The sequence below is a fragment of the Bradyrhizobium sp. JYMT SZCCT0180 genome (assembly GCF_018130165.1).
GTDB lineage: Bacteria > Pseudomonadota > Alphaproteobacteria > Rhizobiales > Xanthobacteraceae > Bradyrhizobium.
The window spans coordinates 57672-113948 of sequence record NZ_JAFCLZ010000023.1; the positions used below are offsets into that span (position 1 = coordinate 57672).

The window sequence follows — 56277 nt, forward strand, 5'->3', positions numbered from 1 at the left end:
GTTGATGATGGCGCCGCCACGTTGCTGGACCATGATCGGTGCCACGATGCGCGTCGGCCGGATCACATTCAGCAGGTACGTGTCCATGCCCTTCAGCCATTGCTCGTCGGTGATCTTGAGGATCTTGTCGCGAGGGCCGTGTCCCGCGCTGTTCACAAGCACGTCGACGCGACCCCACTTCGCGACGACGCTATCCACGAGCCGTTTCAGATCGTCGTTCGATTGATTGGAGCCGGTGACCCCGATCCCGCCAAGCTCGTTCGCGATCGCTTCGCCCTTCCCGGAGGACGAAAGGATCGCGATCTTGTAACCGTCTTGCGCCAGACGCCGCGCGGCCGCGGCGCCCATGCCGCTACCTCCTGCCGTAACGATAGCAACTTTCATCGCGCACACCTTCAGTCGATTTCGAGGGATAAATCATGGCCGATCATGCAAGCTGCTGCAATGCCTGCATCGCGATGGACTTTGCGCGTCCTGCTAGAGCGGGATAATGTTGGGTTGAAGTGTGGCGGCAGCCTCGCTGCACCTCCCCCGCAAGCGGGAGAGGGAGCACCTCCTTCGCGGCTCGCAACCAGACCTAAACTCATCACACTCTACGCTGCAGCAGGCGGTCCGAACCACGTAGCCAACACGTCAGCGAGTCCCATCTGCGTCGAATCGCCCACCCAAGCCACATATCCGTCGGGCCGGATCAAGATGGCGTCGGGAGCCGTGACGGCGCCGAGTGCCGGAAGCTCCCACGCGCCGTCATATTTGGCGTCGATCAATTGCACCCGGTCCGCCCATGGCGTGATGTCGAGGCTGCCGGGCTCTGCGAGATTGAGCAGCACCGGCCGGGCACCGTGCAGCAGAGTGAACACCCGCAGCGGGCCGCCTGCGGTGGTCAGGTCGAGATCGGGCATGCGGCGCCCGAGCAGCTTGTGTCCCTCGCCGAGATCGTAATGAATACCGAGACCCGACATGTCAGCGGCGAACCGCTTGCGCGGCTCGTCCATGCGCATCAGCTCGGACACGGCCTCGCCCAAGGCCTTGGTGCGGTCGTCGGTGCGGAGCAGCGCGACTTGCGCCATCGTGTTGCGCAACGCGCGCGCGGCGACCGGGTGCCGCTCGGCATGGTAGGTGTCGAGCAGGCTTTCCGGCGCCGTCTGCTTGACCACCTGCGCCAGCTTCCAGCCAAGGTTCACCGCATCCTGTACACCGAGGTTGAGGCCCTGTCCGCCCGCCGGGTAATGCACGTGGGCCGCGTCGCCGGCCAGCAGCACCCGTCTGTCGCGGTAGGACGCGGCCTGCCTTGTCATGTCGGTGAATCTCGAAATCCAGGTCGGGCTGTGGATTCCGTAATCGGTCCCGAAGATTTCGATCAGCGCCTCGCTGAGATCGCTCAAGGTCGGTTCGCCGGACCCGACGTTCCGTTCGGTCACCATGACCCGCAGCGGCCCCCCATCCAGGTAGACGATTTCGCCGTCGCGGATCTCGTAGTTCAACTTGCTGAAGCCATGGGCGCCAAACTCGTTGCGATGGATGCCCAGTTTCGGCTGCTCGGTCACCTCGACCTCGGCGATCAAATTGCTGACCGTCGGATCCGATCCGGGGAACTCGATGCCGGCGGCCTTGCGAATCAGGCTGCGTCCGCCGTCGCATCCGACGAGATATTTTGCCTGCAGCGACGAACCATCGGACAGCGCGACGTCCACGCCGCTGTCGTCCTGCGCGAAACCTGTCACCTCCGTTCCGCGATAGATCGGCACCTTCAGCTCAAGGGCCCACTCGGCCAGGATGCGCTCGATATGGTTCTGCCACAGCCCGAGCCCGTAATTGTGCCGGGTGGGAAAGTCGCTGATATCGAGCGGAACGTGGAAGTGCACGACCCCGAACGTCTGCCCCTCCGAGAGGAACCGGTCGGCGATGCCGCGCTGATCGAGGATCTCGATGGTTCGCGAATGCAGGCCGCCTGCGCGCGATCCCGCGAGTTCCTGGTTGGCCCGCCGCTCGACAATGGCGACGTCGATACCCGCCAATGCCAGTTCGCCCGCCAGCATCAGCCCCGTCGGCCCGCCTCCGGCGATCACCACCGCATGCTCAGTCTTTGCCGCACCCATGTCGTCCCTCCATAGCTGTTGGCTTCGGCAGGCGTTCTACGGGATGACCGGGGTCTTGAAGCAAGCCCCTTGCGCGCTACATATCAGTGTGGGGAGGCTGGGTGTTCCGCTCTTGCGGACCGAAGCTCGCCAATCAAGCCATCACCGCGTTCAAGGCCGCCACAGGTTCGGGCAAGGCGGCAACGGTTTTGCCGCGGCGGCTAACGCGTATGCGCTGTTTGACAATTGAAGAAGGCGCTTCTCTTCCCTTCTCCCCTTGTGGGAGCGAGCTTCGCTCGTCTCGCTCCCACAAGGGGATAGGGAAAGGTCAAACATGCCCCATCATCCGCCGCTCGCGCGCATAACGCACTAGAGCCACGAAGCGATAGATGCCGTGCACGAACTTGCCGTAGGGCATGGTGATGAACAGCGAGAACACCACGCCGAGATGCAGCGCCAGTAGCGGACCCATCGCCGGCGTCGCGCGCAGGAACAAGAGCGCCATGCCGGTCAGGCTGGTCAGGAACAGCATCACGATGAACGCGACGTCCATGCCGAGGCGTTTTTCATCGACCAATGCAGGATCGCGCTTCCATTTTTCGAGGAGCAGTCCCACCGGCCCAATCAGCAAGCCGATGCCGCCGAGCGTGCCCAGCACCACCGGCAGGTCCCACCACGGGTAGGGCGCCTGACGCGCCAGGAAATAATGATAGAGCGTCGCGACGGAGGTCGAGGCAAAGCACAGCCCAAAACCGTAGAACGTGAGGTGGTGATAGAGCTTGCGGCGGTCGGTCGGGCGATCGTCCTCGTTGAAGCAGCCGACGCCGCCGCCATCGAGATAACGCAACTCGCCGGCGTCGCGGATCGCCTGCCAGATCGAGCCCGCATCGGCGCGCATGCCGACGGGCTCGCCGATATCGCGCCAGAACGCGCGCACGCCCATGACCAGCGCCACGATCGCATAGAGGAAGGCGGCGCCGAACAGCGCCGCCATCGCGTTGTGCGGCATCAATTTGTAGAACGCGCCGGGGCCGGTGTGGACGCCGAACAGCACCTGCCGGTCGTGGAAGGCGGCAAAGCCGAAGATGAAGGCGGCGACGCTGAGCGCCGCAACGATGCTGATCACGAGGCCGTTGCGCGCGAAGGCGCCGGAGAAGGCGCGCGGCCACACATAGGCGGCGTAGGATTCGTTGCGCGCGACGGCAAGCGTCTGCGGCACATTGACGTTGAATTCATGCGGCGGCGAGAACTGGCAATCGGTGTAGCACGCGCCGCAGCTATGGCAGAGATTGGCGAGATAATTGAGGTCGCCGTCGGAAAACGCGCGGCGCATCTCCATCGCCGGAAATACCGCGCAGAGCCCTTCGCAATAGCGGCAGGAATTGCAGACCGTCATTAGGCGGTCCGCCTCCTCCAGAATTCTCGTTCCGTGCATTGCGCGGTGCTCTTTTCTCTAAAGCGTTGCTTACTTCGTCAGGCCTTTGCCCTCGAGCCATTTCTGGATCAGGGCCGCGACCTCGGCGTTGTTCTTGTCCATCATCACCATGTGCGAATTTCCCTTGATGCCGGCCTTCGGCAGGTCGACGACATCGACGCTGCCGCCGGCGGCCTTGATGCCTTCGGCAAAGGCGACGCCGGTGGCGCGGATCTTCGGCCAGCGCGAGTCCTGCTCGATGTAATCGCCATAGACGATCAGTGTCGGGATGTTCTTCAAGCTTTCGACCTTGGCGGGATCGCCGACACCGGCGGGTTCGATCGCGATCAGCGCCTTGACCTTGTCGGGCCGCGCCTGCGCCACCTTGAAGCCGAAGCTGCCGGCCTGGCTGTGGAACAGGATGATGGAGGGGCCGACGCGGTCGATCTCGGCGATGTAGGCGGCGATGATCGCATCATCCGTGGTGGTCCAGCGCGGCACGTTCTGCTTGACGAAATTCTCATAGCCGTCGTTCGGAAACTGATTGCCCGGCAACAGCTTGCGCTTGGTCGGATCGGAATTGTAGGAGTTAGGCCCGTCGCCGATGCGAAAGCGCTCGAACGGATTGGCTGTGGTGAGGAAGACCGGTTCGCTCTTGAAGATATCAGGGTATTGCGCCCAGCCGGCGCGGCCGCGTTCGACCGCATCCGAATTGTAGACGGCCCAGCCCTTGCGCAGAAAATAGTTCAGCCAGCCCTCGCGTCCGTCCGGCGTGGTCTCATAGGTGACGCCGGTCAGCCCGCCGCCATGCCACATCAGCAGCGGATAGGCGCCCTTCTCAACGGCGGGCAGAAAATACTGCACATACATCTGCTCGACCTGGTAGGTGCCGTTCGGATCGACCTTCGCGGGCACGCCGCCCGGCGTGAACGTCACTTCCTTCACCGGCTTGCCGGAGATTTCGACCAGCCGCCCGCCGACATGGAACGAGCCCATGTCGCGCAGCGCGATCGGCTCGGCGGCATTGGCCAGCGTTGCGCTCATCAGAACGGCCGCAGCCGAAGCCATTACAAATCGAGACATGACACCTCCCAAACTTGTTTCCTCCCTCTCCCCGCACTTCGCGGGGAGAGGGTCGGGGTGAGGGGCTCTCTCCACGCATCGTGCTCGTGGAGAGTTCCCCTCAGCAACCCGACTCTAATTCCTGGCATTCTTCGCCGCTTCCCGTCCCGCCACCCGTCCGAACACGCTGCCGATGGTCATGCCGATGCCGGCGGCATAACCCTTGCCGAGCACGTTGCCGGCCATGATCTCGCCGGCCGCGAACATGTTGGCGGAAGGCTTGCCGTCCTTCATCAGCATGCGCGACTGCTTGTTCACGCGGGTGCCGAGATAGGTGAAGGTGATGCCGGGCCGCACCGGATAGGCGAGGTACGGCGCGGCCTCGATCTTGCGCGCCCAATGCGTTTTTTGCGGCGTGATGCCTTCGGTGCGGCAATCATCCAGGATGGTGTGGTCGAACGTGCCGGGCTGCACCGCGGCGTTGAAATCGGTGATGGTCTTTTCCAGCGCCACCGGGTCGAGCTCAAGCTTGCCTGCGAGCTCGGCGATGGTGCCGCCCGCGATCGGCGGGAACAGCGTCGGCATGAAGCTCGTCACCACGGCCGAATCGAAAATGATGTAGGCGATCTGATCGGGCTGGGCCGCCACCAGCCGGCCCCAGATCGCGTAGCGCTTCGGCCAGATGTCCTCGCCTTCGTCGTAGAAGCGCTGGGCGTGCTTGTTGACGACGATGCCGAACACGACCGAGTCGTGCCGCGTGATGATGCCGCCGTCGAATTTCGGCGCGCGGGCGTCGATTGCGACCGCATGGCATTGCGTGGGATCGCCGATGTCCTGCACGCCCTTGGCCAGCAGCATTTTTAAAATGGAGCCGCGATTATAGGGCGTGCCGCGAATGAGAAAGTTGTCGGCGGCCTCGCCCCAATATTCCTTCAGCCATTCGATGTTGGCTTCAAAGCCGCCGGCCGCGGCGACCAGCGCCGAGGCGCGGATTTCGGTGGCCCCATCGATCGGCTGCTTGAGGTGAGCTGCCAGGAACATACCGTCCTCGATGTGGAGGTCGGCTACCTCGGCGTCATAGATGATCTGGACGCCGAGCTGTTCGGCGGTCAGATACAGCGCGTTCAGCATCGCGCGGCCGCCGCCGAGAAAGAACGAGTTGGTGCGGCCGAGGCTGAGCGTGCCGCCGAGCGACGGCTGCCAGCGCACGCCCTGTTCGACGATCCAGTCCAGGATGTCCTTGGACTCCCGGATCATGAATTTTGCCAGCTCTTCGTCGGTCTCGCCGCCGGTCACCAGCAACAGGTCCTGCCAGAATTCCTCTTCGGTGTAGGGCCCGGTGAGAATGGCGGTCGCCGCGTCATGGGCGCAGCGCATGTTGCGGGTATGGCGGGTATTGCCGCCGCGATAGAATTTCGGCGCGCCCTCCAGTACCAGCACCGACGCGCCGGCCCTGCGGGCGCTGATCGCGGCGCACAGCGCGGCGTTGCCGCCGCCGATCACCAGAACATCGAACCTGCGTTTCAAATCCACCATGCGCTCTTGTTATCGTTGTTTGCATGGAAATCAAATTGGCGGACGCGCGACATGCGACAATGTCGGATACGGCGCGCATCGCGGAATGAACTGTTGGAGCCGACGCGCCGCCGGGCAGTCCATTGCCCGGCGCATCCCTGCAATGCTCTAGGCAGGAACGGCTTCGCGGGTCGCGATCGTTTCTCCGCCGCGATAGATGGTGAGAGCTGCGATGATGCCCAGCGCCGCGGCGCACATCAGCCAGTAGGCGGGGGATGCCTTGTCGCCGGTGTGATCGATTAGCCAGGTCGAAGCAAACGGCGTAAACGTCCCGAACAGGCCCGCGGCGAGCGCAAAGGCCAGCGAGAAACAGGTGGTTCGGACATGCGCCGGCACCACCTCGACCAGCGCGCCCAGCATCGTGCCGCTGTAAACGCCGAAGTAGAACGCGAACATCATCTCGACGGCGAGCATCTTGCCGAAGGAGGGCGCCGCGATCAGCCAGTGCAGCGCTGGATAGGCGGTCACCAGCGACAGGCATGCAATCGCCAGCAATACCGGCTTGCGCCCGATCCGGTCGGACAGCGCGCCGCCGACCGGATTCCAGATGAAATTGGCCACGGCCACCAGCAGGGTGACGAGGAGGGCGTCCGGTGTGGACAGCTTCAGCACGGTCTTGCCGAAGGTCGGCGTGTAGACGGTGACGAAGTAGAAGGTCGTGGTGGTCAGCACCGCCATCATCATGCCGAGAATGACGATGCGCCAGTTTGCCATCGCGGACGCGAACACCTCCGATGCGCTCGGATGCTTCTTCATGGCCAGGAACTCGGGTGTTTCTTCCAGCGTCCGCCGCAGCACGAAAATGAAGGGAATGATGAGGCAGCCGATGAAGAATGGAATGCGCCAGCCCCACGCCGCAACCGTTTCGGCCGGCATCACCTCGCTCAGCACGTAGCCGAGGATCGCGGCGACAAAAATCGCGACCTGCTGGCTGGAAGATTGAAACGACGTGTAGAAGCCCCGGTTGCCGGGGGTGGCGATCTCGGCCAGATAGACCGAGACGCCGCCGAGTTCGACGCCGGCGGAAAATCCCTGCAGCAGCCGGCCAAGCAGCACGATGATTGGAGCGGCGATGCCGATCGTCTCATACCCCGGACAGAAGGCGATCACGACCGTCCCGATCGCCATGATGCCGAGCGTTACGATCAAGCCTTGGCGCCGGCCGATGCGGTCGATATAGGCGCCGAGCACGATGGCGCCGACCGGGCGCATCAGCGCGCCGAGCCAGAACACCCCGAAGGCGTTCAGCAGCGCCGCCGTTTCGTTCTGGGCAGGAAAGAACGCCTTCGCAATGGCGCTGGCGTAAAATCCGAACAGGAAGAAATCGAACTGCTCGAGGAAGTTGCCGCTTGTCGCGCGCAGGATGGCGCCGACACGCGATTTGATTTGCGGTATTTCCGAACCACTTGCCTGCACCATGACGCCGTCCTCCCGCTATGTTGCCGCCGGCGCAAAAAGCCTCGTTGGCCGAGACAGTTAGCCTGCTTGATGCGACAATTTGGCACATGTGGACGCGGCGGCAACCCGCAAAACGTGGAGGGTGCCCTGAGAACGCGGAATGTCGGGCTTTCAGGGCTTGTTCTGTACCGAGGCAACCAGCCATTGCCGGAACGCCGACAGTTTCGGCGGGTCCGTTCGTCCCGCCGGCGAGACCAGATAGAATCCGGCGTCGGTCGGCAGCGTAATCTTGAAGGGCACGACCAAGCGACCCTTGGCGATGTCGTCCTCGACATAGGCCGAGCGGCCCATCGCGACGCCGAGACCGTCGATCGCGGCCTGCACCGTCATGAAGATGAGATCGAAGGTCACGCCCGGCTGTTTGGAAAAGTCCGCCGGCAGGCCGGCCGCTGTCAGCCACAGCCGCCAGTCGTCGCTGTTGAAGTTGCTGGTATGCAGCAGCACGTGGTCGCGCAGGTCTTCGGGGCATTTCAGCGGCTTGCTGCCCTTCAAGAGATTTGGGCTGCATACCGGAAACAGCTCGTCCGCCATCAGCCAGTCGGCGCGCAATCCCGCCCACTGGCCGCGGCCGTAGCGGATCGCGGCATCGACATTGTCGCGCTGGAAGTCGACCAGATTGGTCGACGTGGTGATGCGCACGTCGATCCCTAGATGCGCTTCCTGGAACGCGGAAAGGCGCGGCAGCAGCCATTTGGCGGCAAGCGAGGCCAGCGTCGAAACCGTCAGCACATGGTCGTCGTCCTTGCGCAGCAGCCGATCGGTGGCGAGCCGCAAATCGTTGAAGGCAGCGCGGATGCCGGGCAGGTAATCGACCGCCTGCGGCGTCAGCGTCAGCGCCCGGTTCTGGCGCACGAACAGGCGGACGCCGAGCTCTTCTTCCAGCCGCTTGATCTGATGGCTGATCGCGGTCTGCGTGACGTTCAGCTCGGCCGCCGCCTGCGTGAAACTCAGATGCCGGGCGGCAGCCTCGAAGGCGCGCAACCCGTTCAGCGACGGCAGCCTGGCGGTCATCTCCAGCATTTCCCCAATATATGAGTTTTTATCATCCGAAGCGGTACAAAGTGTCGTTTGTGAAAGGTCTTGGGAGCGCAGATATTAGCGTCAACAGATTAGAGATAGGAGCTTCAAATGTCTACTTTCACGCATGAATCGATGATAAATCTTCATGGACAGAGCCTTTTCAGCCAAGTCGCCGAGCTGTTCCATGTCTGGCGGCAGCGCTCCGCGGCTCGCCGGGAACTGGCCAACTGGTCCGACCGGGAACTCCACGACATCGGCGTCTCCCACGGTGATGCCATCTACGAAGCCTCAAAACCATTCTGGCGGGCTTGAACAGCAGCCAGGCCGGCGTCGCCTCATCAGGGGGACGCCGGCCATTCTTTTCGAGCGACGGGAGCGTGCGATGACGACGATGCGTTTCGACGATCTCAGGCAATATTCGGACCTGCTGCGCGCGCGCAGCGGCGAGGCCCTGACCGTGCGTTTCGTCGAGCCGCGCGATGCCGAGGCGCTTCAAAATTATTTCCGCGCGCTGACGATCTCTTCCCGCTACAACCGCTTCCTCGGCGCCACCCGCGAACTGCCGCCGTCCGTGCTCGAGGATTTCATCCATATCGGTGAAGCCGACCGATTCAGCGTGGTCGCGACCATGCTGGTCGATGGCCATGAGATCATCGTCGGCGAAGCCCGCTACGCGTTCGAGAACGGCAGCATCGAATTCGGCATGTCGGTTGACGACCGCTGGCAGGGCCACGGCATCGGCAAGGCGCTGTTGAAAAATCTCGAATGCCGCGCCGCTTCGTTCGGAGCTGACCGTGTGTTCGGCGACACCCTGCGTTCCAATGAGGCCATGATCGGCCTCGCCCGCAAGTCCGGCTACGCCTTCACGCCGACCCCCGGCGACTGGAAGCTGGTGCGCTTTGAAAGGCATATCGACGTCGAACCGCAAGACATCCCCTGTGCAAGCTGGCGGCTCGCCGCCCTCTCCCGCCAGGCCACTATGTCCTCGGTTGCGGTTTGACGAAACTAGGCCCGGTTCTGGCTGACCAGAACCGGGCTATTTTTATGCCTCGGCGTTCACCAACACTCACGCAGCCTGTTCAGTCCAGTCGGTCGAGGTCGAAACCTCGCGCCAGGCCGCGAGCTCCTTCGATTGAAAACCGCGCCAGCCCCGTTTAGCCTTGCCCCACCGAGCGGAGGGCGGCGCATGTCAGTCGATGCTGAATTCGTGCGGAAGATCTTTGCCGGCCTCGAGCATGGCGACGGCGCAGCATTCTTTGGCCATGTCACCGACGATGTCGACTGGATCGTGATGGGCACGCATCCGCTCGCGGGCCACTACACATCAAAGGCCGATTTCATTGCCGGAACCTTTGCGAAACTCGGCAAGGTGTTGCCCAATGGCGCGCAATTGCACGTCGACAATCTGATCGTGGCTGACGATGTCGCGATTGTAGAGTTGCATTCGGAAGCGACCGCCAGGAACGGTTTTCGCTTCGACAACCACTATTGCTGGGTCTGCTATTTCAAGAACGACAAGATCATGCGCGTGCGCGCCTATCTGGATTCGGTGATGGTGGCGCGGCTGTTTGACGAAAACCCGATAAGCTAAGTTCTCAACCGCCTTTGAACACCGGCTTGCGCTTCTCGATGAAGGCCTGCACCGCTTCCTTGTGGTCTGCCGTCAGCTGGGTGCGGATCATGCGTTCGGCCTCATGGTCGCGCGCGGTGGCGAAATCGAACATCAGGGCTTCGTCGAGATTGTCCTTCATGTAGCGGATCGCGATCGTCGGACCTTCAGCGATCGATTTGGCGAGCGCAAAGGCTTCGGCCTGAAGCTTGTCGTCCGGGACCACGCGGTTGACGAGGCCGATCGTCTCGCACCTGGCGGCATCGACCCGCTCGCAGGTGAACATCAATTCGCGCGCCCGCGAAGTGCCGACCAGCCGGGTCAGCAGCCAAGCGATGCCATAGTCGCCGCTCAGGCCCACCTTGAGATAGCCGGTGGAAAGGAAGGCCGATTGTGCGGCGATACGGATGTCGCAGGCCATCGCCAGCGCAAGCCCGGCGCCGACCGCGGGGCCGGGCAGGGCCGCAATGGTCGGTTTGCGCACCGAGACCAGAGCGCCGGTCAGCAGGCGCTGCCGTTCCTGCAGATCGGCGACCCTCTCGTCATGCGACATTTCGAGCTTCTTCTTGTCGCGATTGGCGCCCATGCCCTTGACGTTGCCGCCGGCGCAAAATGCCGTTCCGGCGCCGGTGAGCAGCAGCGCGCCGACTTCCGGATTCTCGCCGCAGGTCTTGATCATGTTGCGCAGGGCGGGCGTCAGATTATCCGACATCGCGTTGCGCGCCTCGGGGCGGTTCAGCGTGATGATGGCGACGCGGTCGCGGATCACGCACAGCAATTCATTGGTGCCGGTGTCGACGGTGATTTCGGTCATGCTTCCCCCAGTCGTTGTTTTTCGTAGGGTGGGCAAAGCGAAGCGTGCCCACCATTGACCCTCAGTCCGGCGATAGATGGTGGGCACGGCGCTAGCGCGCCTTTGCCCAGCCTACGCATTCCCTAAAACTTCTCCACCCACGGCCGCAATTCCAGCTCCCAGGTCCAGGCGCTGCGCGGCTGTTGCAGCACGTTCCAGTAACTCAACGCAATTGCGTCAGGATCGAGCATCGAATCCGGCCGGTCGGCGGGCTCGGCGCGGGCGGCGCTGCGGATGCCGCCGTCGATGACGAAATGCGCGACGTGAATGCCTTGCGGCGATAGTTCACGCGCCATGCTCTGGGCAAGGCCGCGCAGCGCGAACTTGCCCATCGCGAACGGAGCCGACTGCGGATAGCCCTTGACGCTGGCGGAGGCGCCGGTGAACAGGATCGCGCCGTGCTTGTTGGGCAACATGCGCGCGGCCGCCTGCTGCGCCACCAGGAAACCGCCGAAGGCGCTGACCGCGATCGCGTTGGCGACGTCGGCGGGCACGAGGTCGGTGAAGGGGCCGCGCGCCCGTCCGCTGGCGTTGTAGACGACGAGATCGGGTGTCGCGATCTCGCGCTCGACTTGCCCGAACAGCCGTTCGACGTCGTCGGCGTTGGTGGCGTCGCAGGCATAGGCGCGGGCGCCGGTTTCGGTGCACAGCGCGCCGAGTTTTTCGATTTTGCGGGCGGCGAGCGCGACGCGGATTTTCTCCCTGGCGAACAATCGCGCCAGCGATGCGCTCAATCCCTCGCCGGCGCCGACGATCAGGGCGGTCTTGTAGGTTGGCGGGGTCGGCATGGCGGCTCTCCAGAAATGACCGGGAACAGGTATTTAGGGGCGTAATTCCGCCAGACAACCTGCCGGGTCGTGGCGAGGGTGATATCCGTCCGCCATGGGGTGACCCTCCAATTATGCTTGTTGACGGCTTGATCGCCTGCGTTATCGGTAGATGATCAATATCGGGCGGAACGAACAAGAGATAAAAATGCAGCAGCCTCTCACGCATGATCGCAGCACGGCCGCGGCCGACAAGCCAGGATTGCTTGCGCCTGATACCTCGGGGATGAATTTCTACCGGGCCGATCCGGCGCTGACGGATCTGCTGCGGCTGCATTTGCCGGAGGCATTGTTCCGCCACATCGAACCGCATCTCGACCGGCTTGGCGAACTGGCCGGCGGGCACCTCGACGAATGCGCGCGGCTGGCCGATCGCCACACGCCGGTGCTGCACCAGCGCGACCGTTTTGGCCGCGATTCCCAGTATATCGAATATCACCCGGCCTATCGCGAACTGGAGAAGGCAGCGTTCGGCGAGTTCGGCATTCACGCGCTGTCGATCCGCAAGGGCATCATGGGATGGCCGGACAAATATCCTGTCGTCGCCAAGCACGCCTTTACGTTCCTGTTCAATCAGGCCGAGTTCGGCCTGGGCTGCCCGATCAACGTCACCGACGGCTGCGCCAAGCTGTTGAATAATTTCGGCAGCGAGGCGCTGAAGGCGCGATATCTCGATGGCCTGACGCAAACCGACATGAGCAAGCTGACCCAGGGTGGCCAGTTCATGACCGAGAAGGAAGGCGGTTCCGACGTCGGCACGCTCACCACGACGGCCGTGCAGGAAGGCGATCAATGGCGGCTGCATGGCGAGAAATGGTTCTGCTCCAATGCTGACGCTGAAGTGGTGATGCTGCTGGCGCGCCCGGAAGGCGCAGGGCCCGGCACGCGTGGCGTCGGTCTGTTCCTGATGCCGCGGCGGCTCGAGGATGGGTCGCAAAACCACTACCGGATCGTTCGCCTGAAGGACAAGCTCGGCACCCGCTCGATGGCTTCGGGCGAGATCAAGCTCGAAGGCGCGATCGCCTATGCCGTCGGCAAGCTCGATCGCGGCTTTGTGCAGATGGCCGAGATGGTGAATTCGTCGCGGCTTTCCAACGGCGTCAAATCCACCGCACTGATGCGGCGCGCCTGTCATGACGCGATGACGGTGGCGAAAAATCGCGTTGTGTTTGGCCAGCGCATCATCGACCTGCCGCTGGCAAGGCGGCAATTGATGAAGATCATGCTGCCAACCGAACAGGCGCTGTCGATGAGTTTTCTCACCGCTGACGCGCTTGATCGCGCCGAGGCCGGCAGCCAGGACGCGGCAGCATTGCTGCGCATCCTGACGCCGACGCTGAAATTCCGTGCCACCCGCGATGCCCGCAAGGTGTGCGGCGATGCCTTGGAGATGCGCGGCGGCATCGGCTACATCGAGGAATTCGCGACCGCGCGCCTGTTGCGCGACGCGCATCTCGGCTCGATCTGGGAAGGCACCGGCAATATCGTCGCGATCGATGCGCTGAAGCGCGCGGTCGGACGTCACGGCGCCGATGCCGCGCTCGCCGCCGATCTGCATGCCCGCCTCGACGACAGCGCCAATGTGCCGCAGGCCTGGCGCAGTCGCCTGCGGGACCTCACCGACCGCGCTATCGGTTTTGCGCGCGAGGTCGCCAGCAAGTCGGATAACGAAGGCGATGCGCGGCGTGCGACCAGCCTGCTTTATCATGTCGCCAGCGCCGTGGCGCTGACATGGGAGGGCGGTCGCATCCACGAAATGCGCGGCGACGCCAGACGGCTGCTGCTTTCGCGCATGGTGATCGATCACCGGGTTTCGTCGTCAGATCCGTTCCGCTTGGCGGAAAATGCCACGCAGCGCGCGATCACGGAGCACCTGCTCGGCGAACGCGCGGTCGGGATGGCCGAGGTTGGCGAATTGCTCACCGCAGCGTAGGCTTCGTTAGAGTTCAAGAACAACAATCAAGGGAGTACCCGATGAAGGCCGCCGTCCTGCATGAAGTCAATCAGCCGCTCGTGATCGAGGATGTCAGCGTGCCGAATCCCGGCCCGCGCGAAGTCTTGATCCGCACGCGCGTCGCCGGCCTCTGTCACTCTGATCTGCATTTCATGGAAGGGCTTTATCCGCATCCGCTGCCCGCGGTGCTCGGCCATGAATCGGCCGGCGTGGTGGAGAAAGTCGGCTCCGACGTCACCTATGTTAAACCCGGCGATCACGTCGTGACCTGCCTGTCGGTGTTCTGCGGCACCTGTGATAACTGCACCACCGGCCGCACCGTGCTCTGCACCGACACGACGGTAAAAATGCTGCCGGGCGTGTCCAACCGGCTGTCCTGGGCGCGCTCGGAGAAACTCAACCAGTTCCTCAATCTGTCTTCGTTCGCCGAGCAGATGCTGGTGCACGAAAATGCCATCGTCAAAATCCGCAACGATATGCCGCTCGAACTGGCCGCGCTGATCGGCTGCGGCGTCATCACCGGTTACGGCGCGGTCGTGAACACCGCCAAAGTCACCGCCGGCGAAACCGTCGCGGTGATCGGCTGCGGCGGCGTCGGCATGGCCGCGATCAATGGTGCCGCGATCGCCGGCGCCGGCCGCATCATCGCGATCGACACCAATCCCGCCAAGCTGCAGCTGGCGACCAAGCTCGGCGCCACCGACATCGTCGATCCCCGCAACGGCGACGTCGTGCAGCAGGTGCGCGAACTCACCAAGGGCGGCGTCAACCACTCGTTCGAAGTCTTGGGCCGCAAGGAAACCGCGGAGCAGTCGTTCGCGATGCTGGCCGCCGGCGGCACCGCGACCATTGTCGGCATGATCCCGTTCGGCCAGAAGATCGAGCTGCACGGCTTCGACTTCCTGCGCGAGCGCAGAATCCAGGGCTCCTCGATGGGCTCCAACCATTTCCGCGTCGACATGCCCCGCCTGGTCGAATTCTACATGCGCGGCAAGCTGCATCTGGAAGACTGGATCTCGGCCAAGCTGAAACTGAGCGAGATCAACGAGGGCTTTGCCAACATGAAGGCCGGCAAGACCGTGCGCAGCGTGATCATGTTCGATGCGTAGCATCCGTCGTCCCGGCCTTGAGCCGGGACCCATACGCCGCGGCGGACGTGGCTAAGCAAGGAAGATAACGACCAGCGTGCAAAAGCAATTGCCGCTGGTGGTTATGGGTCCCGGCTCAAGGCCGGGACGACAGCTGAGGTTTTGACGTCTACCGCGACACATGCGCCGAAACCGCGAGCCACTTCCCGTTCTGCTTCGCCCAGCAGTCGGTATATCGCCCACGACCTTCCTGCCCATCCGCCGTCGTGTAGCGCGTTGCGGCGTGGATGATGGCGAAATCGCCGAGGATGCGAATCTTCACGTCCTCCGCTCTGAGATTCCGGATCGTCACCGGCACCGCGGTCTGCTTGAGGAACGCCGCGCGGTCGATCAGCGTCTTGTCGGGATTGGAGCAGTAGAAGTCCTGCGCCAGGATCTGATCGAAGCGTTTAACGTCGCTGTTCTGCACTGAGTCGATATAGTCGCGGTTGAGGGCGGTGAGTTGTTCGATGTCCTGGCTCATGGCTTTTCCTTCGGCTTGTTCGGGCGATTATGGATCGCCACGCGCCATAGGCAATGACGTCGCAGGTAAGTTGCGCCCCTCAATCATCCAACATCGGCGGCGGCTTGAATCCGCCGAATTCGCGCTCGATCAGTTCGGCGAGTTTTAGCGGCGTGCGGTCTTCCAGCCAGGGGCCCACGATTTGCACGCCGATCGGCAATCCGTCCGGCGCGAAGCCGGTCGGGATGGCCGTCGAAGGCAGGCCGGGCAGGGTGGCGATGCCGGGCCAGGCGAGTTGATCCGGATAGACGTAATCCTTGCCGTCGATCCTGATGCGGCGCTGTTCCTGGTCGGCCGAGTGATCGTGCGGATAGGCCGGTGTCGGCATGATCGGGCAGATCACGGCATCGAACGTCTTGAATAGCTCGCGCCACTGCGCGCGCAGACGCACGCGCCCGCCGTCCGCCATTAGCCAGTCGCGATGGCCGAGCGCGATGCCGCGCAGCCGCTCGGCGCCGAGGCTGATGTCGTCGGCCGGAAGTGACGCTGCGGCGGCCTGCGCGCCGGCATAAATCTCGGGCGCATAGGATGCGGAGAGGAACGACAGCAGCATCCGCATATAGAGCCGGGATGATGCGGCAAAGTCGGGCAACAGCCGGCTTTGGCGCTCGACCTTGACGCCGGCCTTGGCAAGATTGGCGGCAAGTGTTTCCAGCGTTCCGCGCACGGCCTTGTCGGTCGGCATCAGCGGATCGGTGTCGATCAGCAGCACGCGGAAATCCTTCAACGCGGTGTGGCGCGCCGCTGGTAGCTCCAGCCTGTAACCCTTGCCGGCGTCGAGCGGATCGGGGCCGGCCATCACGTCGAGCAACAGCGAGAGATCGGCCGCGCCGCGCGCCATCGGCCCGATCACGGAAAGATCGCGGTTGGACGGCAGCGGCGGCAAGGGCGGCGGCGTGTGGCCGCGCATGGCCACGAGGTCGAAGGTCGGCTTGTGCGCATAGATGCCGCAGTGAAACGCCGGCACGCGCAAGGAGCCGCCGATGTCGGAGCCGAGCGACAGCGCGCCATAGCCGGCCGCAAGTGCCGCCGACGATCCGCCGGACGAGCCACCCGGCGTTCGGCCGAGATCGAACGGATTGTTTGTCGTGCCGTAGATGTCGTTGTAGCTCTGCCAGTCGGCGAGCCCGAGCGGCACGTTGGTCTTGCCGAGGATCACGCCGCCGGCTTCCTTGACGCGCGATATGGGGAGCGCGTCTTCGGTTGGCCTGAAGTCCTTCTGCGCCGGGATGCCCCAGGTCGTGGGCAGGCCCGCGATATTGAAGGATTCCTTCACCGTCATGGGGATGCCGAGCAGCGGTTTGCTGACGCCGCGCGCCAGTTCCGCATCGGCGGCACGCGCGGCGGCGAGGCCGCTGTCGAAATCGCGCACGCAGATCGCGTTGATCCTGGAATCGTGTCGTTCGATGCGGCCGATCGCATCCTGCGCCAGTTCGACGGCGGAAACCTTTTTTGCAGCGAGCGCTGCCGATAGTTCAACGGCGGTCTTGAAGCTCCATTGCGACTTGGCCAAGGCTTGCTCCCGGTCTGTTCTTGATGCGGCGGCGATGATGCTCAGTTTGGCGAGGCGCCGCAAGAGCAATAGCTGTACAGCGGCAGGGCGGTTCTGTTGGCAGCTAGTGGCGAGCGCCCCGCTCACGCTTTAGTCTCGATCAACAAGTCTTGAACGTCCGCAAGAAAAATCAAACGGCGAGGAAAGCCATGCCACCGACCGCGAACCGAAAGTTTCCCGCACTGTCCACCAAGCGGCTGACGCTGAGGGCTGCGACGCCGAAGGATGTTCCAGCGTTTCGGGCGCTGATGTCGGTTCCCGATGTAACGCGTTTTTCCAACTGGCCCGATGCACTATCGACGGCGCAAGTCGAACGTTCCGTGCGCTGGATGGCCAAGCTCCACGGCTCCGGCAAGGGTTGTGGCTGGATCATCGAGATCAACGGCACAAAGGCACTGGCCGGTGCGATCCGCTTCAACAGCTTCGAGAAGAAATGGTGGTGCGGCCAGATCGGCTACGAAATGCATCCGGATTATTGGGGCAAGGGCCTGATGACCGAGGCGGTTCAGGCCGTAGTGGCGTGCGGACACCAGACTTTCAGGCTCAATCGCATCGATGCCTGGACGTTGCCCGGCAACGCCGCGTCCGACCGGGTGCTTGAGAAATCAGGGTTTAGCTACGAAGGCACGATGCGGCAAAAAGCCTGGTTCAAGGATGCGTTCCATGACTTTCGAGTGTTCGGCCGGATCGCGGCGGATGCCCTGAATCCGACATGAAAACGCATTCGGATGGCGACCGGATAGAGCCTCGGAGTCCGGATCATGAATCCGCAGAGATTGAGTCGCCGGCAAGTCCTGGCTGGCGCGGGAGGAGTTCTGGTTGGCCAGCTCACCGGCACGGATTCGGCCGCGGCCGCCGACTGGCAGTCGATTTCGCTCCGCGAAGCCGGCTTCGATGATGATCTGCCGGCGCGCCTCGACAAGGCAATCGTGGACAAGCGGATATGGAATCTCCATGGCGTCGTCGTGGTGAGGCGCGGTCGGCTGGCGTTCGAGCGCTATTTCGAGGGTGAGGACACCGCGAGGGGAAACCGCCCGGTGGGGGTGGTTTCGTTCAAGCCTGACACGCTGCACGACCTGCGCTCGGTGTCCAAGAGCATCGTCGGCCTGTTGTACGGGATCGCGCTGGCCACCGGCAAAGTGCCGGCGCCGGAAGATCGCCTGATGGCGTCGTTTCCCGAATACGCCGATCTTGCAGCCGACCCTGCGCGAAGCCGCTGGACGTTGCATCATGTGCTGTCGATGACGATGGGCACCGACTGGAACGAATCGATGTCCTATACCAATCCGGCCAACAGCGAGACCGCCATGGACATGGCGCCGGATCGGTACCGCTACATTCTCGACCGGCCGATCGTGACGGAGCCCGGCCAGCGCTGGGTCTATAATGGCGGCGCCACCGCACTGCTCGGACGCCTGATCGCCAAGGGAACGGGCAAATCGCTGCACGCCTATGCGCGCGAAGCCTTGTTCGATCCGCTCGGGATCGGCCCGACCGACTGGCACGCGGACAACCGCGGCGAACTGATTGCGGCGTCCGGCATCCGCATGACGCCGCGCGATCTCGCCAGGATCGGCGAGCTGACGCTGCGTAACGGCGTTTGGGAAGGCCGTTCCATCGTGCCGGCGGAATGGATCGCGCGCAGCACCGCAGCCGTGGTGCCGATAGAGGACGAGCGGAAATACGGCTACCAGTGGTACAATCTGGAGTTCACCATGGAGACGCCGACCATGCCGCGCTCCAACCAGCACTTGTGGAGCGCCGCCGGCAATGGTGGCCAGCGGCTGACTGTATTTCCGGGGCTCGATCTGGTGGTCGCAAGCACGGCCGGCAACTACAACACCAAGGATGCCAATTTGCCGCCGCGGCGAATCATCACCGACGTCGTGATGCCGAGCTTGCTGTGAGGGCCTGCTGTGAGCCGGCCTACGACGCGCTGGATCAGGATGCCGACGCCGAGCACGGGCGATCCGGTCAAATCATCAGCGAACAGATTTGGCCTTTTCCAAAAACTGCAGCAGCAGCCGGCTCACTTCGGCGGGTTGCTCCTGCTGCACCCAATGGCCGGCGCCATCGACGAGGTGGCAGCCGATCATGTTGGTGCAGGCGTTTGTCTGCATGGTCTCGAATACGCCGGGGCGCTGATAGGTGCCCCAATCCTGCTTGCCCGAGATGAAGGCCGAGGGCACGTCGATGGTGCGGCCCGACCAGGTCTGCAATTCCGGCAGGAACGCGCCTGACGTGCCGCAGCGATACCATTGCAGGCCGCCCTGGAAACCGGTGCGCGCATACTCGGCGCTGTAGAACGAGAGTTCGCTATCCGGCAGCCACTTGTTCGCGGCGATCGCCGCCGCCGACGGCATTTCCTCGGCCACGGTCGCGGCCATGTCCTTTACAAGGTCCATCACATAATAGGTCGGCAGTTTTGCGATTTCTGATGCCGTCCACGATTTCAGCGGATACGGCGCGTTGTCTTTCCAGTCCGCGCTCTTGTGATGGTAGTAGGCGCGCAGGAAATCATGCACGCCCTGCGGCGCGTGGTGCATGTTGGCGTTGGCCTCGCGCGTCGAATAGTACCATTGGTAATGTTTGCGCGGCCGCGGCAGCGCCGCCAGCTCGCGGTGGATGGGGTCTTCCGCGGCAGGCTTGGCCGGTGCATCCGCGGTGTTGAACGGCAGCGCCGGCGGGCCTGCGAACGGCGCGCTCATCAGCGCGACCGATTGGAACACGTCCGGCCGCAGCAGCGCGCACCAGGCGGCGACCGACGAGCCGAAATCATGCCCGAACACGGCATCGACGCTTTTGTAGCCGAACGCCGACACCAGCCCGAGCGCGTCGCGCACCAGGTTGGTGAGCCGGAACGAGGCGAGATCGCCGTCGTAATTGGCATCCCACCCCGTGGTGCGGCCATAGCCGCGCTGGTCCGGCGCGATCACGTGATAGCCCGCGGCCGCCAGCTGCGGCATCACCTTGCGCCAGGAAAAGGCCAGCTCGGGAAAGCCGTGCAGCAACAGCACGCAGGGCCGGCCGGGGGTCTCATAGCCGGCTTCGAGCACATGCATGCGGAGGCCGTTGATGTTTTCGACGTAACGCGAGCGGATGCCGGAGGGGAGCGGGATGTCGGGGAGAGTCATGATGTTTCCTCGTCATGGCCGGACTTGTTCCGGCCATCCACGTTTTTCTTGGTGAGACTGTAAAGACGTGGATGCCCGGGACAAGCCCGGGCATGACGAAAAACACTTGCGGCATTCCGTAGGGTGGGCAAAGCGAAGCGTGCCCACCATCGCGTGCAGGTGAGTAGATGGTGGGCACGGCGCTATGCGCCTTTGCCCACCCTACGATTCCAGCATCCCCCTTCGCGGCGGCCTTGGTCCAATAGCGTTCCCGCAGATGCCGCAACTTGCCGGTCGGCGGGCATGAACCTTCGCCCGCTCCGGGACCACTAACGGGCGCAATACGAAACGATAGCAACATGAATTCGCAGGATGCATACCACATGCGTTGGCTGGGGCTGACAAACTTTCAGGGGTGGATTTCGCGCCTCGTTCTGATGATCGCGGCGGCGAGCCTGCTGCTGGCTTCTTCCGCGCGCGCGGCCGACATGAAGGATCTGACCCAAAATTTGCCGCGCGGCTTTTTTGGCGAGTTCAGTTGGGATGGTGACAGGACGGTCCAAAACGTCGTCATTACCCTGGATTCGGTGCGTGCCCTGAACGACAAGCATGCCGAAGCGCTGGGATGCGGCTCATACGAGGTCGGACGCCAGGTGACGAAGATAAAGGTCCAGATGTTCGTCAGATTGTCGGATCTGCAGGTGGAAATCTTCGAGCTGTCGCCCGAAGGGAATGCCCCCTTCGAGACGGGCGGCAGCCATCGCGGAAAGCTGTCGAAAGACTTTCAGCGGATCGAGGCGCAATGGACCACTACTGCCAGCAAGCAGCGCGGCCAGCTGCGTCTGCGCGCGGCGCCATCCCTGACGTGCTCGCCGGCAGCATCGATGTAATCGGTTCTGGGCAGGAAACAGCTACCCCTTCGCCGCCTTCGGCCAATAGCGGTCCCGCAGATGCCGTTTCACCAGCTTGCCGGTCGGCGTGCGCGGCAGTTCGGCCTCGAAGTCGATGCTCTTCGGGCATTTGATCGGCGACAGATGTTTTCGGCAGAACAGGATCAGTTCGGCCTCGAGCTCCTTGCCGGCTTTGGCCATGTCGTGCGGCTGCACCACGGCCTTGACCTCTTCGCCCATTTCCTCGTTCGGCACGCCGAACACCGCGACGTCGGCGACACCCGGATGCGTGATCAGCACGTCCTCGGTCTCCTGCGGGTAGATGTTCACGCCGCCTGAAATGATCATGTAGCTCTTGCGGTCGGTGAGGTAGAGAAAGCCCTCGTCGTCGAGATAGCCGACGTCGCCGAGCGTCGACCAGCCGCGGTCGTTGTAGGCGCGTTTCGTCTTCTCGGGATCGTTGTGATAGGCGAACACAGGCGCATCCGCAAAATACACCGTGCCGATTTGCCCGGTGGGAGCTTCCTGGTCGTTCTCATCGAGAATCTTGACCTTGCCGACCACGGCGCGGCCGACGGTGCCGCGATGGCTCAGCCATTGCTGCGAGTTCGACACGGTGACGCCGTTGCCCTCGGAGCCGGCGTAATATTCGATCAGGATCGGTCCCCACCACTCGATCATCTTGGCTTTCACATCGACCGGGCAGGGCGCGGCGGCGTGGATCGCGCCCTTCAGCGTCGAGACGTCGTAGCGGGTGCGCACCTCGTCGGGCAGCTTCAGCATCCGCACGAACATGGTCGGCACCAGCTGCGATTGGGTGGCCTTGTATTTCTCGACCAGTTTAAGGAATTCCTCGGCGTCGAAGGATTCCATGATGATTGACGTGCCGCCGAGGATGGTCGCCATCATGTTGAAGCGCAGCGGCGCCGCGTGATAGAGCGGCGCCGGCGACAGGTAGATGCTGTCAGCATTCATGCCGCACATGTCGCCGCAGAGGACTTTCAGGAACTGGTTGGGCACGTCGATCCTGTTGCCCTCGAACGCCTTCTTGATGCCTTTCGGCCGCCCGGTGGTGCCCGACGAATACAGCATGTCGTAGCCGGCGACCTCGTCCGCGATCGGCGTCGTCGGTTGCGCAATCGCTTCCTTGTCCCAGGAACGAAAACCGGCCTGCGGCTCGTCGACCATGAAGAACAGCGGTTCGCCCGGCTCGCCCTTGATCAGCCCTTGCACCTTCTCGGCGCATTTCGGCGTGGTGATGAAGACCTTCGCGCCGCAATCCCTAATGATGTAGGCGATCTCGTCTTCCGTCAGATAGCGGCTGATCGCGGTGTAGTAGAGCCCGGCGCGCTGCGCCGCCCAGCAGATCTCCATGAACGCCAGGCGGTTCTCCATCAGGAACGCGATGTGGTCGCCGGCCTTAAGGCCCAGCGCGCGGAACAGATGCGCGCCCTGGTTCGAGAGCTCATCCAGCTCGCGATAGGTGATCGCCTTGCCGGTCCCCGCCATCTGGTAGGCGATCTTGTTCGGATGCGAGCGGGCGTGGACGGTCGGATGGGTCATGGGGTTCCTGACACAATCAACGTGGTCGTCCCGGCGAACGCCGGGACCCATAACCACCGATTTGAATTGTTGAAACGAGCTGGAGCTCCAGCCCGGCATAACCACAAACTCCTGTGGTTATGGGTCCCGGCTCAAGGCCGGGACGACACCATTGTTGTTGCGGCCAATTGCGATTCTTACAGCCGCTCCACAATCGTCACATTCGCCATGCCGCCGCCTTCGCACATGGTCTGCAGGCCGTAGCGCTTGCCCCGCTGCTGCAGTGCGTTGACCAGCGTGGTCATCAGCTTGGTGCCGGAGCCGCCGAGGGGATGGCCGAGCGCGATCGCGCCGCCATTGACGTTGAGCCTTTCAGGATCGGCGCCGGTGGTCTTCAGCCACGCAACGGGAACTGCGGCAAAGGCCTCGTTGACCTCGAACAGGTCGATGTCGCCAACCGACATGCCGGCCTTCTCCAGTGCGCGCTTGGTGGCGTGCAGGGGCGCGTCGAGCATGATCACGGGATCGCCGCCCATCATGGTGAGATGATGGATCCGCGCCAGCGGCTTGACGCCGAGCGATTTGAGGCCCTTTTCGTTGACGACCATCACGCCGGAAGCGCCGTCGCAGATCTGGCTGGCGCTGGCGGCGGTGTGCTTGCCGTTCTCGGCGATCAGCTTGACGCCCTTGATGCCGTCGAGGCTGGCGTCGAAGCGGATGCCCTCGTCGATGTGGTGGGTGTCGGTCGAGCCGTCGGCGCGGGTGATCTGCAGCGAGACGATCTCGTCCTTGAACTTGCCGGCCTGCGTCGCCGCAATCGCGCGCTGGTGGCTGTTGTAGGAATAGGTGTCGAGCTCTTCCTTGGACAGACCGTATTTCTCCGCCATCATTTCAGCGCCTGTGAACTGGCTGAACATGATGTTCGGATACAGCTTCTCGATGCCCGGGCTCTTGTAATGGCCAAAGCCGTTCTTGGCCGGCAATGACGAGGCGAGCCCCATCGGCACCCGCGTCATCGATTCAACGCCGGCCGCGATCACGCAATCCATGGTGCCGGACATCACCGCCTGCGCCGCGAAATGCAGCGCCTGCTGCGACGAGCCGCACTGGCGGTCGATCGAGGTGGCGGGCACGCTTTCCGGCAGCTTCGAAGCCATCACGGCGTTGCGGCCGATATTGTTGGACTGTTCGCCGGCCTGCATCACGCAGCCCATGATGACGTCTTCGACCTGCGCGGGATCGGCGCCGCTGCGGTCGATCAGGGAATCCAGCACGGAGGCGGCGAGATCGGCCGGATGCCAGCCTGCGAGACGTCCCCCCTTGCGGCCACCGGCGGTGCGAGCGGTGGCGACGATATAGGCCTCGGCCATGTCTGTTCTCCCTGAATTGTTGTTGGATGGCTTTTGAATGATGGGCCGGATTTAAGGGGTGGCCCGGGATTTAGTCAATCAATCAATTAACTCTTGAGTGCAGCCGCGGCATGCGCTTATGTGCGGCCGGATTTTCCGGCAGGCAGTGATGGCATCTGAGTTGAATACCAGCATACCGACCAGACTTGCGGGCGGCAAAAACACCACCGCCGAGAAGCTGCTTGTGGCGGCAAGCGAGTTGATGATCGAGCGCGCCTCGATCGAGGTGTCGCTCTCCGACATCGCTCAGAAATCCGGCGTCAACGCCGCTTTGGTGAAATACCATTTCGGCAACAAGGACGGGCTGTTGCTGGCGCTGTTGGCGCGCGACGCCGCGACAGAAATGTCGCAGCTCGAATACCTGATCAGCCAGCCGATCTCGCCGACCGCAAAACTCAAGCTGCATATCGGCGGCATCATCCGTGCCTATTACCAGTTCCCGTACATGAACCGGCTGATCCACTATCTGCTGCATGAGAGCAGCACGGAAGCCGCCGACGAGGTGTCGAAATTCTTCGTCGCGCCCCTGCTGGAGTTCCAGAAGCGGCTGCTGGTGGAGGGCATCAAGGCCGGCGAGTTTCGCAACATCGATCCCGTGATGTTCTACACCAGCCTGGTCGGCGCCTGCGATCACCTGTTCTTCGGCCGCCACGCGATGTCGCGCGCGACCGGCGTCGGTCCGGTCACCGATGAAGTCTGCCGCCAGTACATCAAGCACATGGAAGCGCTGATCTGCGGCGGCGTGCTGAGTGAAAAGAAAGCCGCGAATGGCGAGTAGCGGATAGCGAATGGATCTCTTCCGTTCGCCGCTCCCTGTTTGCCATTCGTAAAGTCCAGAGAAGAAACGCCCAAGGAAAGGTTTGTAAAATGCAGTTGAATGATGTTGCCGTTCTCATCACCGGCGGTGGCTCCGGTCTCGGTGCCGCTACCGCCCGCGCCATGGCCGCCAAGGGCGCGAAAATCGGCGTGATCGACCAGAACAAGGAAAACGCCGAAGCCGTCGCCGCCGAAGTCAAGGGCGTCGCCCTGCATGCCGACGTCACCGACGAGGAAGCGATCAAGGCCGCGATCGCCAAAGCCGAAGCCGCGCACGGCATCGCGCGCGTGCTGATGAACTGCGCCGGCATCGGCGGCTCGCAGCGCACCGTCGGCAAGGACGGCGTCTATCCGCTGGCAAAATTCGTCCGCATCATCAACGTCAATCTGATCGGCACCTTCAACGTGCTGCGCCTGTTCGCCGAACGGCTCGCCACCGCGCCCCCGATCGGTGAAGAGCGCGGCGTCGCCATCAACACCGCCAGCGTCGCGGCCTATGAAGGCCAGATCGGCCAGATCGCCTATTCGGCGTCGAAGGGCGGCGTCGTCGGCCTCACCCTGCCGGCCGCGCGCGACCTCGCCAGCCTCAAGATCCGCGTCAACACGATCGCGCCGGGCCTGTTCCTGACGCCGCTGCTGATGGGATTGAACGAGGAAGCGCGAAAGAGCCTCGGCGCGCAGGTGCCGCATCCGGCACGCCTCGGCGATGCTTCCGAGTACGGCAACCTCGCGGTCCACATCGTCGAGAACCCGATGCTCAACGGCGAGACCATCCGCCTCGACGGCGCCATCCGCATGGCGCCGCGGTAGGCCTTGTACTTTCCGCGAGTCGTCCCGGCGAAGGCCGGGACCCATACTCCGCGGCGGTTCTTGTTTTGAAGGTCTCTACGCCGTGCCGCCACGCAGCGGCACGGCGTATGGGTCCCGGCCTTCGCCGGGACGACGACGGAGGAGCGCTTCGTGACTCAACCGCTGCTGATCGAACATGACGACGGGGTCGACCGGGTGACGCTCAATCGCCCCGAAAACCTCAACGCGCTCAACCCCGACATGATCGATGCGTTGAACGCCTATTTCGAAGGCCTGCAGCGCAACCGCACCACGCGCGTGGTGGTGCTGAAGGGCGCGGGCGCATCGTTCTGCGCCGGGCTCGATCTCAAACACGCGATGAAACGCCGCGCCGGGCAGCAGGAGCCGCCCGGCGTTACCGAGTCGCTGGATTCGCAGCGCCGGATTGCCGACATCGTGATGCTGATGCGGCGTTGCCCGCAGCCGATCATTGCGCTGGTGCAGGGCGCCGCGGCCGGCGGTGGATTTGCGCTGGCGCTGGCGGCGGATATTCGCATCGCCACCAGATCGGCGCGGATGAACTGCGCCTTCATCAAGCTCGGGCTCGGCGGCTGCGATATCGGCACCAGCTATTTCCTGCCGCGGCTGGTCGGCGTCTCCGTGGCGTCGGAACTGATCCTCACCGGACGCTTCATCGGCGCCGACCGCGCGCTCGCGGTTGGGCTCGTGTCTGAAGTGGTTGAGGAAGGCGCGCTCGATGCGGCGGCGGAACCTTATGTCGAGGCAATGATGACGGCCTCGCCGGTGGGCCTCCGGCTCTCCAAGGAATGCCTCAATATGAGCGTCGATGCCGGCTCGATCGAAGCCGTGATCGCGATGGAAGACCGCAATCAGGTGCTGTGCAGTCGCTCGGAAGAATTCAGCGAAGGCATCAGGGCCTTCCTTGAAAAGCGAAAGCCTGTCTATATCAAACGGTAGAAAAGGATCCGCAAAGGACCGAATTCCGGGAGACGCAATAATGAGTGGGAATGCCGCCGCGGTGCTCACAAAACCCGGCTTTCGCAAGATCGAATGGCTGAAGCGCGACATCGATGTCGCGCGGCGGCCGGACGGCGTCATCGTGCTGAAGTCGCGCATTCCGCTGCAGTCTTACGAGAAGCACATTCCGGCCTCGCTGGCGAAATGGGCGAAGCAAGCGCCCGAACGCATCTGGCTCGCGCAACGCGGCGGCGCGGACCGGCAATGGCGGAAAGTTTCCTACGGCGAAGCCAAGCGCACCGTCGACGGGCTGACGCAAGGCCTGCTCAACCTCGGCGTTGCAGATGGCCGCCCCGTTACCATCCTCTCCGGTAATTCGATCGAGCATGCGCTGATGACGCAGGCCGCGATGCAGGCGCGCCTGCCGGCGGCGCCGGTGTCGCCGGCCTATTCGCTGATGAGCCAGGATCATCTCAAGCTCAAATACCTCTTCGACCTGATCAAGCCTGCGGTCGTGATGGTGCAGGACGGGCCGACTTTCGAGAAGGCATTGAAGGCGCTCGACCTTGACGGCGTCACCGTCGTGCATGTGCTGCGGCCCTGCGAAGGCATCAACAGCGTGTCTTATGCCGATCTCGCGGCGACGCCGGTGACGAAGGCCGTGGACGAGTCGATCGCGCAAATCACGCCGGATACGATTGGAAAACTGCTGTTCACGTCGGGCTCGACCGGCATGCCCAAGGCCGTCATCAACACCCAGGAGATGATGTGCGCCAATGCGGCGATGATGATGCAGGTGCGGCCGCGCGATCCAAACGGGCCGATCGCGACCATGCTGGACTGGATGCCGTGGAATCACACCATGGGCGGCAACGCGGCGTTCCATCCGATCCTGGTCGATGGCGGCACGCTCTATATCGACGACGGACGGCCGATGCCGGGCCTGTTCGAGGAGACCCTTCGCAATCTGCATGAGGTGTCGCCGACCTACTACGCCAACGTGCCTGCCGGCTATGCGGCGCTGGCGGCGGCGATGGAAAAGGACGAAGGCCTGTGCCGCAGCTTCTTCAGGAATCTGACCGTCATGGCCTATGGCGGTGCGCGGCTGCCCGACGATCTCTATGACCGCATGCAGGCGCTGGCGGTGAAAACCACCGGCGAGCGCATCGTGTTCTATACCGGCTGGGGCTCGACCGAGACCGCGCCGACCTCCACCGGCACTTATTGGGACACCGAGCGCGTCGGCCTGATCGGACTGCCGTTTCCCGGCGTCGAGCTGAAAATGGTGCCGTGCGGCTCGAAGTATGAGTTGCGGCTGCGCGGCATCAACGTCACGCCCGGCTATTTCGGCCAGCCTGATCTCACGAAGAAGATGTTCGACGAGGAAGGTTTTTATTGCATTGGTGACGCCGGCATCTTCGTTGACGACAACGATCCGTTGCAAGGCATCATCTTCGCCGGCCGCGTGGTCGAGGATTTCAAACTCACCACCGGCACTTTTGTGCACGTCGGCTCGCTGCGAACCGATGCGATCGCCGCCGCCACACCCGCGGTGCATGACGCGCTGGTCGCGGGACAGGACCGCGAATTCATCGGACTGCTGGCCTGGCCCAATCTGCACGCCTGCCGTCAACTCGTCGGCAATCCCGACGCGACGTTTGAAGACGTGGTCGGGCATCCCGAGGTGATCGCCTGCGTCAAGCGCGGGCTGCAGGCGCACAACGCCTCCTGCACCGGCAGCAGCATGCGAATCGCCCGCGCCATGCTGATGGCGGAGCCGCCTTCCATCGACGGCAACGAACTCACCGACAAAGGCTACATCAACCAGCGCGCCGGCTTAGAGCGCCGCGCCGCGCTGGTGGAGAGGCTTTACGCCGACAAGCCGGGAGACGACGTGATTGTACTGAAATGAAAGCCAAACTCTCTCCACTCGTCATTCCGGGATGCGCCGTTAGGCGCAGGCCCGGAATCCATTGGGCCGCACGTTCCTTGGCGCGATGGATTCCGGGCTCGCGCTTCGCGCGCCCCGGAATGACGGCAAATAAGATGACCGTAAGAAAAGGTGACACGCCATGAATTTCGATTTCTCCGACGAACAAAAGCAGATGCGCGACGCGGCGAGGAAATTCCTCGCCGAGAAGTGCCCGCCGAAAGCGGTACGTGAGGTGCTGGACGGCAAGGCGACCTACGACAAGGCCTTGTGGAAGGGCCTCGCCGAGATGGGCTTTCTCGGCGTCGCGATCCCCGAAGAGTTTGGCGGCGCCGGTGCCGGGCATCTCGAACTCTGCGTGATCGCCGAGGAAATGGGCCGCGCGCTGGCGCCGGTGCCGTTCTCCTCGACGGTGTATCTCGCCGCCGAAGCGCTGCTGCTCGCGGGCAGCGACGCGCAGAAGCAGAAATGGCTGCCGAAGATCGCCGCCGGTGACGCGATCGGCACGCTGGCGCTGTTCGAGGGCAAGGGCAACCCGTCGCCGCAGGCGATCAAGTTGTCGGCCTCCGGCGGTACGCTGAGCGGCGTCAAGAAGCCGGTGCCGGATGGCGCCATCGCGGATTTCGCCGTCGTCGCCGCGCGCACCGGATCGACCGGCCGCGATGCCGATATCTCGCTGTTCCTGGTCGACCTCAAGGCCGGCGGCGTCGAGGTCAGGTCGCTGACCAACATCGATCCGACCCACGGCCAGGCCGAACTCACCTTTAGGAATTGCAAGGCCGAGCCGCTCGGCGCCGCCGGTGAGGGTTGGGGCATTCTCACCCAAGTGCTCGATCGCGCCGCGGTCCTGATGGCGTTCGAGCAGGTCGGCGGTTCCGACCGCGCGCTGGAGATGGGGCGTGATTACGCGCTCGACCGCATCGCCTTCGGCCGGCCGATCGGCTCGTTCCAGGCGGTGAAGCACATCCTCGCCGACATGTATGTCTCGGCAACGCTGGCGCGGTCGAATTGCTATTACGGCGCCTGGGCGCTCTCGACCAACGCCTCGGAATTGCCGGAAGCGGCCGCCGCCGCCCGCATCAGCGCGACGCAGGCGTTCCAGCATTGCTCCAAGAACAACATCCAGGTCCATGGCGGCATGGGTTTCACCTGGGAGTTCGACTGCCACATGTACTACCGCCGCGCCAACGCGACCGCGGTGACGCTCGGCAGTCTGTCCTATTGGGAAGATCAGTTGATCGACCGCATGCGCAAGAAGAACGCGGCTTAGGAGTTTTCGTGTCCCGGACGCGGTGCAGCGTGCAACGCTGCTCCGCAGAGCTCAGATGCGCAATTGCGCATCGGGGGACCCACTGATGGACCCCGGATCAGCAGCGCACCGCTTCGCGCTGCGCAGCATCCGGGGAACGCACCGAGAGAGAAGAAAAACATGAACTTCGATGACACCCCGCAGGAGGCCGCGTTCCGCGCCGAGGCGAAAGCCTGGATCGGAGCCAATGCGCCGAAGCAGTACGAGGAAGAACTGCGCAAATCCTCGCTCGGCCGCACCGTGCTCAAGGGCGCCAACATCCTCGAGGTCGCAAAGGCCTGGCAGAAGAAGAAAGCCGATGCCGGCTGGGCCTGCCTGCATTGGCCAAAGGAATATGGTGGGCGCGGCTCGTCGCCGATCGAGCGCGTGATCTGGCAGCAGGAGGAGGGTCCGTTCGGCAAGCTCAGCGGCATGTTCATCATCGGCCACGGCATGTGCGGGCCGACCATGATGGCGTTCGCGGGCGAGGAGGAGAAGCGCAAGTATCTGCCGCCGCTGGCCTCGGGCGAAAAGGTCTGGTGCCAGCTGTTCTCCGAACCCGCTGGCGGCTCCGACGTCGCCGGGCTTCGCACCCGCGCCGAGAAAACGGGCGACGACTGGATCATCAACGGCCAGAAGATCTGGACATCAGGCGCGCATTATTCGGACTACGGCATCCTGCTGACGCGCACCGATCCCAATGTGGCAAAACACAAGGGCCTCACCATGTTCTTCCTGGACATGAAGAGCCCGGGCGTCGAGGTGCGACCCATCAAGCAGGCCAGCGGCCAGTCCGACTTCAACGAGGTCTATTTTACCGATGTGAAAATCCCGGATTCGCAGCGGCTGGGCGCCGTCAATGATGGCTGGAACGTCTCGCTGACGACGCTGATGAACGAGCGCATGTCGATCGGCGCCGGCGTTTCCACCGGCTTCCCGGAGCTGTTCGATTTCTGCAACAGCCTGTTGCTGGACGACGGTCCCGCGATCGAGGACCGCAACGTGCGTTCCCGGCTGGCGAACTATGCCGTGAAGGCGAGCGGGCTGAAATACACCAGCATGCGCGCGATCTCGGCGCTGTCGAAGGGCGATCGCCCGGGTCCCGAAAATTCCATCGGCAAGCTGGTCGCTGGCTCGATGGTGCAGGAAGTCGCGATGTATGCGCTCGATTTGCAGGGCGCCGCCGGCGCGCTGAGCGGGCCGGAGGACGCGGAGATTGCCGGAAAATTCCAGGCCATGCTGCTGCGTGCGCCGGGCACCCGCGTCGAGGGCGGCACCGACGAGATCATGCGCAACATTATTGCCGAACGCGTACTTGGCCTGCCCGGTGACATCAGGGTCGACAAGGACGTGCCGTTCAACAAGATTCCGACCAAGGGACGCGCGTAGAGTTGATACCCTCATCCTGAGGAGCGGCGTCTTCGCCGCGTCTCGAAGGATGAAGGCCCGGCTGGTGGCCACATGGTTCGAGACGGCGCTTCGCGCCTCCTCACCATGAGGTTTGAGAACAACGCAAGAATTAAAACGTGAGAGGTCCGCCAATGAACTTCGACGATACCCCGCAGGAAGCCGAATTCCGCGCCACCGCCCGTAAATGGATGGAAGCCAACGCGCCGAAGAAATACGAGGCGGAGCTTTCCAAATCCTCGCTCGGCCGCATTCGGCTGGAGAAGGAAGAGATCGTCGATGTCGGCAAGGCCTGGCAGAAGAAGAAGGCCGAAGGCGGCTGGGCCTGTCTGCACTGGCCGAAGGAATATGGCGGCCGCGGCGCGACCCCGATCGAGAAGGTGATCTGGCAGCAGGAAGAAGGCGTCTACGGCAAGCTGACGCAGCCGTTCCAGATCGGCGAGGGCATGTGCGGCCCGACCGTGATGGCGTTCGGCAGCGAGGAGCACAAGCGGCATTATCTGCCGAAGCTTGCCTCCGGCGAACACATCTGGTGCCAGCTGTTTTCGGAGCCGGCCGGTGGTTCCGACGTCGCGGGCCTGCGTACCCGTGCCGAGAAGAACGGCGACGACTGGATCATCAACGGCCAGAAAATCTGGACCTCGGGCGCGCACTATTCGGATTACGGCCTGTTGATCACCCGCACCGATCCCAACGTGCCCAAGCACAAGGGCCTGACGATGTTCTTCCTCGACATGAAGAGCAAGGGCGTCGAGGTGCGCCCCATCAAGCAGGCCAACGGCATGCAGGAATTCAACGAGGTCTATTTCACTGATGTGGTGATCCCGGATCATCAGCGCCTCGGTGCGGTCGGCGACGGCTGGAACGTCTCGCTGACCACGCTGATGAACGAGCGCATGTCGATCGGCTCGCGGCTCGCCACCGGTTTCCCTGAAATGTTCGAGTTCTGCTCCAACCTGATGACCGATGACGGTCTTGCGATCGACGATCCCGCGGTCCGTTCGAAGCTTGCGAGCTGGGCGGTGAAGGCCAGCGGGCTGAAATACACCAGCTACCGCGCGATCTCGTCGCTGTCGAAGGGCGAGCGTCCGGGACCTGAGAACTCCATCGGCAAATTGGTGTCGGGCACGATGCTGCAGGACATCGCGACTTACGCGATGGACCTGGAAGGTGCGGCCGGTGCGTTGACCGGCGCGGATGAAGAAATCGCTAGCGGCCAGTTCCAGCAGATGCTGCTCTCTTCGCCGTCGATGCGTATTGCCGGAGGTACCGACGAAATCCTGCGCAACATCATCGCCGAGCGCGTGCTCGGCCTGCCCGGCGACATCAGGGTCGACAAGGACGTGCCGTTCAACAAGATCCCGACCAAAGGGCGATGACCATGGATGCAAAAACGCCGAAGGCGCGCTACGCCAGCGAAGATCGCATCGGCGTGCTCGAGGAGTTGCTCGGCGAACGCTATTCGGTGCGCGCCTTCCTGCCGCGCGAGGTGCCGCGCGAGACCATCGAGCATATTCTCACCGTGTCGCAGCGCACCGCGTCATGGTGCAACAGCCAGCCATGGCAGGTCTTGATCGCGAGCGGCGAGGCCAAGGAGCGGTTTCGCAAGGCGATCTATGCCGAGGCTTCCTCGGGCGGTAAGGACGACCATGATTTCACGCCGCCGCGCGAATATCTCGGCGTCTATCTCGAGCGCCGGCGCGAGAGCGGGTTCCAGCTCTACAACACGCTCGGCATCGCCAGAGGCGACAAGATGGCTTATGCCAAACAGGCGCTGGAGAATTACAATTTCTTCGGCGCCCCGCATGTCGCTGTCATTCACACCGACGAGCCGCTCGGCACTTACGGCGCGGTCGATTGCGGTGCCTATGTCAGCAATTTCATGCTGGCGGCGCAGGCGCTCGGTCTCGGCACCATCCCGCAGGCCGCACTGGCGCGGCATTCCGGGCTGATCCGCCGACACTTCAAACTCGCCGATGATCGCCGCGTGGTCTGCGGCATTTCGTTCGGCTTTGCCGACAATGCGCACAAGGTCAACAGCTACCGGACCTCGCGCGCAAGCGTGGCCGATACCGTGACCTTCTTCGACGACTAATAGTGCGCTCGAACATCAGAGCGCACAGGAAAAGCCCCGATCGCCAATGGCAGCCCGGGCTTTTCGCTATCTTAATTCAGACGAGGTCAGTAGGCGCAGACATTGACGGTGCGCAGGCGCAGACCGCGACGGGTTTCGACCCACTGCTGCCGGAGGCAGTCGTTGTAGCCATAGCCGGTGTTGAGGTAGACGCCACCGAAGCCGATGCCGATACCATGGCCCCAATAGCCGTGGTGGTGGTGATGATGGAAGGGGCCGGCGGCGGCGGGCGCAGCAGCGGCGAGGGTGAGGGCGGTGGCGGCGATCAGTCCGAGGGTAACCTTGCGAAGCATTGTATTCTCCAATTGAATGGCGCGGGGGCCGTTGTTTCGTCCCTGCATCTTCGTCGGCGCGACGTGAATATTCGTTCACGCCGGTTCCGGAGAATCGTGTTTCAGGAATGTTTCGTGGGATGGAGGGGACGACACCTTTTCTTCCCTTCTCCCCTTGTGGGAGAAGGTGCCTTCGCGCAGCGAAGGCGGATGAGGGGTTGTCTCCGCGGATAGAGACCCCTCATCCGTCGCGGACTTCGTCCGCGCCACCTTCTCCCACAAGGGGAGAAGGAAGAATCAGAACCTCGGCGCCCTTTTTTCCGCGAAGGCCTTGATGCCTTCCTTGATCTCGTCGCCGCGCATGCTCTCGCGGTGGCGCTGGTTTGCGGCGGCCTCGTCGAGCTTGCCACGGGCGAATTCGTTAATGGCGCGTTTCATGCCGCGCATCGCGACAGGTGCGTTACCGGCGAGGATGTTCGCAAGCTTGCCTACTTCCTCGTCGAGCATCTCCATCGGCACCATCGCGGTGAGATAGCCGATCCGCAGCATCTCGGGCGCCGAGATCTTCTCCGCCGTCAGAAACAGTTTCTTGGCATTGTCGACGCCGAGCCGCGTCACGTAACGCTCGATGCCGCTCTTGTAATAATGCAGGCCGAGCCGCGCCGCCGGCATGAACATTTCAGCCGTATCGACGCCGATGCGGAAATCGCAGGCCAGCGCCAGGTCGGTCGAGCCGCCATAGACGCCGCCATTGAGCCGGCAGATCGTCGGCACCCCGAGATCCTCCAGGCGGTTGACCACCACCTCGAACGCCGAGCCGGCGCTCTGCTCCTCTTTGGCGCTGACGGCGCGGTCGGCGACCGAATTGAGATCGTAGCCGGCCGAGAAGGCGCGGCCGGTGCCGGTCAGCACCAGCACCCGGATGTCGGGATCGGCCTCGATCCGGTCGAACAGCTTTATGAGTTCGCCGAGGTCCTCGCTCTGCAGCCGGTTCAAATGTTTCGGCCGGTTGAGGCGGATGGTGGCGCGCGCGCCGCTGATGTCGAGTACCGGCGAACTCGCCGCCGCGGCTGAATTGGGCATATCGTTCTCCATTCTTGTTATTTACTTGCTCTTATTTTTTCACTTGCGCGCGCCGTTTGCCGTGCCATCAGCAGGCGAAAATCGACGAGGTCAAGCACCAAGAGCTTCGACAGCCGCGTGGTGCTGCCGAAAGTGCCCGCCGCAGGGAAGGTCGTCAACGACGGGCGGCAAACGGCGTTCTCGCGTCGAAATGCCCACCGGCGAGGCTGCGCGGCAAGCCCGTCGGGGGATGAATTTTCTCGAATCCCGACAAATCGTCGTTTTTTCCCCGCATATCGAAAATAGCCTTTGGCCTTTACGATAGCGGCACTGCAAAAAAATCGCGAAAAAATTCACTCCCTGAAAAATTGGTTGGCTTCCAATGGATCCGTCTCATCTGGCACAACACGCCGGCACGGCCGGCGCCCTCTTCGCGTCGATCTTCGTGATCGCCACCACCACGATGCGGACGATGATTCCTTTGCGGGTGTTCGGCATTCTCGCCAACATCGCCCTGTTTCTGACCGCCATTCCGTCCCGTAATTATCTGGTCATGGTGGTGCAGGTGGCGATGCTGCTGGTCAATTCCTGGCGGCTGCACCAGATGCTGCAGCTCGTGCGCGACGTGAAAAAATCGGTCAACAGCGACCTGTCGATGGATTGGCTGAAGCCGTTCATGACCGAGCGCGATTGCGCGGCCGGGGAAATGCTGTTCTACAAGGACGAGAAGGCCGAAGACATGCTCTACATCGTCAGCGGCAAGTTCAAGCTGGTCGAGTCCGGCATCGTCTTGCCGGTCGGCGCCATCGTCGGCGAACTTGGCATGCTGTCGCCGTCGAACATGCGCACCCAGTCGCTGGAATGCATCGAGGCCGGCCTCGTACTGAGCGTCAGCTACAGCAAGGTCGAGGAACTCTACGTTCAAAACCCGGCGTTCGGCTTTTACTTCCTTCGCCTCGCCAGCGCCCGGTTGTTTCAGAACCTCGAGACGCTGCAGCACCAGCTGGCCCAGCAAACGGCGGCGTCTGCCGCCGGGCCGAAACCCGCATAGAGGCCGGGAGCTACGGGAGTGTCAGACCGCGGTTTCATGTCGTCGTTGCGTTATCTGTTCGCCGATTTCATCGGTGAGGAGGACGACACCCCGCCATTCCTGCCTGAGGGCTTGCCGGAAGCGGTGACCGATGTCGCGAGCGATGCCATCCATCTGCTGATCGATTATCAGAGCACGAGCTATGCGCAGCTTTACGTCGACCGGCTGCGGCGGTTCGTCGGCCGCAATGGGGTCGATGATGCGATGCTGGTCGAGATCGCGCGGCTGATGGCGGTGCGCATGAGCTACGAGGATCCGATCCGGATCGCGCAGCTCAAGCTTGCCGAGTTCAACGAGGGGTCCGGCAGGAACTACAATCCGGTCGTCGATATCAGGAAATTCCGCGTCGACGAACTGGTCAGCGCGCTCCCCGCCATTATCGCGGAATTTCTGATCGATGCGCTTGACTGGGCGGGGTGGGCGCACAAGCGGATTTCCATGCGTTTCAGCGCGGCAAGCCGTCTCGGCGTTCGCCGCCTCAAGATTGAAGCTGGGCTGAAGCGGTGGCGGCGCTATTCGGTGCGTTACGCCAAGGAACGGCTGTGGGTCGAACGCTGGCTGCACATGATCAGCCGCGGCCTGGACAAACAGTCAGCCGCGGCTTCTGAAATCGTGCAGACCGCGACCATGATCGAGGGCTATGGCGACGTCTACCGTCAGGGCATGGCGGACTGGAACGCGATCATCGATGGCCTGGCCAAGCCGACCTTCGACGGCGTGCTGGCGCTATCGGATCTCGCCGGAGCGGTAGCGGAAGCGCGCGCGGCGGCGCTGCCCGATCCGCGGCAGGCCGCGCTCAAGCGCAAGATCGAGGAAATCAGGGCGCGGGTGCCGGCCGGCGGCTCGAGCGCCGCGGCGGGGTGAGCGGGATGCGATTACGCGCTCTGTGCGGGTGTTCTCCCTCGCCCCGCACTTCGCGGGGAGAGGGTTGGGGTGAGGGGCTCTATCCGCTAACGCCGGTGTCAATTGATAGACCGGTACCCCCTCACCCGGATCGCAAGAGCGATCCGACCTCTCCCCGCAAGCGGGGCGAGGTGACCTGAACCTCGGTGTCCGACGCGGGGTAGTTACGCGCTTTGCACGGTCTTCACGGCTACCACCTTGTCGTCGTGGGGCGGCGGGTGCCGCTTCAGATGATCGCGGCGCATGCCGATTTCGTCGCGCACGAATTCATAGCCGAGCTTGAATGTGTCCATCCCGTCGCCGGAGATGGTGCCGTCGCGCATCCCCATCACCACACGCCGAAGGATGGCTTCGAGTTCGTCCTGCAGCTCGTCGAGCGCGTCGAACGATCGTGCATCCGCTATCCGCTCGCCGACATCGAGAACGGCGGTTGCCAGTTCACTGGCCCTCTCCGGCGCGATCCGGGTCACCTTGGCGTACAGCGCGGCGAACAGCGATCCGATGATGCCGAGTGCGGCGAGGGCGACGTACATCAGGTCGCTGTAGCGCTCGATAAATGATTTGGATTCATCGTTGATGTATTCGGTTGCCCCTGGATGTGCGACGATGAAAGCATCCTTGTCGGTCGCGGCCGGCTCGATCTTCGAGGCGAAGCCGCCGTCGAGCGCCAGTTCCGACTTGTTTTCATAGATGATGCGCGCGAGATCGCTCACGGTCGGCGTCGACAGACCAGATTGCGCAACCAGCAACCACTGCAGGCCGACCGTCTCCACATCCTCTTCAGGGATGGTGGGTGAGGCCGAAAGCGTACCGGATTCGATCGTTTCTTCCGAAAGGACCGGATATTTTCGCGTCAGGGCCTTTGCCGCATCGATGGCGTTGAGGGCGAAGGTGCCGCGCCGCGCAATTTGCTCGAAGTTCTTGTCCTTTACGGTCCGCGAGGCATGGACGACCGCGATCACTGCGCCAAAGCCCGATGTTGTGAGCAGCTTGTCTAGCGTCGTACCCGGCGGCGCCATCTGGACCCGTGCCGCCGCGGGCCCCTCCGACAGGTCGAGAATGGTGCGGATCAGCGTGACACTGCTTTCGTTCTCGGCGACGACGGCAATCTTCTTTTTCTTAAGTTCAGCGAGGGTCTTGATTTTCTTGCCGGCGGGGCTGACCAGCAGCAGCACGTCATGTTCGAGGATCGCGACCGCGCGCGCCCGGGGCGGGATTTTTGCGTCGGTACGCAGAATCGCAAGGTTGGCTTCCTTACGGTCAAACTGGGCGATCGCCTTGGCGCTGTCGCTGTTGGGCACGATCTTGAGGCGCAGCCGCGACGAATTGTTCTTCAGGACGGTGGCAAGCCGGGCCGCAAAGCGCGCCTCGGGGCCGTTGGCTTGGCCGACGGCGAAGACCAGCGTTTCGGCATTTCGCACCCAGGTCCGGCCGGCCCACACCGTTGCGGCGGTGAGGACGAGGGTGAGAATCGAAAACAGCACGATCTGGGAGCGGTTGCTTTTGACCACCGGCATACGCAGGCGCCGTGGCATACCGGGTCTTGGTGTTGGGGCTTCAGCACTCATGGCTATACCCGGTCGGAGGACATCCCGCCGCAAAATCTGCGTCGCAGGCCATCCAAATGAATTCGTAAATACCTAGAAACGAACGACAATTTCCTGCGCGGCAATGATATCCCGCCCCTGCCGGATTGCAAATCGTCCTCCCGCCGGTAACCTTACCCGCGCAAGCTGGGCCGACGCCGCAGTATCGCCGTTGGGCCACACCATGTTTTTTTCCAACCACCCACAGGTGCATTCCGGTCCGGGAGGTGCCATAAATACCGGCAACGTTCACGTCCGGGTTCGAGAAGAAAATTCGCTGACAGCCTAGACCCCCGGTTTATTGCCACCTCGTTAGTCCCAGCAAAGGGCGTCAGCTTTGTTGTTTCCTTCCATGTCGTCGTCGGTCCCGATTGTTGCGCTGGTGGGATGGATGTTGCTTCTCACGGTGAAGCACATCATTGCCGACTTCATTTTTCAGACTTCCTGGATGGCGATCGGCAAGGACCAGAAGACCGGCTGGGCGATGCCGCTATTGGCGCACTGCTCGGTGCATCTCGTGACATCGTTGCTGCTGATCATGGTGGTCGCGCCGCGGTTCTGGTTCGTCGCCTTCATCGATTTCGCGATCCACATCACGATCGACCGCATCAAGGGGATCTGCGCATCGTCCTTCGGCGTGACGCTGGAGAATGAGCATCCCTGGTTCTGGACACTGATCGGCGTCGACCAGGCCCTGCACCATCTCACCGGCTTCGGCCTGGCGATCTACATGGCGGCGAACTGATCCGGTCAGAGCGTTTTCCAGCGAAGCAAGCCCTCGGACTTGATCCGGGGGGATACCGGTTCGCGTAAAGAAAACGCGTCAAAACAACAATCGGACCGGAGTATTCCGGATAGGCACCAGCCTCCCTCACGCATAGCCTTCCTGGTCTGCACGTGACCGCCAGCCAGCCCGTAGCGGCAGGGGTTTAGGCGCAATTCGCGCCGCGCGAATCACCGGCTGCGCCGGTCCGATTTGGTCGAAACTAGCAAGAGCACCGGAACACTACTGGTACGGGTGGTTAACCTTTCGTTAGAGTATTGCACTGCATCTTCCGCATAGGGAGAACCGCAATGTTTTCAAGCCGCGAAGCCTTCGAGAACGATTTCTGCCCGGTTAGGGACGAATTGCTCGGCGAGATGTACCGCGCCAACGCCAACGGCTTGCCGCTTCTGGTGGAGAGCGTCTCCTCGGAGACGCGCGCGATGCTGGCGCTGTTCTGCTATCGCCGCAGCCATCTGCACTCGCTCGCCCTCGCCATTGCCGCCAGCTGCACCGAGCGCGAGCTGATCTCGCTGGGCGGCCGCGTCGGCACGACCCTCTACGCGCTGTCGCGCGAACCGGCCACGCGCTCCGCGCCCTCGTCGTCCTACGGCAACCGCAAGCCGATCACGCTCTCGACCAAGCCGCTCTCCACCTTCGCTCCGATTGAAGACCTCGACGACGAAGACCTCGCCGAAGCGGTGCCGGCGTAAGTCTCTCCGCACGTCGTCCCGGCGAACGCCGGGACCCATAGCCACCAGCGGAAATTATTTCACACGCTGGTCGTTATCTTTCTTTTCCAACAACACGGGTCGCGGCGTATGGGTCCCCCGATGCGCAATTGCGCATCTGACTGCGCCGGGACGACAGTGGTGAACTACACCAACACCGCCAGCCCATGCCGCTTCCGCGCCATCGCGCATTCGGGATCGCCGGGCATGCAGGTTCGGCATACCTCAGGGCGTACCGCATAGATGGTGCACGCCGTCGCCTCGCCGACCTTGCCCGACAACGCCGAACAGCGGTCGCCGTCGCAGCGCATTCCCGACAGCCGGTCGTTGACGAATTTTTCCGGGATCAGGTCGAGGTCGGCATCATCCTCGGTCGTGAAGCGCGGCCAGTTCTGCGAATAGCTGCAGCAGGCGCCGCAGGCCTGGCAGGGGCTTTCGCTGGCAATCGTTGATCCGGCTTCATCCATCGCTGCCGTTTAGCGCGGAATGGAGTGGCCGGCCAGCCGAGTTCGGGGCGTGAATAATAATCGATATGGATGGGTGTGGAACTGAACCATTGTCCTCTGTGCCCGGTAGCGACCAAATCCCGCATCACGGCGAAATCACGCGAAGTGCCGGGAACGGACGTTTCGTGCTCTTTAGAGGCCCGTTGGCACCCAATCCGCAGGCAACTGATGCCACGGTTTATCGAAGCGGCGGGCAAGCTCTTCCTTCACGCGTCGCTCTCGCCAGATCGGTCCTCCGATGGACCAAACATTGGCCACGGTGCGGGTTGCTTCATCCGGAGCGAAGTCAACCGCCAACCGGGCGGGAATATGATGAACCGCGTCCCAAGCTGAGACTATCTCCAAGTTTTGTATCGACGGATCCTCAACTCGCGTGAGAGGGCTCTGCACATGACCAATCCAAACAGTCACATCCAGAGTCCCTACGGGCCATTGCACGACGGCCCGGAGGCTTTCTAACTCGTCTCGCAATGGATATTTCCCAAGCTTTTTCCATGCACCCAACCGAAGCGCCCGGCCGACGGACGCAAAATCTACTCCTACCCTCGACATGACCGGCGAAGCCAATACGTCCGCAGCAACAACAATTTTTCGATCACGGCGAGAAAAGAACGCAACAGATTGATCAACTGCGACCTGACCATAGTAAATCCAGTCGGCTATGCCCGAGATCGCATAGAGCGTCCCCGCCTTGAAGTCCGACCGAGCTTTAGGGTCTCCCTCGAATACCTGCGCTTGTCCTCCGCCACCCATGCTGGACGGGCCGCTTCAACCAAAAATCAGCGCGCCCTCAAGTATCCTTGGGGGCTTCCCAGACTAGGCTGCGCCGCCATTTCGCCCGCAGCAAATCGCGCCGCTCCGGATATTTTTCGTCGTGGTACACCGCATCGACGACCCGGTCGGTGCGAAAGCTGCGAAAATCCTTCCGCAGCTCGCACCACGCCGCCATGATCCGCACCGCTTCGTGATAGCCGATCGCGATCGGCCAGATCGTGCGCTTGCTCTCGCGGCCATGTTCGTCGCGATAGTCCAGCGTGATTTTCTTGCCCTCGTGAATCTGGGCGCGTGTCCGCACCATGTCGATACGATCAGGTTCCCGGTTCCAGACCGACCGCGCGCGGCTTGCAGGTTCGAGAACGAAAGGCCGCAACCGTTCCGGAACCGTGTCGGCGATCTTCGCCATCAGGTCCTGCGCGGCGCGTGCCAGCACGGGATCGGCATGGCCTACCACCCATTGCGCGCCGAGCACGGCGGCTTCGATCTCGTCGGGCGTCAGCATCAAGGGCGGCAGGTCGAATCCCTTCTCCAGGATGTAGCCCATGCCGGCCTCGCCGCGGATCGGAACGCGCTGTTCGATCAGGGTGGCGATGTCGCGATAGATGGTGCGTTTCGAGGTCTCGAGTTCGGCCGCGATCGCGTCCGCCGTCAGCGGCTTTCGCGTGCGCCGGAGCACCTGAATGATCTGGAACAGCCGGTCGGCGCGTCTCATGGCGGATCTCTATCCCTGGGTCTCTTAGTTCACTTTTCGTACGCCCGCCTGGCCGATGCTGACAGCATGTTGGCAGCAGGGGGTCGGTATATCGGGACAACACCTCAACTGAAGGGAATTTGTCCATGACGATTTTCAGCGAATTTGGTCCCCTGGGAGGCCGCCGGCGTCTTGCGAATAGCGAGGTCTTCGCCCTGGAACAGCTGGTTTCCATCCACTGCGTCACGTCAGATCTGCGCTGGGCGATGGTCGAGCTGGCATGGCGCTCATTCACAGCAATGTGCGCCTTTGCGCAAGGGCAGTTGCTGTCGCGGGCCCGTGGGCGCCGTGCGCCGCGGGAAGAGGAAGGTCGCGGCCGGCATTGCTGCTGCTGACACCACGGTGGCAGCAGGGCGTCGCTAGGCTTTCCCCACGTTCTTGAGGAAATCAGGAGTTTTTCGGATGATCACGCTCTATGGCTTCGGCCCCGGCTTTGGCTTGCCGGAAATCAGCCCCTTTGTGACCAAGACCGAGGTCCAGCTCAAGATGGCTGGACTTGCCTATCGCAAGGAGAAGGCGATGCCGCCGGCCTCGCCCAAGGGGCAGCTGCCATACATCGTCGACGAGGCGGAGAGCGTCGCCGATTCCACCTTCATCCGCGCCCACATCGAGGGCAAATACGGCTTCGATTTCGACGCGCCGCTGTCGCTGCAGGCACGGGCGCAGGCCTGGGCGTTCGAGCGGATGATCGAGCATCACGTCTATTGGGCACTGGTCGGCGCCCGCTGGGTCGATACCGAGAATTTCGCCAAGGGGCCGGCGCATTTCTTCGACGGTGCGCCGGACCACCTGCGTGAGAAGCTGCGCGAGGACGCGCAGTTCCGGGTGGCGGAGAACTACCTGCTGAGCGGTCTCGGCCGCCACGCTCCGGAAGAGGATGTCGATCTTGCGATCCGTTCGCTGTTTGCGCTGTCGGTTCAGCTCGGCGACAAGCCCTATCTGTTTGGCGACACGCCTTGCGGCACCGATGCCACCGCCTTCGGCGCGATTGCCGGCATCCTGACGCCGTACTTCGAATCTCCGCTGCGGCAGCAGACCGAAAAGTTCGGCAACCTGACCGCCTATGTCGACCGGATGATGCTGCAATATTATCCGGAGTTCGGCTGGGCGCCGCTGCAGCAGGAGGCTGCGTAAGCAGCTCTTTTCACGCATCTCCGGCGTGCCGGGCAGGAACCGGCACGCTCCAGCGGCCTGAGTGACCTCCGTCACATCGCATGGAGTTGAGGGCGTCTACGTTCCCGATCACAGCAGGCGATACTCGCGCTGCATCAAATCGGGAGAATGACTATGACGATCAAGAAACTCATTGTGTCGGCGATTGCAGTTCTCGCTCTGAGCACCGCCTCGCTGTCCAGCGCGGCTTTCGCCGGCGGGCGCCACGGTGGCCACGGCCACGGGCATGGCGGCCATCACCATGGCCATCATCACCACGGCCACCACCATCACGGCCACCACCATCACCATGGCCATCACCACCACGGCCATCATCATCACGGCCACTACCACCACGCCCATGGCTACGGCTGCTGGCGGGTGACCTCCTACGGCGTGATCAACGTTTGCCGCAGCTATTATTGATCGGATGACGTTTGAGAACTCGCCCGTGGACGACACGGGCGAGTTTTCATTTTGGAGCCAGCCGAACTGACCAGTTCGCCGCGCCGGGCCGGCCTTTCAAGCGGCGAGCTCTGCCGCGAGCTTCGCGGTGCGGCCGTTCCGCGGCGCAGTCACCGGGTTGCGGCGCGACGACGCGATCAGGCGCAATCCAACAGTGCGGTGTTTTGTGGCTGGCGCTCACCCGGGCCCGGCCGCGGGACGAGCCGCACCGGTACGGACGACGGCGTCACCGAGACCGTAGCTGAAAAGGTCACGGCGACGTCGTGTACCGGGACCAGTTCGAACTCCCGAAGCATGGCGCTCAGGAAGTGCGTGCACAGGTGCTCGGCCTGGTGGCGCCCGATGCAATGGCGCACGCCGGCGCCAAACGGCATGGCGGTCGCGATCGACTCGGCCGGGCGCTCGCCGCCGGGTCCGGCAGCGAACCGGCTCGGGTTGAATTGCGCGGCGTTGGCGAACAGCGCCTCGTTGAGGCCGATCGCCGTCTTCATCCACATCACGTTCGTCTTCGGCGGGATCGTGATGCCCCCCACCTCGATCGACTGGCTTTCCGAGATCTTCGAGCTGAACGGAACGGCCGGGAACAGGCGCATCGTTTCATGGATCACGTTCAGCACGAAGACATCACCCGGACTCTTCCCGGCGTCTTTCGCCTGCAGGATACCGGTTTGAAAGACTTCCGTTTTCCGGACTCCGGTTTTGAGGATTTCGGCTCGCGCCTGGTCCTGCACATCGGGGTTTCGGGACAGCAGATAAAGCGCCTGGGCGAGCGTATAGCTCATGGCGTCCGTTCCTCCCGCCACCAGCGAGATCAGTTCCTCGACACACTCCTTGTGGCTCCAACTGGCCTTGCCGCCGGTCGGGGCCAGCTTCAGGCCGACCAGCGCTCCCAGCACGTCCCGCGGCGGCCCACCCGCTACGCCCGCCGTCACACGGCGTTGCAGCCGTCGCTCCACCGCGGCTTCGAGGTGATCGAACAGGTAGCGATAGGCGACCCTGGCCCGCCGCGCTCGCACCGGAAACAGCCGCCGCACGAAGAAGGGATGAAATGCCCGGAAGCTGATCGCTTCCTCAAGCTCCCCGATCGCCGCCAAATACTCCGAGAGGTCCGGCCGCTGCTCCCACTCCGGGCCGCAGAGGAAGGCGCCCAGACTGTTTGCACTCCAGTGATGCAGATCCGCTTTCAGGCTGCCATGCCGGGTCTCGCCGGATTTCCAGGTTCGAAGATAGAGTGCGGAGACCTCCTCCAGACGGCTAGCCCCTTGCAGCACGGCCTTCGGCGCAAATTGCGGGTTCATCTGCTGCCGGTGCGCGGTGTGCCTCTCGCCCCTCTTCAGGCCCATCAGGCTTCGGGGCAGCACGGTATTGTCGGCGACCCGGTTCGAATCCATGTCCTTGTGCCCGAGCTCCTTCGGTGCGATCGAGAGCGAGACGAACGGCGTATTGCCCCATGCCATGTGGAGCTTCACGACCGGACCGTACACGCGATGCAGCTCCACGAGCGCCCGATCCCGGGCGCCATGTTCGTGGAGCAGCAGGGATCTGAGGGCACCGACGAAGAACGAAGGTTTTGGGCCGGGAATGTGGGCATATCCTCGAAACTCGCGCCATCGAAGCGCCATAGCGACGACCAGAAGTCCGAGCGGAGCCAGCGTCAGGGGCGCGAGCAACCAGGCTTCCGATAGATCCCGGACGCTCGCAAAGGCGAAACCGGAAGCGAGCAGCACGACGGCGATCGTCAGGCCGTAGACGCATTCGTAAAAATTCAAAAGGACTGCCGTACGCGTCATTGCCGGTCTCCGCTTGAGGACACGCGGCAATCGCAGCAAAGGAGCCAATAACGGCCGGCAGACCGGGCCCCGCCACTTACCTCGCGTGTCGCCAATTTGAGCGGGCAGCCGTGGTCGCCGGCGTTAGTTTGGCGTTACGGGGGCGTTAAAAATGAACGCGCACAGCGTGATCGTGATGCGGTTCGAACGAATATCCGGAGCCAATCCTGATACCCGCCTTACCTGGCGCAATTCATCGTGCGCGCGGGACGGCGCACTGCCTGCCGCCGGGTATGAAGAGATTTTGCACCGTTGCAGGGGTGGCGCACCCGTGAGCCAGACCCCTTCGGCCGCGCACCGCGCCGACTACAGCGGACGCAGCTCCGCCTGTTCCAGCCAGTGCGTCATGCCCATATTGCGGTACATTTCCCGGCTCTCGGATGCCCGGCACGGCTCAGCGCCACGCCTTGACTTAATTGCGCCACTGACACCTACGTACAGCGGAGGTTGGTGTCCAAGAGCTGCACGCGTCGCGGCATATGACGCAGGCATCCGATCCGATCGACAAGATCACATTCCGTCCAACTCAGCCAAATTGGAATACACCAATGGCCAATCCGGTCGCTCTCCTCTCGCGCCCAACGTTGACGTTCGCGCCGGGACTGACTTGTACTGAGCTTGGTGAACCGCCGAGGGGGAGCATCTGGTGACTAAGCTGGTGATAGACACCGATCCGGGCTGGGACGATGCCCTCGTCCTGGTCCTGCTGCTCGCCAAGCGCGACATCGACGTGCTCTGCGTCACCACGGTCTGGGGCAACGAGGACATAGCAGATACCACCACCAACGCACGACGCATGACCTACTGCTGTGGACGTCCCGATATCCCCATCTATGCAGGGTGCATGCAGGCCCTCAAGCCAGTCTCAATCGATGTGCCGTGCCCGCCAAGCAGTGTCGTGCGGGCGCTACCCCCTCTCGGGACAGTCGTGAACGGAACATACGCGCCCGAGATGCTAACAGCTATGGCGAGGGCGCATGGGCCGGAGCTGACCATCCTTGCCATCGGTTCGATGACGAATATCGCCGCGGCCATCGAAGGCGACAGGGCGGCGATGAAGACGGTCGGCACTGTTGTCGTCACTGGGGGAACATTCACGGAGAGGAAGACCCACGAGTTCAATCTTGGCAGCGATCCGCTCGCCACCAACAAGCTGCTCGAAGCGGAATTGAACCCGGTGATGATTACGTTTGACGTCGAGATGACGATGAACAAGGGGGACTGGGCTCAGCAGACGATGAAAGATATGAAAACGAAGTGGGCGACTTTCTACGCGAAGGTGATCCAGGACCAGCTGGATCAGCACAACTACGAAGCAAACGAGGGCGTCTTTGACCAGTTGGGGGCCCTCTATGCGCTCCAACCGTCACTGTTCAACATTGAACCGATGACGATTCGCGTCGAGTCTGGCAGGATCATCCGGGATCCGGCGGGCCACCCCGCCCGCGTCGCGACAAGCGTCAACATAGACGCAGCCTACGACCTGCTTTTCAAGCGGCTCGCCTAGGCCTGTTGGCGCCGCTCAGCTTCGGCCCGCTCCAGCCAGAACGACATGTCGAGATCGCGGTACATCGTCGCCGCCGTGGAGAAGTGCTCGGTGGCTCGCTTGGGCTCACCCGTGCCCTGGTACAGCCTGCCGAGGCCGAGGTGGCAGTGTGCGATCAGCGGACGCATGCCGATCTCTTCGGCAAGCACCAGCGCATCGCTGTAGTGGCGCAGGGCCTTTTTTGGCGACTCATCGCGGGCAGCGACGTCGCCGAGCAGCCTAAGCGCCCTTGCCTCATAGCCGCGTTGACTGCCTTCTCGGGCAAGGGCGAGGGCGCGCGTGAGAAATCCCGACGCGTCTGCGAACCGGCCGGCCAACGCGCACGCTTCGCCCAAGAACACCATGAAGTTCGGCTGGCCCACGCGATGTCCCATCGCCTCGAGGAAGCCGAGCCCGCGCTCCAACAACGCGATGCCCTCGTCCGTCCGTCCCGACATCGCGTAGGCGTACCCCAGCATGCCGGAAAGGAGCGCTCCGTTGTAGGTCTGGTTCCACTCGCGTGCCACCGCCAGCGCGCGTTCCAGCACATCGATGGCGCGGCCGGGTTCGCCCCTGCAGATCCGGAGATAGGCGACATACCAGCAGGCGATGGTCAGAGTGTAGGGATCATCCAGTGCCTCGGCGAGGCCGATGGCTCCTTCAGCGTGGACGATCCCTCGCTCGTATTCTCCGCCGTCGGTGCAACACCAAGTCAGGTAGGCGCGGGCGATCACGGCCGGAAATGCGGTGAGGCCGAACCGTTCCCGGCTCCGCTCGCCGTCGAGCAAGCGCACAACTGTCAGGAACAGATCCTCTGCTCGTCGATAGTCACCCGTCCACAGGTAGGCCGCCCCGAGGTACAGATGCCCGGTCACCTGCAACGGTACATCCTCAAGCGACGCCGCGATGGTGCGAGCGGTCTCGCCGAACGCGATCGCCTCCCGCAGATCCCCGGCCAGCGCCAAGGCGTGGCACATATGGACGCCGAGCTGGCCCAGTCGCCGTTGATCCCCGAGTGCCCTGGTCGGACCTTCGGCCTGCCGAAGGCAGTCGAGGATGCGCTCGAACGCTCCGAGCGGCAACAACGACCCTTTCAGCTCGAAGCGGAGATCGACAGCCAATTCCAGCGCCTCGCGGCTCGTGGACTGCGCCTCGACGAGTTGTAGCGCCTGCTCGAAGAACTCCACGGCCTCGTGGTGCGCCCATCGCGCCTGCGCCAGCCGCCCCGCCTTGACCCAGTAGCCCATGGCCTCGCTGGCACGCCCGGCCTCGGTGAAATGATGGGCGACCACCTCAGGTTGGGTCTCGGCCAGCGCCGGGAATCGCTCGATCAGCCCTGCAGCGATGCTCGCATGCAGCGACTGCCGCCGGCTTCTCAGCATGGTGCTGTAGGCGGCGTCCTGCACCAGAGCGTGCTTGAACGTGTAGGTCGCCTCCGGCGTCGCTCCGCGCCGGGAGATGAGGCCGGCGCCGGTCAGCCGTTCGAGCGCCGCGTCGAGGTCGAACGGCGCCAAGGTTGACACCGCGGCGATCAACTCGTGGGAGAACTCCCTTCCGATCGCGGCGCCGATCTGGGCCACGTCCTTGACCGAGGTGAGCCGATCGAGGCGCGCCACCAGCGAAGCCTGCAGCGTCGCTGGAATGGCGAATTCCGGCAGCGGCCCGTCGAGCGCGTAGCCCTCGTCGGTCTCGCGAAGGACGCCGCTCTCGATCAGCGCGCTGGTCAGTTCCTCGATGAACAGCGGCACGCCATCTGCGCGCGCGAGGACCTGATCGACGACCGCGTCGGGCAGCGCCTTGTCCCTGGCGACGCCGGCAATGATGCCGGCGCTGTCGCGACGGCCGAGGCGGTTCAAGGGCAGCATCGACACATGCGGCTCACCGATCCAGTTCGGCCGAAGCTCGGGCCGTCCCGTGACCACCAGCAGGACCGGCAGGCTGGCGGCACGGGCAACCATTCGTTCGAGCAAATCCTGTGATGTCGGATCGATCCAGTGGGCGTCCTCGACGAGGATCAGCACGGCGCCCTGCGCCGCGGCGCCGACGAGTTGATCGAGAAGCGCGGCGAGGGTCATCTCCCGCTTCTGCTGCGGGCTGGCCGCCACGGCCGGATAGCGCTCGTCCGCCGGCACCCCCAACAGCTCGGCGATCAGCGCCACGTCGCGGGGCAGATTTTTCGCCGTCGGCCTGAGCAGGGCGTCCAATCTGTCGAGCTTCGCGCTGCAGTCGCTGCCGTGCTCAAATCCCGCGGCCTGCTCGAGCTGCGTAATCAACGGGTAGAGCGGGCTCTGGGTATGGTGTGGCGAACAGAAATAGCGCAGTCGGGCATGCGGCTCGCCCTCGAGCCTGACCAGCAGGGTTTCAGAAATCCGCGACTTGCCGATGCCGGGCTCTCCGGAGAGCAGCACGACTCGCCCTTCGCCGTGCTTGGCCTGATCCCAGCGGCGCAGCAGCAGCTCGATCTCCTCCTGCCGGCCGACCAGTGCGGACTGCGCACTGGAGCGACGCGCCTCGAAGCGGCTGACGCCGGCGGCTTCGCCGCGCACCTGCCATGCCTCGACCGGCTGCGGCAGGCCCTCCATGTCGATCGAAGCCAAGGCGCGGCAGTCGAACATCCGGCCCACCAGCCGATGCGTGCTGGCAGCGATCACGACCTCGCCGGGCGACGCCAGGGCTTGCAGTTGCGCAGCCACGTTTGGCGCCTCGCCTATCGCAACGCGCTGCCCGGTATCCGCCGGTCCTAGCTGCTCGCCAACGACAACCAGCCCCGTGGCGATGCCGACGCGCACCTGAAGGGGCCCGCCGGAACCAGCCGTCAGCCCGCGGACTGTATCAAGGATCGCAAGGCCGGCGCGCACAGCCTGCTCGGTGTCATGTTCGCCTGACGCCGGGTAGCCGAAATAGACGAGCACGCCATCGCCGAGGTACTGGGCGACGAATCCGCCGAATTGCGACGCCGCATCGTCGATCACCGTATGGAAAGACGCAATCAAATCGCGCATGTCCTCAGGGTCGAGACGCGCCGAAACCGCCATCGAATCGACGACGTTGCACGCCAGGATGGTGAGCTGTCGTCGCTCGGGGCTGCCCGGGCCGACCGCCGTCGCAGAAAATGCCGCCTCGATTGGCGCTGCGGTATTACCGGCGTTCAGCTCCTGCGCGGGATCGCCCCCAATGTCGGCAACGGGTACTGCGACCGGCGGCGAACCGGGTCCTGTCCGACCGGGCCTGGTGTTCGCCCCGTCAGCGGGCGAGCTACCTTGCGGCGGTGCGCTGCGCAGCCCGGCGGCGAGCGATTTGGTTGCCGCGTCGGGGTCGGTATTCAGCTCGTGCCTGAGCAACGCGACAAGGTCCTGGTAGTGCTTGAGGGCTTCGGCCTTGCGTCCCGTGGCGGCCAGTGCCCTGACAATCAACCGATGGGCGTCCTCGCGCAAATTGTTGAGCGCGATGGCACGCTGGCCGGCCTTCAGAGCATGTTCGGCGCGACCTGCGGCGAGCTCCTGTTCACCGAGCCCCATCATGGCGCCAAGCGCAAGCTCCAGCAGCCTCTCGCGTTCAGCTGCGAGCCATTCGTTCCAGCCCTCTTCTCCGACGCTAACATCATCGATCAACCGGCCCCGATAGAGGTCGCCCGCCGCACTCAACGCATCGCGATTGCCCTCGCGGACCAAGGCCTCAAACCGGCCGACATCGCACTGCATGACCTGCGCATTGAGCGAGATGACCTCGCCGTCGCTATCGAGGGCGTTCTGGCCGAGCACCTTGCGCAGCCGGAAGAGGGCCTGGCGCAGGTTCTGCTTGGCTTGCGCGTCGAAATGGGAGCCCCACAGAAGGGCAGTCAGCTTCTCGCGTGGCTGCGGCTGCGGCGCCGTACAGCCGAGGTAGGCCAATAAGGCCGCAAGCTTCTTGCTCGGCAATTCGACAACGCCATTCGGCCCGGTCAGCTCGAACCGTCCCAGCAGCGAAAGATGAAATATCGGAGACGACGCGCCTTCCGTTGGCGCACGCGAAGTTCGCACGGTGATGCCCTTCCAGGTAGTGCATTCTACACTTTTCACGGTCCGCCAAGCAAATTTAACGCGACAGTGACGCCTGGCTAACGCCGGGGACGATGGCGGCAGGCTTCTGTCACGCCAGCGATGTGCGGGGACATCCCGATCGCAAAAATCGGAGTATCACCATGCGTGCCTATACACAGTTTGAATCAGGCGAAGATCATCTGCGCCTCGGTGCGATCTTCAGCCTGCTTGCCACGTGGTGGCAGCGAGCCTGTTTCAGGGCAGAGTTGCGCGCGGATCTCAGAGACAAGCCCGATTTTCTGCACGATATCGGCATCGGCCTGCACGAAGCGCAAGCCGAAGCGTCGCGGTTGTTCTGGGAACCTTTGCTACTGAAGCACCGATAGTCCGGGAACGCAATCCGATGCTGCTGCGGACTTGGGCTCCACCAAGAGCCTCGAAATCACGGGCGGGCATGCCTTGAATAACCTGATCGCAATCTACATTGCATGGATCGTTGCTCAGACCGGCTTGCTGGCTCCGGATCATCCGCCGATCAATTTCGTGTCAGCAACGGAACTGGCCAGACGCTTTGGCTCGCCGGAAAATAGCGGGTTGGAGTTGCAAGCGCTCTATAATCGTAGCGAGGGCTCCATTTACCTGCCGCGGCAATGGTTACCGAATGATCTTCGGCAGAAGAGCGCCCTGTTGCATGAACTCGTCCATCACGTGCAGAGGTTCAACAAGATAGAGCTGCCTTGTATTGCCGCTTATGAGCGCCAAGCCTACGACCTGCAAATCAAATGGTTGCGCGAACAAGGGGTGGACGATCCATATGATCTAATCAAGACAAACGAGCTGAGCATCTACATGGTGAGCGTTTGTCGTGACGGATCGTAACGGTGTCACCCATCGGCTAGATAAGCCCACCGATCTCGCCTGCTTGTGATTTCACGTCATGGCGCCGCCGATGCAGGCTGGCCCTTCAATGCGGCCAGTTCTGCTTCGAGCTCGGCGATGCGGGCGTCGCGCGAGGCCAAGGCGGTGGCGACGTCGCCAGCGTCGAATTTTTGCGGGATGTGCTGCGGACAATTGGTGTCCCACGCCGAGATCCGGAACAAGATGACCTGTTCCGGCCGCGCCTTGTATCCCTTCGGCATCAACGCCTGCGTCAGCGCCGGGTCGTCATCGACAACGCGCGCCTCGCCCCAGATCTTGACGCGCCTGCGGTGCGCATAGTCCATCACGAAGATATGCGCTTGCGGGTTCTCCGAGAGATTGCCTTGCGTGATGTATTGCCGGTTGCCGCTGTAATCGGCGAACGCGATCGTGTTCTTGTCGATGATTTTGACAAAGCCCTTCGGGCCGCCGCGATGCTGGATGTAGGGGTGGCCGGCGGCCGAGGCGGTGGCGAAATAGAAACTGTTGGTTTCGCCCAGGAAGCCCGCGAGATTCTCGTCGATCTCGGTGCGCCAGCCGCCGTTCTCTTCGACGCGGGCATAGGCGTCGCGCGATCCCTTGCGGGCCTGCACCGCCTTCACGGCCGGGGTGAAGGCCACATCGCTGGAATAGGTGTGAACGTCTGACATTGGAGCTGCTCCTGCCAAGTTCGGCGGCGCCGGTGCGCCTCTGCTGGTCATAAGATGCTCTCGCCAGGAATTAAAACAATCATCCCGGTTGACACGACACTATTGCAATATATGAAATAATGGCATGGACCGTATCGACGCCATGCAGGCCTTTGTCACCGTCGCCGATTTGCAGGGCTTTGCCCCTGCCGCGCGCAAGCTCGGGCTGTCGCCATCAGGCGTGACGCGGCTGATCGCGGCGCTGGAGGACCGTCTCGGCGCCCGGCTGCTGCAGCGGACCACGCGGTCCCTGACGCTCACGGACACCGGCGCCCGTTACCTGGAGCGCGCCCGCCAGATCCTCAGCGATGTCGAGGAGGCCGAAAGCGCAGCCGAGGGCGAGCGCACCAGGCCGGGCGGCCGGCTCTCGGTATCCGCCCCGAACGGTTTTGGGCGGCTTCACGTCAGCCCTGTGATGACGGCCTATCTCAAACGCTACCCCGATGTCTCGGCGGATTTGCGGCTATCGGACCGCATGATCAATCTGGTGGAAGAGGGCGTCGACCTCGCGGTGCGGATCGGCCACTTGCCGGACTCGACGCTGGTCGCGCGCCATGTCGGCGAGATGCGGCGGATCGTGGTGGCCTCGCAGGCTTATCTCAAACGGCGCGGCGAGCCCAGGACGCCGGAGGCGATCGCGACCCACGATACCATCCATTTCGGCGCCATGACCGCTGCACCGGATTGGCGCTTCGCCGCCGAAGGCCGTGAGATCCGCGTCTCCAGCACGCCGCGGTTTACCTCCAACAGCGCCGACGCCGCGATCCAGTATGCGGAAGCGGGCGGCGGCCTGACCCGGGTGCTGGCCTATCAGGCCGCCGATTCACTGAAAGCAGGAAGGCTCCGCATCGTACTGGCGGAATTCGAGCAGCCGGCGCTGCCGATCCACATCGTCTACCCGACCTCGCGGCTGCTGTCGGCCAAGGTGCGCACCTTCATCGATCTGGTGACCGAGACTGCGGATTGGCATTTCGGCTGACTGAAACCGTCCGCGTCACGCTTGTTCTGTTGCGATGGGCGCCTTCTTCGGCACCACGCGGAACGTCGCGTTGGCGCGCGCGATCACGATGTCATCGGCCTTGATCAGGCTTTGCGCAAAGCAGATGGTGCGGCCGGTCTTGATCACCTCGGTCTCGATCGCGAGCCATTGCCCGACCTCCGCGGTGCCGATGAAGTCAACCGCGAGCCCGATCGTCACGAATGACGTCGTCCAGTTCGTCGCCTGCGCGCAGCTATAGCCCATCGCGTTGTCGGAGAGGGCAGCGATCAGCCCGCCATGAATCAGGCCGCGGCCGTTGGTGTGCGGTTTTGCAAGCCGCAGCCCGATGACCACGGCCTTGTCGGTCCGCTTGGCATAGAGCGGCTCCCACGGCTCGGTGAGCGGGCTCTTGCGGGTGTGAAGCTCAAAACCATCGGGGATTTCGCTGAGTGTCATGTGTGGCTCACGTGCTGACGATGTTGCTCGTCATTGAACGCAACGCGCCTGCGAAGTCACCGCCTACAAAGTTTTAAACGGGATTCGCGCGGGTGTTTGAAACCGCTTGTGGCAGAGCCGTATTGCGTCGTAAGCGCAGGCAGAGTCACCCGAGCCAGCAGCAAACTCAGCCTCATCCTGAGGAGCGGCCACTTGGCCGCGTCTCGAAGGATGGGCCCAACCTTGATTCTATTTGGGCCTCATGGTTCGAGACGCGCGAAGACGCGCTCCTCACCATGAGGGATAGCCACCACGCGAATGCCTACAACGGCAACCCCACATAATTCTCAGACAGCGACGCCGACGCAGCCTTCGAACTGACCAGATATTCCAGCTCCGCGAGCTGAATCCGCGCGCCAAACTCGCCCTGATCGGGGAATTTGTGCAGCATCGAGGTCATCCACCACGAGAACCGCACCGCCTTCCAGACCCGCGTCAGCGCCTTGGCCGAATAATTGTCGATCCCGGCACTGGACTTCTCGTCGTAATATTCGCGCAGCGCGCTCGAGAGGTAATGCACGTCGCTGGCGGCGAGATTCAGTCCCTTGGCGCCGGTCGGCGGCACGATGTGGGAGGCATCGCCGGCCAGGAACATTGTTCCGAACCGCATCGGTTCGGCGACGAAGCTGCGCAAGGGGGCGATGCTTTTTTCGATCGACGGCCCGGTGACGAGTTCATCGACCGCCTTCTGGTCGAGCCGGCGTTTCAGCTCATCCCAGAACCGCTCGTCCGGCCATTGGTCGATGTGGTCGTCCAGCGGGCATTGCACGTAATAGCGGCTGCGCTGGGTCGAGCGCATGGTGCACAGCGCAAAGCCGCGCGCATGGTTGGAATAGATCAGCTCATGGCTGACCGGCGGGGTTTCCGAAAGAATTCCGAGCCAGCCGAACGGATAGATCCGCTCAAAGGTCTGGATCGCCGAGGGTTTGACGCTGGCGCGGCTGACGCCGTGAAATCCGTCGCAGCCGGCGATGAAGTCGCAGGCGATCTCGTGGCTGACGCCGTCCTTGGTGTATGTGACGCGCGGATGATCGGTGTCGAAATCATGCGGTTTGACCTCACTGGCCTGATAGACCGTGGTGAGGCCGGCGGCCTTGCGCGCGTTCATCAGGTCGAGCGTCACCTCGGTCTGGCCGTAGATCATGACCGTCTTGCCGGTCGCCGCATGCATGTCGATGCGGTGCCGCGCGCCGCCGAACGCCAGTTCCACGCCATGGTGCACCAGGCCCTCGCGATGGGCGCGCGCGCCGGCGCCGACCTCGTCGAGCAGCGCCACGGTGCCCTCTTCCAGCAGGCCGGCGCGGATGCGGCCGAGCACATATTCCGGGGTCTGGCGCTCGAGAATGACGTTATCGATGCCGTAGCGGTGAAGTAGTTGCCCAAGCAACAATCCAGCCGGCCCGGCGCCTATGATTGCGACTTTAGTCCGCAATTGCTTGCTCCCATGGTCTGATACAGATTGGCACGCCGACGCTTGCGCGGGGTGTTGCAATGATAATTATATCATATAACAATTTTCGCAAAGGGCGTTGCTGCGAAACATTGTCGTTTGTTGCGCTGCACCGCAAGGCTGTCCCGTCGACGGACGCGTGGAAGCGCCGCACCAACGTCCGGCTTGAAAAGCCGCGCCAACTATATAACATGTTAACTAACAAGACCGGGCGCCAAGCCCGCCTTCATGCGCAAAGGGAGAGAATGCCGATGAGAAAAGCGTTTTTGGCGCTGCTGCTCGCCGCCAGTGTGACGCCTGCGATGGCGCAGGAAAAAAACTTCGAATTGAAACTGTCGCATTGGGTGCCGGCGTCGCACCCGCTGCAGAAGGCGCTGGAAGACTGGGGCTCCGCGGTCGAAAAGGAATCCGGTGGCACCATCAAGTACAAGGTGTTCCCGGCCCAGCAGCTCGGCAAGGCGTTCGACCATTATGACATGGCGCGCGATGGCATCGCCGACGTCACCTATATCAATCCGGGTTATCAGCCCGGCCGCTTCCCGATCATCGGCGCCGGTGAATTGCCGTTCCTGATGTCGGACGCCAAGGGCGGCTCGATGGCGCTCGACGCCTGGTACCGCAAATATGCCGAGAAGGAGATGAAGGACGTCAAGTTCTGCCTCGGCTTCATCCACTCGCCCTCCACGTTCCATTCGCGCACCAAGAAGATCGTGGTGCCCGACGACGTCAAGGGCATGAAGATCCGCCCCGCCCACGCCACCATGGCGAATTACGTCACCCTGCTCGGCGGCACCAACGTGCAGTCCTCGGCGCCCGAGGTCCGCGACATCATCGAGCGCGGCGTCGCCGACGCCGTCACCTTCCCGTGGGGATCGGTGCTGCTGTTCGGCATCGACAAGGTGACGAAGTATCACATCGAGGCGCCGATCTACGTCACGACCTTTGCCTTCGTGATGAACAAGGACAA

53 protein-coding genes (2 of these 53 running past the window's edge) are annotated in these 56277 nt (G+C 63.1%); 27 read left to right on the forward strand and 26 right to left on the reverse strand.

All coding sequences use genetic code 11. From position 1 onward, the window contains the following. The 7 genes from JQ641_RS29290 to JQ641_RS29320 all read right to left on the reverse strand — a co-directional run. Nucleotides 1-393, reverse strand: the 5' portion of a protein-coding gene (locus JQ641_RS29290) for an SDR family oxidoreductase (RefSeq protein WP_211999339.1). Its footprint begins 312 nt before the window's first position; the window shows 393 of its 705 coding nt (coding positions 1-393); its start codon is at nt 391-393; its stop codon lies off the left edge, out of view. A gap of 200 nt (nt 394-593) precedes the next feature. After that, the gene (locus JQ641_RS29295) at nt 594-2099 is read right to left on the reverse strand and encodes an FAD-dependent monooxygenase (RefSeq protein WP_211999340.1); all 1506 of its coding nucleotides are present in this window, start codon (nt 2097-2099) and stop codon (nt 594-596) included. 307 nt (nt 2100-2406) lie between these two features. Next, entirely contained in the window at nt 2407-3513 is a 1107-nt protein-coding gene (gene tcuB / locus JQ641_RS29300) for a tricarballylate utilization 4Fe-4S protein TcuB (protein WP_211999341.1), read from the reverse strand. A gap of 30 nt (nt 3514-3543) precedes the next feature. Next, a complete protein-coding gene (locus tag JQ641_RS29305) occupies nt 3544-4575 on the reverse strand; it encodes an alpha/beta hydrolase (protein ID WP_211999342.1) in 1032 nt (343 codons plus the stop codon). Nucleotides 4576-4689: 114 nt separating this feature from the next. Beyond that, nucleotides 4690-6090 carry an FAD-dependent tricarballylate dehydrogenase TcuA gene (tcuA, locus tag JQ641_RS29310; protein WP_211999343.1) on the reverse strand — a complete coding sequence of 467 codons (1401 nt, stop codon included), beginning with the start codon at nt 6088-6090 and terminating at the stop codon, nt 4690-4692. Between the two features lie 147 nt (nt 6091-6237). Next, complete coding sequence (locus tag JQ641_RS29315; protein WP_211999344.1) at nt 6238-7548, reverse strand: MFS transporter; 1311 nt, start codon at nt 7546-7548, stop codon at nt 6238-6240. Between the two features lie 150 nt (nt 7549-7698). Next, nucleotides 7699-8598 (reverse strand): transcriptional regulator GcvA, encoded by a 900-nt coding sequence (locus JQ641_RS29320; protein WP_211999345.1) that lies wholly within the window; start codon nt 8596-8598, stop codon nt 7699-7701. A gap of 117 nt (nt 8599-8715) precedes the next feature. Between JQ641_RS29320 and JQ641_RS29325 the strand changes: the two genes are divergently transcribed. From JQ641_RS29325 to JQ641_RS29335, 3 genes are all read left to right on the forward strand, one after another. After that, complete coding sequence (locus JQ641_RS29325) at nt 8716-8919, forward strand: DUF1127 domain-containing protein (RefSeq protein ID WP_211999346.1); 204 nt, start codon at nt 8716-8718, stop codon at nt 8917-8919. 70 nt (nt 8920-8989) lie between these two features. Further along, nucleotides 8990-9607, forward strand: coding sequence for a GNAT family N-acetyltransferase (locus tag JQ641_RS29330; RefSeq protein WP_211999347.1), 618 nt, complete (start codon nt 8990-8992; stop codon nt 9605-9607). A gap of 186 nt (nt 9608-9793) precedes the next feature. Next, complete coding sequence (locus JQ641_RS29335; RefSeq protein ID WP_211999348.1) at nt 9794-10198, forward strand: nuclear transport factor 2 family protein; 405 nt, start codon at nt 9794-9796, stop codon at nt 10196-10198. Nucleotides 10199-10202: 4 nt separating this feature from the next. Here JQ641_RS29335 and JQ641_RS29340 read toward each other — a convergent pair whose 3' ends face one another. Both JQ641_RS29340 and JQ641_RS29345 read right to left on the reverse strand, forming a co-directional pair. After that, on the reverse strand, nt 10203-11030 hold the full coding sequence (locus JQ641_RS29340) for an enoyl-CoA hydratase (RefSeq protein WP_211999349.1): 828 nt from the start codon (nt 11028-11030) through the stop codon (nt 10203-10205). Between the two features lie 122 nt (nt 11031-11152). Then, nucleotides 11153-11857 (reverse strand): SDR family NAD(P)-dependent oxidoreductase, encoded by a 705-nt coding sequence (locus JQ641_RS29345; protein WP_211999350.1) that lies wholly within the window; start codon nt 11855-11857, stop codon nt 11153-11155. A gap of 187 nt (nt 11858-12044) precedes the next feature. On the opposite strand from JQ641_RS29345, the gene JQ641_RS29350 reads away from it, so the two are divergent. Then, nucleotides 12045-13829, forward strand: a complete 1785-nt coding sequence (locus JQ641_RS29350; RefSeq protein ID WP_211999351.1) for an acyl-CoA dehydrogenase family protein — start codon at nt 12045-12047, stop codon at nt 13827-13829. Nucleotides 13830-13870: 41 nt separating this feature from the next. Then, entirely contained in the window at nt 13871-14959 is a 1089-nt protein-coding gene (locus JQ641_RS29355) for a Zn-dependent alcohol dehydrogenase (RefSeq protein WP_192737061.1), read from the forward strand. Nucleotides 14960-15107: 148 nt separating this feature from the next. Here JQ641_RS29355 and JQ641_RS29360 read toward each other — a convergent pair whose 3' ends face one another. After that, nucleotides 15108-15461, reverse strand: a complete 354-nt coding sequence (locus JQ641_RS29360) for a nuclear transport factor 2 family protein (protein ID WP_211999352.1) — start codon at nt 15459-15461, stop codon at nt 15108-15110. Between the two features lie 79 nt (nt 15462-15540). After that, a complete protein-coding gene (locus JQ641_RS29365) occupies nt 15541-17013 on the reverse strand; it encodes an amidase (RefSeq protein WP_211999353.1) in 1473 nt (490 codons plus the stop codon). A 188-nt stretch (nt 17014-17201) separates the two neighbouring features. On the opposite strand from JQ641_RS29365, the gene JQ641_RS29370 reads away from it, so the two are divergent. Together JQ641_RS29370 and JQ641_RS29375 are read left to right on the forward strand one after the other, a co-directional pair. Further along, a complete protein-coding gene (locus JQ641_RS29370; RefSeq protein WP_211999354.1) occupies nt 17202-17768 on the forward strand; it encodes a GNAT family N-acetyltransferase in 567 nt (188 codons plus the stop codon). A 45-nt stretch (nt 17769-17813) separates the two neighbouring features. Next, a complete protein-coding gene (locus JQ641_RS29375; protein ID WP_211999355.1) occupies nt 17814-18959 on the forward strand; it encodes a serine hydrolase domain-containing protein in 1146 nt (381 codons plus the stop codon). Between the two features lie 75 nt (nt 18960-19034). Here JQ641_RS29375 and JQ641_RS29380 read toward each other — a convergent pair whose 3' ends face one another. Then, nucleotides 19035-20189, reverse strand: coding sequence for an alpha/beta hydrolase (locus JQ641_RS29380; RefSeq protein WP_211999416.1), 1155 nt, complete (start codon nt 20187-20189; stop codon nt 19035-19037). Between the two features lie 335 nt (nt 20190-20524). Here JQ641_RS29380 and JQ641_RS29385 point away from each other — a divergent pair, with 335 nt between their 5' ends. Further along, nucleotides 20525-21055 (forward strand): hypothetical protein, encoded by a 531-nt coding sequence (locus tag JQ641_RS29385; RefSeq protein WP_249150821.1) that lies wholly within the window; start codon nt 20525-20527, stop codon nt 21053-21055. Between the two features lie 21 nt (nt 21056-21076). Here the strand turns inward: JQ641_RS29385 and JQ641_RS29390 are convergent, their stop codons facing one another. Together JQ641_RS29390 and JQ641_RS29395 are read right to left on the reverse strand one after the other, a co-directional pair. After that, nucleotides 21077-22618 (reverse strand): acyl-CoA synthetase, encoded by a 1542-nt coding sequence (locus JQ641_RS29390; protein WP_211999356.1) that lies wholly within the window; start codon nt 22616-22618, stop codon nt 21077-21079. 176 nt (nt 22619-22794) lie between these two features. Next, complete coding sequence (locus JQ641_RS29395; RefSeq protein WP_211999357.1) at nt 22795-23967, reverse strand: acetyl-CoA C-acetyltransferase; 1173 nt, start codon at nt 23965-23967, stop codon at nt 22795-22797. Between the two features lie 148 nt (nt 23968-24115). Here JQ641_RS29395 and JQ641_RS29400 point away from each other — a divergent pair, with 148 nt between their 5' ends. The 8 genes from JQ641_RS29400 to JQ641_RS29435 all read left to right on the forward strand — a co-directional run bounded on the left by JQ641_RS29400 (nt 24116) and on the right by JQ641_RS29435 (nt 33309). After that, the gene (locus tag JQ641_RS29400) at nt 24116-24784 is read left to right on the forward strand and encodes a TetR family transcriptional regulator (protein WP_211999358.1); all 669 of its coding nucleotides are present in this window, start codon (nt 24116-24118) and stop codon (nt 24782-24784) included. Nucleotides 24785-24873: 89 nt separating this feature from the next. After that, nucleotides 24874-25632 carry an SDR family NAD(P)-dependent oxidoreductase gene (locus JQ641_RS29405; RefSeq protein ID WP_192737070.1) on the forward strand — a complete coding sequence of 253 codons (759 nt, stop codon included), beginning with the start codon at nt 24874-24876 and terminating at the stop codon, nt 25630-25632. 150 nt (nt 25633-25782) lie between these two features. Continuing rightward, complete coding sequence (locus JQ641_RS29410; protein WP_211999359.1) at nt 25783-26589, forward strand: enoyl-CoA hydratase/isomerase family protein; 807 nt, start codon at nt 25783-25785, stop codon at nt 26587-26589. Between the two features lie 40 nt (nt 26590-26629). Beyond that, entirely contained in the window at nt 26630-28501 is a 1872-nt protein-coding gene (locus JQ641_RS29415; protein ID WP_211999360.1) for an AMP-binding protein, read from the forward strand. Nucleotides 28502-28661: 160 nt separating this feature from the next. Beyond that, nucleotides 28662-29789, forward strand: coding sequence for an acyl-CoA dehydrogenase family protein (locus JQ641_RS29420; protein ID WP_211999361.1), 1128 nt, complete (start codon nt 28662-28664; stop codon nt 29787-29789). A 159-nt stretch (nt 29790-29948) separates the two neighbouring features. Further along, nucleotides 29949-31196, forward strand: coding sequence for an acyl-CoA dehydrogenase (locus JQ641_RS29425; protein WP_211999362.1), 1248 nt, complete (start codon nt 29949-29951; stop codon nt 31194-31196). Nucleotides 31197-31348: 152 nt separating this feature from the next. Continuing rightward, entirely contained in the window at nt 31349-32593 is a 1245-nt protein-coding gene (locus JQ641_RS29430) for an acyl-CoA dehydrogenase (RefSeq protein WP_211999363.1), read from the forward strand. A 2-nt stretch (nt 32594-32595) separates the two neighbouring features. Then, complete coding sequence (locus JQ641_RS29435; protein WP_211999364.1) at nt 32596-33309, forward strand: nitroreductase; 714 nt, start codon at nt 32596-32598, stop codon at nt 33307-33309. An 86-nt stretch (nt 33310-33395) separates the two neighbouring features. Here JQ641_RS29435 and JQ641_RS29440 read toward each other — a convergent pair whose 3' ends face one another. Continuing rightward, nucleotides 33396-33641 (reverse strand): hypothetical protein, encoded by a 246-nt coding sequence (locus tag JQ641_RS29440; protein WP_211999365.1) that lies wholly within the window; start codon nt 33639-33641, stop codon nt 33396-33398. A gap of 276 nt (nt 33642-33917) precedes the next feature. Beyond that, on the reverse strand, nt 33918-34703 hold the full coding sequence (locus JQ641_RS29445; protein ID WP_211999366.1) for an enoyl-CoA hydratase/isomerase family protein: 786 nt from the start codon (nt 34701-34703) through the stop codon (nt 33918-33920). Between the two features lie 361 nt (nt 34704-35064). Here JQ641_RS29445 and JQ641_RS29450 point away from each other — a divergent pair, with 361 nt between their 5' ends. Together JQ641_RS29450 and JQ641_RS29455 are read left to right on the forward strand one after the other, a co-directional pair. After that, entirely contained in the window at nt 35065-35733 is a 669-nt protein-coding gene (locus JQ641_RS29450; RefSeq protein WP_211999367.1) for a Crp/Fnr family transcriptional regulator, read from the forward strand. 36 nt (nt 35734-35769) lie between these two features. Beyond that, a complete protein-coding gene (locus JQ641_RS29455; RefSeq protein ID WP_211999418.1) occupies nt 35770-36636 on the forward strand; it encodes a DUF6537 domain-containing protein in 867 nt (288 codons plus the stop codon). A gap of 203 nt (nt 36637-36839) precedes the next feature. Here JQ641_RS29455 and JQ641_RS29460 read toward each other — a convergent pair whose 3' ends face one another. Further along, entirely contained in the window at nt 36840-38243 is a 1404-nt protein-coding gene (locus tag JQ641_RS29460) for a TAXI family TRAP transporter solute-binding subunit (RefSeq protein WP_211999368.1), read from the reverse strand. A gap of 409 nt (nt 38244-38652) precedes the next feature. Between JQ641_RS29460 and JQ641_RS29465 the strand changes: the two genes are divergently transcribed. Next, nucleotides 38653-39006: a DUF3307 domain-containing protein gene (locus JQ641_RS29465; RefSeq protein ID WP_192737081.1), complete on the forward strand. Its 354-nt coding sequence runs from the start codon at nt 38653-38655 to the stop codon at nt 39004-39006. A 329-nt stretch (nt 39007-39335) separates the two neighbouring features. Next, complete coding sequence (locus JQ641_RS29470; RefSeq protein WP_211999369.1) at nt 39336-39737, forward strand: hypothetical protein; 402 nt, start codon at nt 39336-39338, stop codon at nt 39735-39737. Nucleotides 39738-39901: 164 nt separating this feature from the next. On the opposite strand, the gene JQ641_RS29475 is transcribed toward JQ641_RS29470, so the two are convergent. From JQ641_RS29475 to JQ641_RS29485, 3 genes are all read right to left on the reverse strand, one after another. Further along, on the reverse strand, nt 39902-40222 hold the full coding sequence (locus JQ641_RS29475; protein WP_211999370.1) for a YkgJ family cysteine cluster protein: 321 nt from the start codon (nt 40220-40222) through the stop codon (nt 39902-39904). Nucleotides 40223-40393: 171 nt separating this feature from the next. Next, nucleotides 40394-41014 carry a hypothetical protein gene (locus JQ641_RS29480; protein ID WP_211999371.1) on the reverse strand — a complete coding sequence of 207 codons (621 nt, stop codon included), beginning with the start codon at nt 41012-41014 and terminating at the stop codon, nt 40394-40396. Nucleotides 41015-41051: 37 nt separating this feature from the next. Next, the gene (locus JQ641_RS29485; RefSeq protein ID WP_211999372.1) at nt 41052-41750 is read right to left on the reverse strand and encodes a helix-turn-helix transcriptional regulator; all 699 of its coding nucleotides are present in this window, start codon (nt 41748-41750) and stop codon (nt 41052-41054) included. A gap of 125 nt (nt 41751-41875) precedes the next feature. Between JQ641_RS29485 and JQ641_RS29490 the strand changes: the two genes are divergently transcribed. Both JQ641_RS29490 and JQ641_RS29495 read left to right on the forward strand, forming a co-directional pair. Beyond that, nucleotides 41876-42124 (forward strand): hypothetical protein, encoded by a 249-nt coding sequence (locus JQ641_RS29490; protein WP_211999373.1) that lies wholly within the window; start codon nt 41876-41878, stop codon nt 42122-42124. Nucleotides 42125-42191: 67 nt separating this feature from the next. Beyond that, nucleotides 42192-42923 carry a glutathione S-transferase family protein gene (locus tag JQ641_RS29495; RefSeq protein WP_211999374.1) on the forward strand — a complete coding sequence of 244 codons (732 nt, stop codon included), beginning with the start codon at nt 42192-42194 and terminating at the stop codon, nt 42921-42923. A 108-nt stretch (nt 42924-43031) separates the two neighbouring features. Here JQ641_RS29495 and JQ641_RS29500 read toward each other — a convergent pair whose 3' ends face one another. Further along, nucleotides 43032-43304 carry a hypothetical protein gene (locus tag JQ641_RS29500; RefSeq protein ID WP_211999375.1) on the reverse strand — a complete coding sequence of 91 codons (273 nt, stop codon included), beginning with the start codon at nt 43302-43304 and terminating at the stop codon, nt 43032-43034. Between the two features lie 239 nt (nt 43305-43543). Then, nucleotides 43544-45196, reverse strand: coding sequence for a cytochrome P450 (locus tag JQ641_RS29505; protein ID WP_211999376.1), 1653 nt, complete (start codon nt 45194-45196; stop codon nt 43544-43546). Nucleotides 45197-45881: 685 nt separating this feature from the next. Between JQ641_RS29505 and JQ641_RS29510 the strand changes: the two genes are divergently transcribed. Further along, a complete protein-coding gene (locus tag JQ641_RS29510; RefSeq protein ID WP_211999377.1) occupies nt 45882-46742 on the forward strand; it encodes a nucleoside hydrolase in 861 nt (286 codons plus the stop codon). Here JQ641_RS29510 and JQ641_RS29515 read toward each other — a convergent pair. After that, a complete protein-coding gene (locus JQ641_RS29515; RefSeq protein ID WP_211999378.1) occupies nt 46739-50779 on the reverse strand; it encodes an ATP-binding protein in 4041 nt (1346 codons plus the stop codon). The two genes, JQ641_RS29510 and JQ641_RS29515, sit on opposite strands and share 4 nt — an antisense overlap. Before the next feature lie 161 nt (nt 50780-50940). Here JQ641_RS29515 and JQ641_RS29520 point away from each other — a divergent pair, with 161 nt between their 5' ends. Both JQ641_RS29520 and JQ641_RS29525 read left to right on the forward strand, forming a co-directional pair. Next, nucleotides 50941-51165, forward strand: coding sequence for a DUF1127 domain-containing protein (locus JQ641_RS29520; protein WP_211999379.1), 225 nt, complete (start codon nt 50941-50943; stop codon nt 51163-51165). Between the two features lie 73 nt (nt 51166-51238). Continuing rightward, the gene (locus JQ641_RS29525; protein WP_211999380.1) at nt 51239-51658 is read left to right on the forward strand and encodes a DUF6647 family protein; all 420 of its coding nucleotides are present in this window, start codon (nt 51239-51241) and stop codon (nt 51656-51658) included. Between the two features lie 56 nt (nt 51659-51714). Here JQ641_RS29525 and JQ641_RS29530 read toward each other — a convergent pair whose 3' ends face one another. Next, the gene (locus JQ641_RS29530; protein WP_211999381.1) at nt 51715-52347 is read right to left on the reverse strand and encodes a pyridoxamine 5'-phosphate oxidase family protein; all 633 of its coding nucleotides are present in this window, start codon (nt 52345-52347) and stop codon (nt 51715-51717) included. A 124-nt stretch (nt 52348-52471) separates the two neighbouring features. On the opposite strand from JQ641_RS29530, the gene JQ641_RS29535 reads away from it, so the two are divergent. Further along, a complete protein-coding gene (locus tag JQ641_RS29535; protein ID WP_211999382.1) occupies nt 52472-53365 on the forward strand; it encodes a LysR family transcriptional regulator in 894 nt (297 codons plus the stop codon). 15 nt (nt 53366-53380) lie between these two features. On the opposite strand, the gene JQ641_RS29540 is transcribed toward JQ641_RS29535, so the two are convergent. Both JQ641_RS29540 and pobA read right to left on the reverse strand, forming a co-directional pair. After that, nucleotides 53381-53821: a PaaI family thioesterase gene (locus tag JQ641_RS29540; protein ID WP_211999383.1), complete on the reverse strand. Its 441-nt coding sequence runs from the start codon at nt 53819-53821 to the stop codon at nt 53381-53383. A 301-nt stretch (nt 53822-54122) separates the two neighbouring features. Continuing rightward, nucleotides 54123-55292, reverse strand: a complete 1170-nt coding sequence (gene pobA, locus JQ641_RS29545; RefSeq protein ID WP_211999384.1) for a 4-hydroxybenzoate 3-monooxygenase — start codon at nt 55290-55292, stop codon at nt 54123-54125. Nucleotides 55293-55561: 269 nt separating this feature from the next. Between pobA and JQ641_RS29550 the strand changes: the two genes are divergently transcribed. Beyond that, on the forward strand, nt 55562-56277 hold the 5' portion of the coding sequence (locus tag JQ641_RS29550; RefSeq protein ID WP_211999385.1) for a TRAP transporter substrate-binding protein. It continues 301 nt past the right edge of the window; 716 of the gene's 1017 nt are visible here — the first part of the coding sequence; the start codon lies at nt 55562-55564; its stop codon lies beyond the right edge, outside the window.

What these genes read in the sequence shown, in the direction of transcription:
- JQ641_RS29435 (WP_211999364.1), top strand. Translation starts at nt 32,596, where the DNA reads ATGGATGCAAAAACGCCGAAGGCGCGCTACGCCAGCGAAGATCGCATC.
- JQ641_RS29305 (WP_211999342.1), bottom strand. Translation starts at nt 4,575, where the DNA reads ATGTCTCGATTTGTAATGGCTTCGGCTGCGGCCGTTCTGATGAGCGCA.
- JQ641_RS29360 (WP_211999352.1), bottom strand. Translation starts at nt 15,461, where the DNA reads ATGAGCCAGGACATCGAACAACTCACCGCCCTCAACCGCGACTATATC.
- JQ641_RS29340 (WP_211999349.1), bottom strand. Translation starts at nt 11,030, where the DNA reads ATGACCGAAATCACCGTCGACACCGGCACCAATGAATTGCTGTGCGTG.
- JQ641_RS29385 (WP_249150821.1), top strand. Translation starts at nt 20,525, where the DNA reads ATGAATTCGCAGGATGCATACCACATGCGTTGGCTGGGGCTGACAAAC.
- JQ641_RS29445 (WP_211999366.1), bottom strand. Translation starts at nt 34,703, where the DNA reads ATGCCCAATTCAGCCGCGGCGGCGAGTTCGCCGGTACTCGACATCAGC.
- JQ641_RS29470 (WP_211999369.1), top strand. Translation starts at nt 39,336, where the DNA reads ATGTTTTCAAGCCGCGAAGCCTTCGAGAACGATTTCTGCCCGGTTAGG.
- JQ641_RS29490 (WP_211999373.1), top strand. Translation starts at nt 41,876, where the DNA reads ATGACGATTTTCAGCGAATTTGGTCCCCTGGGAGGCCGCCGGCGTCTT.
- JQ641_RS29295 (WP_211999340.1), bottom strand. Translation starts at nt 2,099, where the DNA reads ATGGGTGCGGCAAAGACTGAGCATGCGGTGGTGATCGCCGGAGGCGGG.
- JQ641_RS29535 (WP_211999382.1), top strand. Translation starts at nt 52,472, where the DNA reads ATGGACCGTATCGACGCCATGCAGGCCTTTGTCACCGTCGCCGATTTG.
- JQ641_RS29505 (WP_211999376.1), bottom strand. Translation starts at nt 45,196, where the DNA reads ATGACGCGTACGGCAGTCCTTTTGAATTTTTACGAATGCGTCTACGGC.
- JQ641_RS29395 (WP_211999357.1), bottom strand. Translation starts at nt 23,967, where the DNA reads ATGGCCGAGGCCTATATCGTCGCCACCGCTCGCACCGCCGGTGGCCGC.
- JQ641_RS29450 (WP_211999367.1), top strand. Translation starts at nt 35,065, where the DNA reads ATGGATCCGTCTCATCTGGCACAACACGCCGGCACGGCCGGCGCCCTC.
- JQ641_RS29530 (WP_211999381.1), bottom strand. Translation starts at nt 52,347, where the DNA reads ATGTCAGACGTTCACACCTATTCCAGCGATGTGGCCTTCACCCCGGCC.
- JQ641_RS29370 (WP_211999354.1), top strand. Translation starts at nt 17,202, where the DNA reads ATGCCACCGACCGCGAACCGAAAGTTTCCCGCACTGTCCACCAAGCGG.
- JQ641_RS29440 (WP_211999365.1), bottom strand. Translation starts at nt 33,641, where the DNA reads ATGCTTCGCAAGGTTACCCTCGGACTGATCGCCGCCACCGCCCTCACC.
- JQ641_RS29495 (WP_211999374.1), top strand. Translation starts at nt 42,192, where the DNA reads ATGATCACGCTCTATGGCTTCGGCCCCGGCTTTGGCTTGCCGGAAATC.
- JQ641_RS29460 (WP_211999368.1), bottom strand. Translation starts at nt 38,243, where the DNA reads ATGAGTGCTGAAGCCCCAACACCAAGACCCGGTATGCCACGGCGCCTG.
- JQ641_RS29320 (WP_211999345.1), bottom strand. Translation starts at nt 8,598, where the DNA reads ATGACCGCCAGGCTGCCGTCGCTGAACGGGTTGCGCGCCTTCGAGGCT.
- JQ641_RS29345 (WP_211999350.1), bottom strand. Translation starts at nt 11,857, where the DNA reads ATGCCGACCCCGCCAACCTACAAGACCGCCCTGATCGTCGGCGCCGGC.
- JQ641_RS29485 (WP_211999372.1), bottom strand. Translation starts at nt 41,750, where the DNA reads ATGAGACGCGCCGACCGGCTGTTCCAGATCATTCAGGTGCTCCGGCGC.
- JQ641_RS29520 (WP_211999379.1), top strand. Translation starts at nt 50,941, where the DNA reads ATGCGTGCCTATACACAGTTTGAATCAGGCGAAGATCATCTGCGCCTC.
- JQ641_RS29500 (WP_211999375.1), bottom strand. Translation starts at nt 43,304, where the DNA reads ATGGGCGTGGTGGTAGTGGCCGTGATGATGATGGCCGTGGTGGTGATG.
- JQ641_RS29375 (WP_211999355.1), top strand. Translation starts at nt 17,814, where the DNA reads ATGAATCCGCAGAGATTGAGTCGCCGGCAAGTCCTGGCTGGCGCGGGA.
- JQ641_RS29415 (WP_211999360.1), top strand. Translation starts at nt 26,630, where the DNA reads ATGAGTGGGAATGCCGCCGCGGTGCTCACAAAACCCGGCTTTCGCAAG.
- JQ641_RS29405 (WP_192737070.1), top strand. Translation starts at nt 24,874, where the DNA reads ATGCAGTTGAATGATGTTGCCGTTCTCATCACCGGCGGTGGCTCCGGT.
- JQ641_RS29455 (WP_211999418.1), top strand. Translation starts at nt 35,770, where the DNA reads ATGTCGTCGTTGCGTTATCTGTTCGCCGATTTCATCGGTGAGGAGGAC.
- JQ641_RS29400 (WP_211999358.1), top strand. Translation starts at nt 24,116, where the DNA reads ATGGCATCTGAGTTGAATACCAGCATACCGACCAGACTTGCGGGCGGC.
- JQ641_RS29350 (WP_211999351.1), top strand. Translation starts at nt 12,045, where the DNA reads ATGCAGCAGCCTCTCACGCATGATCGCAGCACGGCCGCGGCCGACAAG.
- JQ641_RS29480 (WP_211999371.1), bottom strand. Translation starts at nt 41,014, where the DNA reads ATGGGTGGCGGAGGACAAGCGCAGGTATTCGAGGGAGACCCTAAAGCT.
- JQ641_RS29430 (WP_211999363.1), top strand. Translation starts at nt 31,349, where the DNA reads ATGAACTTCGACGATACCCCGCAGGAAGCCGAATTCCGCGCCACCGCC.
- JQ641_RS29355 (WP_192737061.1), top strand. Translation starts at nt 13,871, where the DNA reads ATGAAGGCCGCCGTCCTGCATGAAGTCAATCAGCCGCTCGTGATCGAG.
- JQ641_RS29540 (WP_211999383.1), bottom strand. Translation starts at nt 53,821, where the DNA reads ATGACACTCAGCGAAATCCCCGATGGTTTTGAGCTTCACACCCGCAAG.
- JQ641_RS29335 (WP_211999348.1), top strand. Translation starts at nt 9,794, where the DNA reads ATGTCAGTCGATGCTGAATTCGTGCGGAAGATCTTTGCCGGCCTCGAG.
- JQ641_RS29330 (WP_211999347.1), top strand. Translation starts at nt 8,990, where the DNA reads ATGACGACGATGCGTTTCGACGATCTCAGGCAATATTCGGACCTGCTG.
- tcuB (WP_211999341.1), bottom strand. Translation starts at nt 3,513, where the DNA reads ATGCACGGAACGAGAATTCTGGAGGAGGCGGACCGCCTAATGACGGTC.
- JQ641_RS29465 (WP_192737081.1), top strand. Translation starts at nt 38,653, where the DNA reads ATGTTGCTTCTCACGGTGAAGCACATCATTGCCGACTTCATTTTTCAG.
- JQ641_RS29390 (WP_211999356.1), bottom strand. Translation starts at nt 22,618, where the DNA reads ATGACCCATCCGACCGTCCACGCCCGCTCGCATCCGAACAAGATCGCC.
- JQ641_RS29315 (WP_211999344.1), bottom strand. Translation starts at nt 7,548, where the DNA reads ATGGTGCAGGCAAGTGGTTCGGAAATACCGCAAATCAAATCGCGTGTC.
- JQ641_RS29325 (WP_211999346.1), top strand. Translation starts at nt 8,716, where the DNA reads ATGTCTACTTTCACGCATGAATCGATGATAAATCTTCATGGACAGAGC.
- JQ641_RS29425 (WP_211999362.1), top strand. Translation starts at nt 29,949, where the DNA reads ATGAACTTCGATGACACCCCGCAGGAGGCCGCGTTCCGCGCCGAGGCG.
- JQ641_RS29420 (WP_211999361.1), top strand. Translation starts at nt 28,662, where the DNA reads ATGAATTTCGATTTCTCCGACGAACAAAAGCAGATGCGCGACGCGGCG.
- JQ641_RS29475 (WP_211999370.1), bottom strand. Translation starts at nt 40,222, where the DNA reads ATGGATGAAGCCGGATCAACGATTGCCAGCGAAAGCCCCTGCCAGGCC.
- tcuA (WP_211999343.1), bottom strand. Translation starts at nt 6,090, where the DNA reads ATGGTGGATTTGAAACGCAGGTTCGATGTTCTGGTGATCGGCGGCGGC.